Genomic DNA, 56434 nt, shown 5'->3' with positions numbered 1-56434 from the left:
CCTACACAGGCGGAACGGCCGTCTCGGGCGGCGTGCTTTCGGTTGCGGCCGACAACAATCTCGGCGACGCCGCCGGCGACCTGACCTCTCCGGCGGTACGCTGCGCAACACCGCCGTCTTCTCCTCGGCGCGAGACATCACGCTTGCGGCGCCCGGCGGTACCTTCGACACCTTGGCCGACCTCACTTTGTCCGGCGCGATCTCGGGTGCCGGCAATCTTGCCAAGACCGGCGCCGGCACGCTGACGCTGACCGAAACGAACAGCTATGGCGGCAACACGCTGGTGAGTGCCGGCACGCTGGTCGGCAACGCGGCTTCGATCCGTGGCGACATCGGCAATTCCGGCACTGTCGTGTTCGACCAGGTGGCGGATGCCAGCTTTGCCGGCGATATCTCCGGCACCGGCACGATGGTGAAGGACGGTGCCGGCACGCTGAAGCTAGCCGGCACCTCGCTGCTCGACTGGACCGTCGACCAGGGTGGCCTCGTCTCGGCGGCCGAGCGCTTCGGTGGCGATGTCTCTATCGGCGCGGGCAACTCCTTCACCTTCGACCAGGTCGCCAACTCCAGCTATGCCGGCGTGCTCTCGGGTGCCGGCACGTTCATCAAGGACGGCCAGGGCACCCTGGTGCTCGCGTCCGGCAACTCAGGCTTTACCGGCGCCACATCGGTCAGCGGCGGCACGCTTGCCGCAGGCGCAGAAAACGCATTCAGTTCCTCCTCGCAGTTCTCGGTCGCCTCAGGCGCCACGCTCGATCTCGCCGGCACTTCGCAGACCATTGCTGGCCTGACCAATGCCGGGACCGTGGGCATTGCCGGCAGCCTTGGAAGCAAGCTGACCGTCAGCGGCGACTATGTCGGCAATGGCGGCAACATTCTCATCGGCACCGCCCTGGGTGCAGACAACTCGCAGACCAACATGCTGGTTATCGCCGGGGATACGTCAGGCACGGGTACGCTCCAGGTTGTCAATCTCGGCGGCGGCGGGGCGCAGACGGTCGAAGGCATCAAGATCGTCGATGTCGGCGGCGTCTCGAATGGCAGCTTCTCGCTAAAGGGCAACTATACTTTCGAAGGCGATCAGGCGGTGGTCGGCGGCGCCTATGCCTACAGGCTCTATCAGGACGGCACGAGCACGACCGGCGACGGCGACTGGTATCTGCGTTCTGCCTTGATCGATGGCGGTGGACCCGGAACTCCGCTCTATCAGGCAGGCGCACCGCTCTATGAGGCCTATGCGGGCGTATTGCAGACCTTCAACCAGCTGGGCACGCTGCAGCAGCGGCTCGGCAACCGGTCCTGGACCATCGAAGCGCAAGGCGCCGACGGAATCTCCGACGAGGTGAAGGCCGAGGCCGGTATCGGGCTGTGGGGCAGGATCGAGGGCACCAGCGGCTCCTACGATCCGGAAAGCTCCACCACCGCAACGACATATGACACATCGACCTGGAGGCTGCAGACCGGCGCCGACATGCTTTTGTCCGATAGCGCGGCCGGCCAGCTCATCGGCGGCGTCGCCTTCCAGTATGGCACCGTGTCCGCCGACGTCTCGTCGGTCTTCGGCAGCGGGTCGATCGACAGCACCGGCACCGGGGTTTCCGGCTCGCTGACCTGGTACGGCGCGGAAGGCTTCTACCTCGACGGCCAGGCGCAGGTGATCTGGTACGACAGCAATCTCGATTCGGCGACCGCCGGACAGCGGCTCGTCGACGGCAACAACGGTGTCGGCTACGCGCTCGGCGTCGAAGCGGGCAAACGCATCATGCTCGATCCCAATTGGTCGCTGACGCCGCAAGCCCAGTTGGCTTGGTCGTCGGTCGACCTCGACGCCTTCACCGACGCCTTTGGCGCGAGGGTCACCCCAGGCACCAACGACAGCCTGCTTGGCCGCCTCGGCCTCTCGCTCGGCCATCAGACGCAGTGGCAGGACCGCACGGGCCGCGCCGGCCACACGAATCTCTACGGCATCGCCAACCTCTATTACGACTTTGAGGATGGCTCATCTGTCGACCTCGCCGGCAGCACCCTTTCGAACCGCAACGAGCAACTCTGGGGCGGCCTCGGTATTGGCGGCACGATCAACTGGGCCGACGACAGGTTCTCGGTGTTCGGCGAAGCCGCCGCCCGGACGGGCCTCAAAGACTTCGGTGACAGTCATGCGCTGACCGGTTCACTGGGCTTGCGGGTCAAGTGGTGACTTGCTTGGCACTTACTGGCTGATGTTGATCGCGCCATGACTGCTTAGGTCCAACGGCGGCTCTCCACTCGCGCCGCTTCGCAGCCCCGGTGCCTTTGGGGCCGGGAAGGCGCGGCAGGGCTATGGATACTTCGTCGGCGGCACGCCAGGGTTCAAATCGCCCTGCAGTTCCTTCGGCAGCGGCAGGCTTGAGCATTGCAGGTGCACCTCGCGGGCGAACAGCTTTCGTTGCTTCTGCTCATTCTCCTTGATGGCTGCGACGAGCCCCATCGAGTATGGACCAAGCAGGACGCCGAAACCCCACCCCGGATGCTCTTTCTCGCGAGCCTCGTAATCCGAAGCCGCCATGCGGGCCTGCTGGCATGCCGGCGAAGCCCATTTCTGGTCGGTCCGCGAAAGCGACGCCTCATAGTCGACCGGAGAGGTCGCGCATCCAGCCACTGCCGCAGTCAATGCGAGGCAGATTGCGATTCTCATCCGAAGCCTCTCCTGAGCCTTTTGAAGGGCCTGCATAAACCTCTTCATCCCACAAGGCGATAGCTGCGGTCGGGCGCCTCCCCACCCTCCGCAACCCGCCGCCCTCTCCCCGGCCCTCCAGCCCGCCCGGATTCGAACCCATGCCTGGAACCAAATCGCGGGGCCTGGAACCAAATCACGGGCGAGACTGTTCAGTTGTAACTTTGATCCCACGCTGCGGCCGGCAAAGCGGCGACATTGAGGAGTTCTCACCATGAAGATTTCATCCGGATTTCGTTCCATCGCGGTTGCCGCCATCGCCACCGCGAGCATCGGCTTTGCCAGTGCCGCGCATGCCGACAGCGGCACGATCCGCTTCTCCGTCTACAAGGCGGCCTTCTTCGTCGGTGGTTCCGGAGGCAAGGGCACCTTCACATTCCATGGCAAGAGTTACCCGATCTCGATCGGCGCCGTGTCCGGAGGCTTGGCCTTCGGCGTGTCCAAGACATATTTCCGCGGCACCGTGCGTCACATCAGACGCGCCCGCGACGTGACCGGGGTCTACGGAGCGGCCGGCGGCGGCGGCACGATCGGCAAGGGCGCCCAGGTGATCCTCATGACCAACGACAAGGGTGCCCAACTCGAACTCTCGGGCAAGCAGGTCGGTCTGCAGGTCAACGCCGACCTCAGCGGCATGGCCATCTCGTTCGAGTAAGGCGGTCATTCCCACACGGACGATATCCAAGGGGCGGTGCCCGGGTGGCCCCCGCCCCCCCCCCACGGAAGTTGAGCTACTGGGCCCCGGCGCTTCCTGCCCCGTCCGCTCGACATATTCCGTATAGCCGCCGCCATAGGTGTGGATGCCTTCGGGCGTCAGTTCCAGCACGCGGTTGGAAAGCGCCGCCAGAAAATGCCGGTCGTGCGAGACGAAAAGCATGGTGCCTTCATACTGCGACAGCGCGGTGATCAGCATCTCCTTGGTGGCGATGTCGAGATGGTTGGTCGGCTCGTCCAGCACCAGAAGGTTGGGCGGATCGAACAGCATCAGCGCCATCACCAGCCGCGCCTTCTCGCCGCCTGACAGCACGCGGCATTTCTTCTCGATCTCGTCGCCGGAAAAACCGAAGCAGCCGGCAAGTGCCCTGAGCGGCGCCTGGCCGGCCTGCGGAAACGCGTCCTCCAGTGTCTGAAACACGGTGCGCTCGCCTTCCAGCACTTCCATCGCGTGCTGGGCGAAATAACCCATTTTGACACTTGGCCCGCGCGCGACCGTGCCGGTGTCGGGCTCGGAAGCGCCGGCGACCAGCTTCAAGAGCGTCGACTTGCCGGCGCCGTTGACCCCCATGATGCACCAGCGCTCGCGGCGGCGGACCTGGAAATCGAGCCCCTCATAGATGGTGCGGCTGCCATAGCCCTTGTGGACGTTCTTCAGCGTCACGACATCCTCGCCGCAGCGCGGCGCCGGCAGGAAATCGAAGGACACGGTCTGGCGGCGCTTCGGCGGCTCGACGCGGTCGATCTTGTCCAGCTTCTTCACCCGGCTCTGTACCTGTGCGGCATGCGAGGCGCGCGCCTTGAAGCGCTCGATGAAGGCGATCTCCTTGGCCAGCATCGCCTGCTGGCGCTCGAACTGCGCCTGCTGCTGCTTGTCGGCGATCGCCCGCTGCTGCTGATAGAATTCGTAGTTCCCCGAGTAAGCGGTCAGCGAACCGCCATCGATTTCGACCACCTTGTTGACGATGCGGTTCATGAACTCGCGATCGTGCGAGGTCATCAGCAGCGCGCCATCATAGTTCTTCAGGAAGGACTCCAGCCAGATCAGGCTCTCCAGATCGAGATGGTTCGATGGCTCATCGAGCAACATGGTGTCGGGCCGCATGAGCAGAATACGCGCCAGCGCCACGCGCATCTTCCAGCCGCCGGACAGCTTTCCGACATCGCCGTCCATCATCTCCTGCGAAAAGCCGAGACCGTCCAGCACTTCGCGGGCGCGGCCATCCAGCGCATAACCGTCGAGTTCCTCGAAGCGGTGCTGCGCCTCGCCATATTTTTCGATGATCTCGTCCATCTGGTCGGCCTGGTCGGGATCGGCCATGGCCGCCTCGAGCGCTGCCATCTCGGCCGCGACTTCGGACACCGGCCCGGCGCCGTTCATCACTTCGGCCACGGCGCTGTGGCCTTCCATGTCGCCGACATCCTGGCTGAAATAGCCGATGGTGACGCCGCGATCGACCTGCACCTGGCCTTCGTCGGGCTGCTCCTGGCCGGTGATCATGCGAAACAGCGTCGTCTTGCCGGCGCCGTTCGGCCCGACGAGGCCGACCTTCTCGCCCTTCTGCAGGGACGCCGACGCTTCGATGAAGACAAGCTGACGGCCGTTCTGCTTGCTGATGCTTTCCAGTCTGATCATGCGGTGTCCGGGCTATATGCTTGCGTGAAAGGATTTGCCCGGCGCCTTACGCGAAGGATGGCCGCAAAGAAAGAGGCGCAAGCGCCGCATACAGCCGATCTCCCCCCTCGTGGCAGGGCTATCGCATATGGATTCTTGCGAAGAAGAACCCCCACCCTAACCCTCCCCACAAGGGGGAGGGAACGCTGCCGCGTGCCTTTAATTCTTCTTGGCGCCGAAAAGACAGGCGATTCTCCCGGGTCAGTGCCAACGGAAGTCTCCCTCCCCCTTGTGGGGAGGGGTTAGGGGTGGGGGTCCGTGCCGGGCAGACATCTCAGGAATTCCATATGCGATAGCCCTGCCACGAGGGGGGAGATTGGCAGCTTCAACGCCCACCAGACACACCCCAGAAACAAGATTCAACATCCGGGAAAAACTCGCGAAAACATCGCCTGTCATAACCACCCTCGCGGCGGCCAAGCGGCCGCGGCACAACGCGAAGAAATGGTCCCGAAACATGCAACGACGTTCGACCGGATGGATCGGTGCCCTGACAGGCATTTCGCTCGCCATGCTGGCGGTCGCACAATCGGGTGCGGACGCAGCGGTCACCCGGAGCGAATATTGCAGCCAGCTCGGCCTTCAACTCGACGGGGCCATCCAAACGAAAGTCGTCCCAGGCACCAGCGCAAGCCAGATCGCCGAGGCAACCGCGCTCCAGGACAAGGCGAACCGGTTTTGTGCCGAGCGCAAACAGGCGCAAGGCATCAGGACCTACGCCAACGCCCTGAAACTCCTTGGCGTGACACCGGTCGACCTGAACCAGTGACAGCAACCATCAATTCTTGAAGGGAAGGGCCGCCTCTCTCGCAGAGCGAGGGCGGTTTTTCCAGCGCATCGCACCGCGGAAGTTCCTGCCGGACTACTTCTCGCCCAGATATTGGAAAACGGCCTGTTTCCACCAATCGCTTTCGATGGTCTGCAGGAGGGCGACATCGAGAGACTTGCGCAACGGGCTGCCGAGCGGCAGCGCAATGGCATATTGCTGCTGGTCGAAGGTCGCATCGAGAACCTGCAGGCTCGTCGCGTAATTCTGCCCGACCAGCCAGCCAAGCAGCGGCTTGTCGTGCACCAGCGCATCGATCTTGCCGGCGCGAAGCGCGTTGAGGCCCTGCTGGATCGAGGCAAAGTCCTGATGACGGATCTGGGTCGAATCCAGATAGGACGCCGTCGACGAACTCTGCACCGCGCCGACCCTGACCGCGGCGAGATCGCTTTCGCCCTGCACCATTCCTTCCATCTGCGTCACCGTCAGCACCGATGTGACACCCGCGGTGAACACCGCGATCGCAATGATCGATCCCATCATCCAGAGCGCGGCCAGCACGCGCCCCGGCACGGTTCGCGGACCGAAATCACCGGTGCTGGCCTGCGTCGCGGCGATGGTCGACCACCACATGCTGGAAAACAGTCCCTTGGCGACGCTGCCGCCGAAATCGTCATTGTGCCGACGTTCGAACATCCAGATCAGGACGCCGACCACCACCGAAATGACGACCAGCGCCAGCACCGCCTGCAGGAAGCCGAACGACGTCAGGGCATGCAGAACCGGCCGCCATGACGGCTGGTTGTTGAGCGGTGTCGCAATGCCGAGCCCAGTCGTGAAGAAGGGCTGCGTGAAGTCGACGGCCTTTTCGCGGTCGGCCGTGACCGTGATCGCGGCCATCGCCGCATCGAACCTGCCGTTGACGACGCCATCGATCTGGTCCTGCACGGCAGGCACTTCGACATAGCGGAAGCGAAGGTTGAGCCGCCCGGCTATTTTCTGCCAGAGGTCGATGCTCAATCCCGACCAGCTGCCGTCCTGCAGCTTGAACGCAAAAGGCGGCGCCTCCTTGATCCCGACCGAGATCTCTTTTGCCGGCGAGGCCGAGGGGGAAGCCAGGTCGGGAGACGTCTGGTCGGGCGAGGTCTGGGCAAGCGTGGCGCCGGCTCCCACACACGCGACGATGACAATGAGACCCAGCGCCATCGTCCACGAAGCAACTCTTCTCAACGGCAACGACTCCCAGCGTCCGCCGCTCGATCGTCGCGGCTTTCGAAGGGTAGCCGCCGTGCCGTCCTTCGTCCACCGGCGATGTCGTTGCTGAAGCAGCCGCGCGACGCGCCGACCATCGAATTGCGCAAAAACAAGCAGTTGGAACAATTTCACGATTCAGATCCTGAAGCGCTTCGCGCAACGCCGGATCCCGTGCGGACAGGCTTGCCGTGCCGAAGACGAACTCGCGCCCAAACCAGCCCACCCCAAACCTTACTTCCTGCCTTGCGGGTAGATCGTCTCGCCGCGCTTCAGCATTGCCACAAACGTCTCGATCTTCTTCTTGCGCCCGGCCTCGGTCTTCATGTTGTGGGTGCGGAAGGCGAGCGCGAAACGGTTCTGGGCACTGAGCTTTGCCAGCATCACCTTCGCAGCGGGTTCGGCGTCTATGGCAGCCTGCAGGTCGTCGGGGATTTTCATCTCCTTGCCGCTGCCATAGGCGCGCGCCCAGCGCCCGTCCGCCTTGGCCGCCTCGACCTGTTTGAGCCCATGCTCGGTCATGCGGCCCTCCTCGACCAGCCGCGCGACATTGTCGATGTTGATCAGGCTCCAGATGCTCTTCCGGCTGCGCGGCGTGTAGCGCTGCAGGAAACTCTTGTCGTCCAACCCCTTGCGCACCGCATCGATCCAGCCGAAGCACAGCACCACGTCGATGGCTTGCTTGGGGGTGATCGACTTCAGTCCCGACCCCACCTTGTGAACCTTGATCCACACTTCGGTTTCCGTGGCGTGGTGCTTGCCGAGCCATGCGTAGAAGCTGCCCGGATCCGGGAATTCATGGACCTTGTCGGGATCAACCTTGACCGGCGCCATTAGCCGGCCTGTCCTTTCGGTGTCGCTCGCGCCATCAGTTCCCTCTCTGTCGTCCCTGGCATTGCCCGTCATCGACCAGAATGGCACGAGTCGCTGTCAGTTTCCGGCAGCAAACTTGGCGGGCGCCTACGGCGTTCCTTCGCGCCCCTCGACCTGAACATTTTTCTCCCGGCCCCGCTGTATGAAATTTCGGAATACCTGCCATGCTCGTGCTCGGGCACGCCATCTCGCTCCCGGGGGAATATGCCATGAAATCTCTGTTGCTCGCCTTTGTGTTGTCTCTCCCCACGGCCGCCCTCGCCGAGCCAATCGAAACCCGGAAGATCATCACAGCGGTGACCGGGGACTTCAACGGCGACGGCGCCGTCGATCTCGCCATGGTGGTGGAGACCGAGCCCGGCCACCCGATGGATGTCCACTTCTTCCTCAGGGACAAGGAGCACAATTACCTCAAGCCCGTCGAAACCGTGCACGAGCAGATCCACGGGGAATGGAACGGCTACGACCGGCCGGGTTACGAGAACTCCGACACCGAGCCGGAACTGACGATGCTGCCCAACGGTTCGATCAAATTCTACCTGCCGGCGATGCCGGTCGGCAGCGAACGGACCGACATGACGCTGACCATCGCCTGGCGCGACGCTGCCTTCATCGTCGCCGGCTTCGCCTATGACCATGATGACTATTTGAAGGAGAATGCCGAAAGCGCCTGCGAGTACAATGTCCTGACCGGCAAAGGCACCGGCAGCGAAAAGCAGCCGGACGGCAGCACCAAGCACAAGACCGTCTCGGTCGAAGGCCAGACCATCGCCTTCAAGGACTGGAACCCGGGCACCGCCTTCACCGCTTGCGGCAACTGATCGCCCTGCATCATCGGCGCTTCCGATAGCGCTATCGGTTTCTTCCGTTTTCACTTGCCGTACCGAACTGCCAATTCCCTGCCCTTCTCCATCCAAGCAAAGGCAGAGCGAATGAGCATTTCAAATGAGAAAATCCTGATCGTCGGTGGCGGCTCTGGCATGGGTCTGGCGCTGGCCCGGCGCTGCGTCGAGGCCGGCGCCGAGGTGATCATCGCCGGGCGCGGCGAGAACCGGCTGCGGCAGGCGCGCCAGGCGCTTGGCAATCCCGCCGAGGCCCTGGCCGCGATGGCCGAGCGGCTGCCGGGTCGGGCGGATCGGCCAACCCGACGACATCGCCGACGCCATCGACGCGTCTACTGCAGTTGCGGCTTTTTCAGAAAGCTGCCGCGGTCGGCCGATTTGACGCGCAGCCAGGTTTCGCGGCCGTCGCGCAACACCCGCATTGGAATCTCGGCCCCCGCCGAGCCGCTCTCCCACAGCTTGCGATAGAAATCGGCCAGCCCGTCGACCGCGCCGTCCCGGATGTCGGAGATGATGTCGCCTTGGCGCAGGCCGGCCTTGGCCGCCGGGCCGCCCTCGGTCACGCTCATCACCACCACTCTGCCGTCGCTTTCGGCCGACAGGGCGCCGAGCCACGGGCGCGGCGGCTTGGCCACCTGGCCGCGCGTCAGGAGGTCATCGAGAATGGGCGGCAACAGATCGATCGGCACGATCATGTTTATATCGGCGACCTCGCCGTTGCGGCTCATCTGCAGGCGCAGGGAACCGATGCCGAGCAGCGAGCCGTCAGCGCCGAACAGCCCGGCACCGCCCCAGGACGGGTGCGCGGGCGCAATGAAGATCGCCTCGTCGAGCAGATACTCCCAGTAGCCGGCGAATTCCTGCTTGGTGACGATCTTGGCCTGCACCGACTGGCCGGTGCCGTCGGCCAGCACGACGGCGTCGCCGATCCTGGTCTTGCCGGCATCGCCCAGCGCCACCGCCGGCAGGCCGAGCGGCGCCAGCGCCTGCACCAGCCCAAAACCCGATTCCTGGTCATAGGCCAGCGCATGCGCGGGGATGACGCGGCCGTCATGGCTGGTCAGCCAGACCTCTTCCGCCTCCGTGATGAGATAGCCGATGGTCAGCACCAGCCCATCGTTGCGAATGACGACGCCGCTGCCTTCCCTGAGCGTGCCGAGCGCGCCGGCCGTAAAGGCATCTTCGGGGACAGTGGCCCGCACTGCAACGACCGAGCGCGGATTGGGATTGATGGTCATGCTTTTGTCCTGGATGGGCTTTGGTGACATCTTCTATAGGTATGCCACGCAGGAGAAGGCGCAAGGGTGAGGAAGTGCCCAATTGCCGATCTTGGCTCCGCGGGCATCGATAATAGTTCAACGCAAGTTGAACTTACACATCCGCAGCCCTAGTTTATGGCGACCTGCCATCCTTCCCCGACACGAGGCCACGAAATGACCGACTACACACCGCCGAAAGTATGGACCTGGAACAAGCCGAGCGGCGGAGCCTTTGCCAGCATCAACCGGCCGATCGCCGGGCCGACGCATGACAAGGAACTGCCTGTCGGCAAGCATCCGTTGCAGCTCTATTCGCTGGCGACGCCGAACGGCGTCAAGGTCACGGTCATGCTGGAAGAGCTTCTGGCGCGCGGCCACAAGGGTGCCGAGTACGACGCCTGGCTGATCCGGATCAACGATGGCGACCAGTTCGGCAGCGGCTTCGTCGAGGTTAATCCAAACTCCAAGATCCCGGCCCTGATGGACCGCAGCGGCAAGACGCCGGTGCGCATCTTCGAATCCGGTTCGATCCTGGTCTATCTCGCCGAAAAATTCGGCGAATTCCTGCCTACCGAACAGCCGGCGCGCGCCGAGGTGCTGTCTTGGCTGTTCTGGCAGATGGGCTCAGCGCCGTATCTGGGCGGCGGCTTCGGTCACTTTTATGCCTATGCGCCGGAAAAGTTCGAATATGCCATCGACCGCTTCTCGATGGAGGTGAAACGCCAGATGGATGTGCTCGACCGCCGGCTGGCCGAGACTGAATATCTCGGCGGCAAGAACTATTCCATCGCCGATATGGCGGTGTGGCCCTGGTATGGCGGGCTGGCGCTCGGCCGCATGTACAATGATTCCGCCGAGTTCCTATCCGTGCAGGAATACGCACATGTGCAACGCTGGTCCAAGGCGATCGACGCACGACCGGCGGTCAAGCGCGGCCGCATGGTCAACCGCGCTTTCGGCGAGCCTGCCATGCAACTGCATGAGCGCCACGACGCCAGCGATTTCGAGACCAAGACGCAGGATAGACTGGCCGCCGAATAGGCCATCGCGGATCGCGACAAAGGAAACCCGCCACCGACGCGACGTCGGGGCGGGTTTTTCCCAAGGTCCAATGCTGCGGGAACGCCTTAGTGCAGCACTTCAACGATCTGGCGGGTCTCCGGGTCGACGAGGACCGTCTGGTCATTGATCACCGCGACGCGGTATTTGACGTCGGGCACCTCACGCAGTTCGACAGTGTCGGGTACCGACGAGCCGAGCTTGAGTTCGACCCCCAGAAGGTTCACCGAGGCAAGCGGTTCCCTCTTGATGTATTCGCGAACGACCGTCTCCTGCTCCGGCTGGACGACGACGACGCTCTCCGCCAGCGCCGCACCAATGCCGCCCATCAGGACGATGGCAGCCGCCGCGCTTGTAAGATAAAGTTTCATGACCGTCTCCTAGTGACAATTGAATTCCGCCCTCCATAAAAACTCCACCGTTGCCATGCGGTTCCATCGAACTTCAGAATTGAAGATGTTACGTTTTCGGCTCGGATATTAATTTGTTGCTGATCAAACATGCAGCAGGCAGCGCAGGAATGCTTGAAAACTAGCACAAATGTGTACGGACATTAGAAAACGAAAATTCCTTCTGCAGCCGAATTGGCGAAGCACCTGTTGTCGCCGCGTCAAATCAGCCTCGCGTCCCTCTATCTCGACGATGGGAGCACGAAAAAGACTCGCCCCGCCGGGAGCAGAGCGAGCCATGGCAGTGCCGATAGAGGTGGCAACCTCACCGGTACTGCTAGAGAAGCATGATCACTTGTTCCACCTGACGGCCTGAGCCATGCGAAGCCGGTCGCGCATGCATCATGTTCCCACGACGACGCCGAAATGTTCCCACGATACGCTGTGCCGAAACCTCCAGCAGGGCTATGCCCAGACAACGCTGTCTCTCAGTGACCAAACACCGTGATCGCGCTGTGGGCGAGGTTCCCCGAATTTGCCCGGGCGCACACGCGCGAGTGATCCTGGCCAGCCGGTCTCAAAGCTGGACACCGTCGCGATGCAATGGCGGGAAGGCGTCTACCGGATCCTGGCTCGGCACGATATCGTGCGAGCGCCTGAAGATCAGCCTCACGATGAGCACGAAGTAGCCGACCTGCAGGACAAGCAGCGTCGCTATCGTCCAGGCAAATGCCTCCCAGAAAGAGCCGGTGACCATATAGGTCCACACCGCGACAATGAGAGCCGTGGCTGACATTCCTACGAGAAACTGCCCAAAATACATGGTTTCCCCAAACCGCCGAAACCGCGCCGGTTCCAACCAGTCCCTGCTCATCCCATTTCCCGCGAACAACATTTCATTATTTTAGCAACTTCGCAAGTAAGCGGCCGATCGCCACTGCGCGCTTTCCATTGCGCGGCGACTTGGCAACGGTGGCGATCCGGCGCGCGGCGGCGGTGCCGGCGGGGCTGGGCTGACGCGCCAGCCGTCGAAAATCCAGAAGCACGCCCGCTCTTTGCACTTAGAGCAGGGGAACAAATGCCGGCACGCCGAGTTTCGCCTCCAGTTTTTTCAAGGAAAGGAGGCCGGCATGGCACCGCGCAAGAAACCAAGCGCCGACATCGAAGATGACGCACCGCAGGCGGATGGGCCTACCATCGAGCAGCAGGATTGGGATGCGATCAAGGGCGGCGAGATCCTGCCAGAGTCCGTGCCGGAAAACGGCGACATGCGTTACGGCGTCGAAAAAGACGGCGATCTGCCCGACGAGGACGACGATAACGCGTACCAGGACAGCGACGATGCCCTTCCCGATGATGAGGAAGAAGCCGCGATCACGCGCGATCAGACCCGCGAGGGCCGATTCGACGAGACGTGAGCCATTCGTCGCCCGAGACATGACTGCCTGTTGTTGAACTTGCCAAAGCCACATTTTCCATGCCCGGTTCGCGGGAAAATGTGCTTGGCCGGCTAAGTTTTCCGCCTAGGCATTATATCAGATTTACCTAAAATAGCGGAACATCCAAGGGACATTATCGGAACTGAACAAGGCCCCTTGGACTTTTGCGCACGACGGATAAGACCTTGGTCCTACAGGAAAAAGCAAAAACCCGACGTGACCGATTGAAGCTTCCAACGAGGGAACATCGGGGCCGTGTTCGTCGTTTGTCGAAAGCGGCCCCGCCGGGTGCCACGCCTGGAGAACAGCGCGATGCCCCACCGATCCACCATCATCAAGACGGGCCATGGCCCAGGAACGGCGATCGCCGTGCTCATGGTTGGATTAACGGCGGTGGGCATCGTGTTCCTCCTACTCGGCAGTTCGCTCTATTTCAATGAGCAGCCTGCGGATCAACGTGCCCTGTCTTCGCCGCCCGCTCGATCGATACACGCGGCCGATAGCAAAGCGGCAAACTGAACGAGCAACTGCTGAGCGATAGCGAGATTGCCGCCGCGCAGGTCCTCCAGACTTAGGCCAGGAAGATCCGCCATTGCCGCTGCCTGCTGTGCGGCGGCCGTGCTGGTGATCATGGCAGCGAAGCGGACAGCTTCGGACGGTGTTTTGTCCACCGGAGAAGTTTTGGGTTGCTTGCATTAACATTAGATTTACCTAATATAATGGTGGCCGGCGACCGCCAGAAGTCGGCTGGCCCGGCGGCCTCCCTTTGCACCTAGCTGCCGGGCCATTTCTTGTCCTCGCCTTGCCGTCGTCGCCTTTGTGTGGCGCGGATTCATCTTCGCGCCGCTTCGCCACGTATAGCTTCAGCCTCGACAAACAGCCTCCGGCTCGGCAGCCGCAGGAAAGATGCGGACGCCGAGCCCATCGCACTGATCAAATCGCTAGGACGTGCAGGCTAGCTGCTAAAATCGAAGGACGACCGAAGGGCCACGTCTGCGATAGCACCGGACGCGACGGCGACCATGCCGCCAGTAACTGCGGCAGACCCGTCTCCAACGCCGCCCGTGCCGGCGCCGGCGCCAGCCCCGATCCCGATCCCAGTCCCGATCCCAGCGTCGATGGTCGACCGGCTGCACCTCCGCATGTGCACCTTCGTCGTCGAGGGCCTCTGCCTCAATTTCATCGAGAATGCCGTTTCCGGCGCCTGGAACACCGGCCGCTGCCTCGATCGGGCGAATTGCCCCTGCAAGGGCCGCTGCCCCGGCAATGCCAAACATCGCCGTCAAGAAGGATCGCCGATCCATAGTAACCTCCCAACGTTGCATAAGCTGAACGAAGCGCTCGGCTGCCGAATGAGCAGGCCGGCGCATGGTGAAAATAGAGGATTCGCCAGCCGCCGAAGCGGCTTGCGAATCCTATCAGCGCAGGAAGGGACGTTGCTGCGCCGATCGACGACATGTCAGCCAAGGACTATCCCCATCACCAGAAAGGTGACAGCTGTCGCGAAAATCGGTGCGAGCAACCAGCGCGCTTGGCCAACACTTTTGTCCATCTGTCTCTCCGAATTCCGGGAGACAAACAGCCATGAACAGAGAGCCGTTCCCGTCGGTAAGACCAATGCGCTCGCAGACCAGACTTAAGTCGCACGTCTCACCCGACCGAAGCCCCAGCGGAGGAACATTTTCATTTGGCTCAAGTTCAGTTGCCGTCAGCGTTGAACGATCCTGTCATGCTGACTCGCAAGGAGAAACGGTATGAAAATGCACCTAACGGGCGCCGCAGCGGCGCTATTGCTGTTGGCCGGTGTCGGCGCCGTTGCCGCTCAGGACGTTGTCATTCAGCCTGAACAGGACACGGTCATCCGCGAGTATGTGAAGAAGCAGCCCCTCGCTTCGGTCAAGGTTCCCGGTGTGGAACTGAATATTGGTGGCGCGTTGCCGGACACGGTCGAGCTTCATGAGATCCCCGATGTCAAATACCGCTACGTGGTGGTCGACAACCGCACCGTCCTGGTGGATCCGGGCACCCGCAAGATCATCAAGGTCTACGACTGAATTTCCAACTGCCCAAACCCGCCGCCAGCCATGGCGGCGGGTTGCCCAGCTTCCAATCAGGACGAGTGAAGATGACAAGCAAAGCTGTGACATCCCCTGCTTTGGGCGTTCGCCTGGCCGATCTCCAAGCCAGGATGCGTGATGCGCGGGTGACGGATGCCGAAATGAAAACCTTTCAAAAGGTCGCGGCCATCATGGAAGATCGTCATGGGCGGATCGATGGCGACGACCTGATTGCGGCGTCGTTCCTCGCCGATGCCGTCCAGGACCGGCAGACGCCTTGAGGGGGCATCCCCAATAGCCAGTAGACTTTTTGACTCCCGTACCGGGAAAGCGCGCCGAAAGTCTCAGCCGAATCCGCACTTTTGCTCCGGCCTATTCCGCTTTCGCGGAAGTTTCGAGCGGCCCGCAATGTGCAATGTTGCTAATGCGGCGGTACGAGCCGCCCTGGTTGACGCGGGCGCCCGAGCCATCCCAACAATGCGCCCCCCCGTCCGCGTCGACCACGGCAGCCGCCTGTCTTCCTCGCGAAGTCTTCAAGCCGGCTGCCTGATAATGCGGCCTGCGGCGACGGTCGGGCTTCAGCCGCCGACAAGCGCCTTTGTGGTCACCAGATTGACGCCGGCCCCGGCGAATCCGCCATTGTGCCTGATGATGACCTGCTCGGCACTCTCGCTGGCATTGTCCAGCGTGCTGTGCGCATCGGACACCACGGTCACGCCGAGCCCTCTGGCGAGCGCGCCCTTGACAGTAGCGGCCACGCAAAAATCGGTCTGTGCGCCCAAGAGCACGACAGCACCCGCACCTTGCCCGGCCACCCAGTCGCCGAAGGCGGGGTTGCTGAATGCATCACGCACCGATTTGGCAAAGGTCGGCTCGTCCGCCGCCTGGCCGAGCGCGGGCCAAACCGGCCAGCCCGGCTCATCCGGTGCCAACGGATCGCCATCGGGTCCGTCATGCCTGATAAAAGCGACCTTGCGCCCGCCGCGCCGCGCCCAATCGATCACCGCCTTGGTGCGCTCGACAATATCAGGCGCATCATGGATCGGCGGCTCGTGCACACCGTCGAACATGCCGGTCTGGAGATCGATGACGATGAGCGGCGCATTGTCTGGGAGGCTGGGTGCTGGCATGGGTTTTACATAGCACGGCGGACAGGGTGATCAAGATTTCGCTCATTCCGGCGCGCCGGCAAACAGCACCACGCCGTCGCCGCGGTGGCCGGCAGTCGCGGATGGTGCGGTCGTTGCCGCCGGTCAGCACCGCGCCGTCGGCGGCGAAGGCCACCGCATAGATCGGGCCGGTCTGGCTGTCCAACATTGCGATCCGGTTGCCGCTATTGGAGGGCGGGCGCCTTGCCGCGCCTCCTTGGATTTATTGCAGTTTGCCGATTTCAGCCCGCATGGTTGACAGATGGCCGCAGTCTGGCATCATCGGATCGGGATTTTAGGAGAGTCTGATATGAAAAAAATCTATGTGAAGCCATCGTTCTTGAAAAAAGGCCGGTTGTCGGCGGTCACTGCGGCCAACGGCTCCTCGTTGCCGACACCGCAATAATTTCAGCGCCACCTGCTCCTGGCGCGTCCAAACCTCAACGCACCAGGATCAGGTCGTCCAACACCATTTGCCAATAGTGCTTCGTCGACAGGCGAACACGCGTTACAGCTTTGAGCATTGGAGCGTAGTGCAGCGGCGTTAGCGCCGACAGCGTGACCTCGTCGCTTGCAATCAGCTGCTCGCCAAGCCAGCTTTCGATCAGCGCCACCTCCCCTTCCGACGCCAGCCAGGCGGCGCTCAGCATGACCGAGTGAAAGCCGAACGGCCGTTCGCAGCTGAATTCGGCCGGCAGCCCGCTGCTGGTGTAGAGCACATGGTCGCCGGAAACATTGCCATTGACATAGCCCTGGCTGTCCTTGGTGAAGTCGCGGGCCATCGCATTCAGGTTGCGCCACGCCAATCCGGCATGGCCAGCCGGAATTTTCCTGAGACTGCGCGACGTCACATCGTCGAAATCGATCGTTTCGAGGGCGGCATCAGTGTCGATGCCGGCGCGTTGCGGCGACAGCAGGCCGAGATCCGCCGAGTAGGGCGATAGCGTCAGCCGCCGCGCCAAGCCGCCGCCGCTGACGCTGACCGTGTCGGCTTCTTCAGCCAGATCGAAGCTGAAGACGGCACCCGGCGCCAGTGCCCGCGTCTCCAGGACGTACCCATTCCCCGACACGGAGAGGGTCGCTGGTCCATCGCCGGCGACGCGCCCGCTGACGCGGCGCGGCGCTGCCAGACCGACCGGCAGCAGCATCTCCTGCGATACCATCCCGGCCGGCGAACCCGGCAGCGGCAGGAAGTGTCGGGACTGAATGTCATTTTCGCTTTTCGCCTGCCAGCCGGGCGGCACCGAAACCACAAAGCGCCAGTTGCCCGGCTTGCGGATCACTGCCTTTCTGCTTTTCACCGACATGGGAAAGTTGGCAAAGCCGGCATTGTTGGTGCGCGCGGACGCGGCGAGCTTGCCGGCTTCGTCATACAGCCGCACCATGATCCCGGCCATCGGCCGGTCTCCGGCGCCGTATTTGCCGTCGCGATCGACATCGAAATAGACGAAGGACGAGTAATTGAGCATACCCCCGCGGGCGTTCCAATCGGTACGGACGGCATAGTCGGCAGCCGGATTGGTTAGCCGCCGTCCCTTGCGACGGCTGCGCTTCCGCCACAGCAGCCAGGACGCGACAGCAGCCGCAAGCACCACAATGGCGGCGGCCAGTATCTGGACAGCGCCCAAGTCAGGCATGGAGCCTCGCTTCACAAATCTCATGGGGGATTGCGTTCACGGGCGATCCGGCTGCGTTGGGCTACTTGCCGACAGGTTATTGCATGTCGGCCAAAAGCGAACCCGGATTTGGGACAGCGACATGCATCGAGACAAAGACTTAAAGCGCGTTGCAGGAATCCGTTCAAGCGCGACGCATGAAAGCAGTCGCCTTACTTCAATTCCACCCACACCGGCGCATGGTCGCTGGCGCCGTCCTCGCCGCGCACGTCGCGGTCGATGCCGGCAACGGTCAGGCGGCGTGCCAGTTTCTTCGACAGCAGGATGTGATCGAGCCGGAGGCCCGCATCGCGCGGCCAGCGGTTGCGGCGATAGTCCCAGAATGTGTAGAGCGTTTCCTTCGGATGCTTCTTGCGCAGGGCATCAAGCCAACCCTGGTCGAGCAGGCGCTGGAACGACGCCCGGCTTTCCGGCTGCACCAGCGCGTTGTCCTCATAGGAGCGGGTGGGGTAGATATCGCGCGGCTCGGGCACGATGTTGTAGTCGCCGGCCAGCACCACCGGCAGGCCGGTGTCGAGCAACTGTTCGGCATGCACCTCCAGCCGCGCGTGCCAGGCGAGTTTGTAGGCGAATTTCGGGCCGGGCTGAGGATTGCCGTTCGGCGCATAGAGACAAGCGACGATGATGCCGTTCACCGCCGCCTCGATATAGCGGCTCTGCCTGTCGGCATCGTCGCCGGGCAAGGCATCGCGGGTCAGCACTGGCTCGGCACCCCGCGCCAGGATGGCAACACCGTTCCACGTCGGCTCGCCCTTCCACACCGCGCCATAGCCGGCCGCCGCCAATGCCGAGCGCGGAAACTGCATGTCGCGCGCCTTCAGTTCCTGCAGGCAGACGACATCGGGTTTTGCCGCAGCCAGCCAAGCCAGCAAATTTTCAAGCCGGCTGTTGATGTTGTTGATGTTGAAGGAGGCGATCTTCATCGCTTCAGGAAGCGATCCGACCCGACCACGCCTTCACCGTCTCGGCCAGCGTCTTCAGATGGTCGGCCGCCGAAAATCCCGAGATGCTCTTGCGTGGCTTGAGATCATGGTCGCCATCCTCCAGCCAGATAATCTCGATGCGGTCGGAAAGGCCATAAGTCGCAACCTCGTCCCTGGTGCCGAACTCGTCGCGCGTGCCCTGGAAGATCAGCGTCGGCGTCTTCAACCCGGCGAGGTGTTTTGTCCGCAATTGCTCGGGCTTGGCCGGCGGATGGAAGGGATAGCCGAGGCAGACCAGCCCTGAAATCTCGCCCTTGGCAAACATCTCGTCGGCGATCATGGAGGCGACGCGCCCGCCCATCGACTTGCCGCCGATGATCAGCGGTCCCGTCACGCCCTTTGCCCTGAGGTCGGCTATCGCCTTGATATATTCCGGGTTGACCGTCTCGGCCCGCGGCGGTGGCTTGCGGTGGCCGTAGCGGCGCGCGGCCATATAGTGGAATTCAAAGCGCGCGACCTGGAAGCCGGCCGCGGCCAGCGCCTTGGCGGTGGCGGTCATCGAGGGCGAATCCATCGACGCACCGGCGCCGTGGGCGAGCAGAATGGTGGTGGGCGCGGTGTCGGGACCGTCGAAGAGGAAGGCGGTCATGGGGCGGTCTCGCTGGAGAGGTCGAGTTCCGTCACACCCCCCTCTGTCCTGCCGGACATCTCCCCCGCAAGGGGGGAGATTGCGCGCTCAACCGCTTTCGCCAATCTCCCACTTTGCAAGAAGGAGCGGGACGCCCAAGCTTCCGATCTCCCCCCTTGCGGGGGAGATGGCCGGTAGGCCAGAGGGGGGTGTTCAAGCGCCAGCATCACTCACCCCGCCGCCCGCGCCAGCTGCAGATCCACGAACTGCACGCCCTTGGCTGCAACCCGTGCCCATTCGGACTCCGCGTCGAGTTCGAGATACCGCGCCCATAGCCGGCGCGCCTCCAGCAGATTGCCGGCGTCGAATTCCAGCCGGGCCAGATTGAACACCGGATCGGCATAGGTCTTGTCGAGCGCGATCGCTTTCTGCAGGTGCCTTCGCGCCGAGGCTTCGCGACCTTGCTCGCTCATCAGTCCGGCCAGGTTGAACCACGCCTCGACGAAGGCCGGGTCGAGTTTTATCGCATTGATATAGTCGTGCGCGGCGTCCGCCGCGTGGCCGCCGGCGCGCAGGCAGTTGGCGCGGTTGAAGGCGGCAATCGCATCGCTCGGATCGATGGCCAGGCAGCGCTGGTAGAGCGCGGCGGCCCCATCATTGTCGCCCTGCTCCTCCGCCGCTTCCGCCTCGGCGAACAACTCCTCTAGCGTGTCGTCACCCTCTGCCCCGGCTGTTCCGAGATCGAACAGCAACTGCCCATCGAGTTCGCTCTGGCCGCCTTCGAGATAGATGGCATCGGCGCGCCCATGCTGCGAGCCGACATTGAGCGACTTGGCGGTCAGCGACGCCACCGGGCCGGAGCGGTGGACGGAGCGCGCGATCGCCCCCCATGTCGCGCCGCCGGCGATGAGCCCGGCATATTTGCGCGCCAGGATCAGGTCGCGGAAGGAATAGGGTTCAACGTCATGCTCGAACGCATCGAACAGGCCGAGCAGGTCGAGGTCGGAGCCTGATAGCCGCGACTGATCGATCAGCGATTGCCGCGACAGCGAAGACGCTTCCGGTGTCTTCATCAGTCCGAGAAGGCGCAGGAATCCGTTCTCGCTGATCAGCGTTCGCCCGGCCGCGCGCTCGGCGGCGACACGGCGTTCGATCTCGGCATCGCCGTTTTTGACGAGGCCTGCCCTGGCGAGAAGTGTCCGGCCGAAGACGACATGCGTGGTGCGCCTGGTGATACCGCGCCGCAGCTGGCCGTGTCGGCGTTCCACTTCCCGCGCAGCCAGCCTGAGCGGAAAAGCCGCCAGCGCGCCTATCGTGCCAAAAACAGCGCCGGTCGGTGCCGTCATTTCTTGCTCTTGCCGACCGCCTTCAGCAGATTGGCCTTCAACGGATTTTCAGCAGCACCACCCGCTGCCGCCTTCTTCGCGGCGGGCTTGGCAACCTCGTCGGCCTTGCTTTTCGACTTGGCCGGCGGCTTCGATTGCGACAGGCTCGCTTTGAGCGCATCCATCAGATTGATGACATTACCGCGCTCGGGTGCCGCCGCGATGATCGGCTTGTGGCCTTTCAGCTTCTCGCGGATCATCGTCATGAGTGCCGCCTCGTAGCGGTCCTCATAGTTCTTCGGATCGAAGGTGGTTTCCTTCTGCTTGATCAGTGCTTCGGCGAGCTGCAGCATTTCGGGATCGGGCTTGCCGGCTGGGATGTTGCCGAAATATTCAGCTGTGCCACGCACTTCGTTCGGATTCCTCAAGGTGCACACGAACATGCCGTTCTCGCGCGCGCCGATCGTCACCACCCGCTCGCGGCTCGACAGCACCAGGCGTGCGATCGCCAGCTTGCCGGATTTGCGCATGGCTTCGCGCAGCACGGCGAAGGTCTCCTCCGCCATCGCGCCGTCAGGCGCCATGTAGTAGGGCGCGTCCTGATAGATGACGTCGACCTCGTCCTCGTCGACGAAGGCCTCGATGTTCATCGTGTGATTGGATTCGATGCGCACCGCATCGAGGTCGGCATCATCTATGATGATGTACTGCTTGTCCTCGTATTCATAGCCCTTGACCAGATCAGCACGCTCGACGAGCCCCAATTCGGGGTCGACCGGTTTCATGTTGATGCGGTTGTGGGTCTTCTTATGCAACTGGTTGAACGAGATGCGCTCGCTGGCGCTGGTGGCGGGATATAACCGCACCGGACAGCTGACCAGACTGAGTTTAAGGTAACCTTTCCAACTTGCCCTGGGCGCCATGAAACACTCCTACGCGGCCATGCACTGACATTCACTGCAGCGCTTTTCGTCCGAAGGACGAACGAGGCTGCGCAAATCCTACACCGACCCCGCACAATACAGGCAAATCCCTGACGAAATCTTCCGCCACGTCTTTGAGGTCGTGGCGGAGAGAATAATTCAAATTGTCGGAAGCGTCGATGGCGTTGGGTTCCTCGCCCCGCAACGCTCTCCCCCATTTCATGGGGGCCGAGGAACCTAGTTCTTCAAGGTCGGCAAATCCCGCGCGAACTCGTCGATCTCGGCCCACGGATCGCCCGACGTCGCCAGCAGCCCCGGCAGGGAGGAATAGTTCAGATCCTGCGGCGCATCGATGGATTCGAGGTCGCTCCAACTGACCGGCGTCGAGGCCGGCAGATTGGTGCGGGCGCGCAGCGAGTAAGGTGCTGCCGAGGTGTGGCCGCGCGCATTGCGGTGATAATCGATGAAGATGCGCTTCTTGCGGTTGTCCTTGCCCATGGTGGTGGTGAAGGTGTCAGGCGCCGTTGCCGCCAGATGCGTGGCGATCGCGCTGGTCGCCTGGTGGAGCTTCTTCCAGTTCTGCGCGCCCGTCACCGGCACCGTGATGTGGATGCCGCTGCCGCCGGAGGTCTTGGCGAACGGTACCAGCCCCAGGCGCTCCAATTCGCCCTTGATGTGCACGGCGGCCTCGACCACCTCGCGCCATGAAATCCCCTCGCCCGGATCGAGGTCGAGGACGATCTGGTCGGGCCTGTCGAGGCTGGTGCGGTGGGTGCCCCAGGTGTGGAACTCGACGACGCCGAACTGCGCCAGCGCCAGATACCCTTTCGCGCCTTCGACCGAGAGATAGGATTTGGTCTCGCCCTCGGAATTCGTCGCGTCGAATGTCACCACTGAGGGCGGCATGCCGGTGAAGGCGTGGCGCTGGAAGAAGCAATCCTTCGGCAGGCCGGTCGGGCAGCGCACCAGCGACACCGGCCGGCCGAGGATGTGCGGCAGCATGAAGTCGCCGACCAGCGCGTAATAGACCGCGATGTCGAGCTTGGTCGGGCCGGTCTTGCCGAACAGCCGGCGCGTCGGGTTGGTCACCCAGATGGTGGCAAGGTCGGCCTCGGCGATCAGCCGCTTGCGTTTGGACGAGACCGGCGTCGACAGGCCGACATCCCTCAAACCGCGGAAGACGCCGTGGCGCAGTGCGTTGTCCGATGTGCGGTTGGCGTAATGGATGCGCGCCGACAGCAGCGGCCGCACCCAGTTCATCTCGCGCATGATTTCGCGCGGGACGCCCTCGGGCGGGGTGGCGCCTTCCCGCAGCGGCTCCAGCCTGGCGAGCAACTCACCGGCGGTGGCGGCATCGAAACCGGTGCCGACCTTGCCGCGATAATGCAATTCACCACCCTCGAACTCTGCCATGCCGAGCGCCGCCAGCCCTTCGGCCGCATCGGAGATGGTGAAGCCGGCGATGACGAAGTCGTCTGACAGCAACGCCTTGGTCTTGGTCCAGCTTTTGCTTCGGCCGCTCTGATAGATGGCCGTGGCGCGCTTGGAGACGACACCCTCCAGCCCAAGTTCCGACACCTGGTCGTAGAGCCCCTGCCCTGAACCTTCGACATGGTCGGAGAACTGGATGGCGGAATTGGCGCCGAGGCCCGACAGCATCTGCGCCAGCAGCGCCTTGCGCCGGACCAGCGGCGCCTTGGTCAGGTCCCAGCCGTCGAGGTGGAGAAGATCGAAGGCGTAAAATGGAGCTTGCTGCCGGCGCCCTCGGCCAGCGCATCCTGCAGCAGCGCGAAGCGGCTGATGCCCCGGGCGTCGAGCACCACGATCTCGCCGTCGATGATGGCATCGCGGCAGGGCAGCTTCGCGAACGCATGCGGCAGGTCGCCATAGCGCTTCGTCCAGTCGATGCCGCCACGGGTGATCAGCTTGACGACGCCGCCAGTGAGATGCGCCATGGTGCGGTAGCCGTCGAATTTGATCTCGTGCAGCCAGACTTGTTGGGTGTCGTCGCCATCGGGTGGTTTTGGCACCTGCGTCGCCAGTTGCGGCTCGATACGGGCAAGCATGGGAGCCTTGAACACGCCCGGCAGCGTGCCGGGCTTCAGCGATCCCTGTCTGGGCGCGGGTTTGGTGGCGGGCTTCGCCGGCGCCGCCAGTTCCTCGATGCGCAATCCGGATTTGACGCTTTCCGGCCGGGCCGTGAGGATGTCAAGCGCGGTGTCGGCGGCGAGGTCGCGCTCCTTGAACAGCAGCCAGTTCTTCTTGTTTTCGTCTTCGCCGGGTTTCGGCTTCAGCCGGGTCAGCATCCAGCCGCCATTGAGCTTGTCGCCGGCCAGCCGGAACTTGAAGGCGCCGGTTCGCAAGCTTTTTTCAACGTCGTCCATCGGCGCCCATGTGCCGGCATCCCAGACGATCATCGGCCCGCCGCCATACTCGCCCTCGGGAATGACGCCCTCGAAGTCGATATATTCGAGCGGATGATCCTCGGTCTCGACCGCCAGCCTCTTGTCGGCCGGATTGAGCGAAGGCCCGCGCGGCACCGCCCAGCTTTTCAAGACATCGCCGACCTGCAGGCGCAGATCATAATGGTCAGCGGTGGCGTGGTGCTTGTGGACGACGAAGCGGTTGCCGTTGCTGCTGACGAGCCCGCCAACCGGTTCCGGCGTCTTGGCGAATTCGCGTTTGGCGCGATAGGCTTTGAGCTTTGGTGGAGTCGTCATCGCCAGGATCGAAGCACGGCGGCCAGGAACAAGCCAGTCACGCTCTCAATCGTCAGCGGCCGGCGTCAACTCGAGCTCTGCCGGCGACAGTCCTTGCTGCAGCTGGCTCAGCCGAAATTCGTCGACCCAATAGGCCTCGCCATCGACCAGAACCCGGGCCTGGTAGGTGCCTGCCGAAAAACGCTGCGCGGTGATGTAGACCTTGTGACGATCGAGCGCCTTGCGCACCGCGGCGCGCTTGGAATTCTGACCTGTGACGGGACTGAACATGACACTGCCCTCGGTCGCCCCAGACACAAAACGCGGCCGCTACCGGCAGCCTGACGACTGGGGTCAAGGATGGCGGAGACGCGCCGTCCTGTCAATTTCGCGGACAGCGCAGGATGCGGCCCGGTTAAATTTACCAATCTTTTGAATATGCTTGGGCCTTGGCCTGAATCAAGACGTGAAGCACACGAAGATGAACTGTGCACCACCACGCCGCCAAAACTAGCGTCCGTCGCTGCCGCTCTGCTACGCGGCCGGCGTGCCCGAATGAGCAGATTTTTGAACTTCCATGCCGATGAGATCGAGTGTCGCCGCCGCAACATCGGCAACCTGGAGCCGCTGGACGCAATAGACCCCACCGGCGTTGTTTTCTTTACACAAACCTGGAGCGATGCATGGGCAAGGCATGGGCGGCTGGAGCGTCCGGTTGGAGACACCGAATGGGCCCCATTGCTCAGGCGACGTCAGACCGTACAGCCCCACCGCTGGAGTTCCGACAGAGGCCGCGATGTGCATCGGGCCGCTCTCATTGCCAAGAAAGATCGACGCTTCGGCCAACAATGCTGTCAAGACCTCAAGCGAGGCTTTTCCGACGACACTTGCGACCGGCGATGCTGCCATTTCAAGGATCCTTTGCGCGGCAAGCCCTTCATCCGGCCCACCAACGAGGAGGGATCGCAGCCCGGTTTTGGCGTATACCTCATCGATGACCGCAGCAAAATGTTGCGGCGGCCAGCAACGGCCTTCAAACCTCGCGCCGGCATGCACGGCCACATAGGACTTCTTCGCCAAAGCGTTTTCCGCAAGAAGCCTGGCACACTCTTCCTGGGCAGTCCTGGTCGGTTGCAGCCGAGGCGTTGGGTCCTGATAATCCAACCCGAGGGCGCTGAGTGGAGACAGGTTCCTGTAGAGATAATGCGGTCCGCCATGTCCGAAGGTCGCGGCGAGCACGTTTGCAAGCTGGATTTCCCAGAACTTCATCGGATGCTCGGAAGGATCGAAGCCGACGCGAAGTGGAGCCCCGATCAAGCGATGCATGATCCGCGAGGTTTTTGAATCGGTAAGGTCGATGCTAAGATCGAATTTCCGACGCCGCAGATCAGAGATGACGCCACGATGGTCGCTCAAACGCTTGAGCAGAGTCCTTCCTCTGCCACGGGATTCAAAGCCAACGGCCACATCGGCGATCCCTTGCGCGACAATGAACTGCTTGAGACCAGGCGCACAAAGCATGGTTACCGATGCTTGCGGATAAGCAAGACGCAGATTGCGAACCAAAGCAGATGTCAGAACGACATCTCCAATGTACTTCGTTTGAATAATGAGGATGGAACGAATCCCATCTCCTAAACTTGCATCCATCGATATGATCTGCCGAAAACGCCAACTTAAAAAATCTGCCGAGGACACTCATTTCTGAACGGCAAGCGGCGCTTTCAGATATAGAGCCAACCAACCCAGTCAACAAGCTTGCCGGCCTTGGTGCCTCTTTGCATCGGTCGTCGGCAAACGCTCGTCCTCAGTCCTTCAATCGCCGCAAGCGGCGCGTCAGGCCCTGGACGGCCTTGAGCAGCCGGGGACGCGACCGCGTCATGCCTTCGACCCGGCTGCGCAGCAAAATGGCTGCGTTCGCAGCCCTGCCCCGCACCGTCACCGGTTCGCAGATCTCGGCCAGTACCGAGCTCGAGGCACCGATATGTTGCTTGTAGCCCTGGCCGCCGACCGACAGGTCGAAATAGTCGAAGCCCCGCTCGCATCCCCACACCATCAGCTTGCCCATCGTCGTCAGGCCGGGTGAGACATTGGCGACCGTATTCTGGTCGATGCCGAGCAGGAGGGCGTGAAGTGTGCCTTTTCTCACCAAAACATAGATGGAGGCAAGCCAGGCTTCACCGACGCGTAGTCCGAAGAGCCGCACCGATCCGTTGGACAGGCCTTGTAGCGCCGCGGCGCGGTAGAAATCGACGACCGGGGCCTGCGTCAGGAGGTCGAAACGCCCGAGCTCACGAAAACGCTTGAGCCGCAGTTCCAGCAGTGCATCCAGGAGCTCCTCGGCCAGGTCAGGCGTATCGGCCTCGACCAGAGCGAGGCCACCAAGCTGTTCGAAGCCGCGGCAATGCTTGCGGAAGGCCTTGGCAAAGGACGGCTTGCAGATTCGCTTGATGAGCGTCTCCGGGTCGCCATGCAGGACGAGGCCGGAGGTGACCTGGATGGAGTCGCGCGCCACCGAAAGCAATGCCAGCGGATTGGCCACGCCGTGGACCTGCTGCGGAATTCCCGCGATATGGATGCGATCCGCCGATGGCAGCACGGCACGGACCGCTGCCCACATGGCGTCGGCACTCTGCCTAGTCCACGCTCTCCCATCCGCCAGCAGCGGCACCGCGTAGTCGCACACGCGGCAGCTCAGCCATTCGATCACGTGGTGGCCGAGAGCCCGGCGCCGCATCAGCGGCAGCAGCATGGCCGGCGCGCCGGTCACGGCGTCACTCACCTCGACGAGGACCAGATCCGCGTCTTTGGGCATCAGCCGTGCGGCGATTCCTTCGACCCAGGCATAATGCTGGTGGGCAGTGCAGACGCCGTGAGCTTCAAGGAGCAGCCATAGCAGCCTTACGGTGTCGAAGCTGGTGTGCAGCCGAGCCGTGAAGTGCGCGGTTGCATCAACGTTGGCGACAGTCGGGGAAAATGGCCCACCGGGCAAATCCCCTATCGGAGTCGTTCCCGCCGCGTAGCTTGCCACATGCTTCTCCCGTCATTCTGATCCCCCACGCAGGCGCCGCAAACCCCGCATCAGTCCCTGGAGCCTCTTCAGCAGCCGAGGTTTGGAGCGCACGAACACCTCGGCCCGGTTGCGGATCTCGATGGCTGCGCTCACGGCGCTGCCTCGCACCGTAATCCCGTGGCAAAGCTCGCGCAGGCCCGAACCCAAGGCACCCATATGTTCCTTATAACTCTGGTTGCCTACCGACAGGTCGAAATAATTGAAATCGCGCCCGCGCGCCCAGCTCATCAACTTGCCCATGATCAGAAGTCCCGGCGAGACATTGGGCACCGCGCCCTGATCGATTGAGATCAGCAGAGCATGAACGGTGACTTGATGGATCAGCAGGTATTGGACCGCGATAAGAGCTTCACCCACACGCAACCCGAAGAGCCGCACCGACCCATCCGACAGGCCCTCGAGAGCGGCGTTTCGATAGAAGTCGACAACCGCCGCCTGCGTCAGCAGGTCGAAGCGGCCCAGTTCGCGAAAGCGGCTGAGCCGCATCCGGACCAGGCCGCCGAAGATGACCTCCACCAGGGCCGGCGTGTTGGCTTCGACCAGTTCCACGCCGCCAAGCCGTTCGAGGCGACGCCAGTCCTTGTTGAAAGCCTTGACGAAGGATGGCCGGCATAGGCGCTTGAGGACGGTTTCCGGATCGCCGTCGATGGCGAGGCCGAAGCTGGTATGCAGGGAATCGCGCGTGGCCGCCAGCAGGGCTAGCGGATTGGCGACACCGCTGATCGATTGCGGAATTCCCGTGATCTGGATGCGGTCCGCCGGCGGCAGCACGGAACGCACCGCGGCCCACGCGGCCTGCGCCGATTGCGTCGTCCACGGGCTCGCATCGGCCAGCAACGGTGCCGAGTAGTCGCAAACGCCACAGCTCAGCCACTCGATCACCCGATGGCGGAAAGCCGGTCGCCGTATCAACGGCACCAGCATTCGCGGCACGCCTGTGACGGCATCGTTTACCTCCACGATGAGCAGTTCCGCACCTTGCGGCATCAGCCGCGCAACGATCCCCTCGGCCCAGGCATAATTCTGGTGGGCGGTGCACACACCGTCCGCCTGGAGGCGCAGCCAGAGCGGCCTGGCCGCTTCCAGGCTGGTGTGGAGCCGCGCCGTGTATGCATCGTTGGCGACGACGATGGCCGGATGGGAGGACTGGCCATCGGGCGAGCCGGTCACCGCAGCAATTTGCACCGCCTGGACTGCCATGTTTTTTCCTATCGCTTTGCCGTAGCGAACGGCAGCGTGCGCCGCCACGCGCCCAACCGGCTGTCGCGCGCCTCGTCGGGATGCTCGATATTCCACATGCGGTGATGCGCGAAATACCATGATGCCACGAGCACGAACATCTCCGAGACGGCGGAACCCAACAACGCCCACGGCGGAGACGCGATTGCCAGCAGGGCCGCGATCAACGCCAGCCCGACGACCGCGCCGCCCGTCGTGGTGAACGCGACGATCCGAAAATCGCCGAGTATCTCAAGCACGATGCGGGGCATGATGTAGAGCATGATCGGGACAAAATTCGCGATCACGAAAAGCCCGATGAACCAGGTCGAAGCGTCCTGGAGAGCCTGGGATTCTATCATCGGCAGGACGAACATGATGGCGCATCCATATGCAAGGCCGCCAAACCCCATGACGAGCGCCCAGATCTTGGCCTGCGTCCAGACACGGCCTGTTTCATTGTTCCGTATCAGCCTGGCGAGATCCGGCTGCGTCATGTTGACGAACGCAAGGCTGATGATGCGCAGCGGAGCAAACAGCACCAGAACCGCCGCCAGAGGTGCGTAGGCGGCAGGACCGGCAATGCCGGCGACCAGCAACGCCAGACATTGACCCTGGATGTTGGTGGTGGTCGCGCTGAATGCCGACCAGCGCAGCTGGGGCCAGAGTCTGACATAGCGTCGCCGCGTCGGCATGCGGAAGCTGATGCGAAGCGAGCGCCGAGCCAGCCGGACCAGGACGAAAATGCCGAACACATTTGCCGCGGCTAGTGCATAGAACACGGTCTGCAGCGGGTCTTGGACCAACCATATCGACAGCCCGGTCAGGACACAGCCGGCGACTGTAAAAGCGCCATCGCTGACGGAGACGACAACTTGCTGGCGCCGTGCGAAGAAAGCCGTGCGCATATGGCTGCGCAACGACCAGGCACCGACGAAGCAGCCGGCGGCAATTCCGCTTGGATCGCCAAGAACATGCATCAGGACTGCCGTGCCGACGGCCATCAGCAAAGCCACGATCAGCGCCGCCGTTCCGAACGCCACGTCATAGGTGTCGACGCCGGCGCTGTTGGTGCTCTTGCTCATCCAGATGCTGGCGGGAACGGCGGTGAGCGACCTGATATAGGACAGGCCGACACCGCCCATCACCATGCCGATGGCGAAGAGGCCGTAGCCCTGCGCCGACAGCATGTGCAACAGCATGATGTTGAGGGCAAAATGAAAGCCGCTCTGCATCGCCTCACCGCCGATCATCAGCACGAGGCGTCGAACCAGATGGCTCGGAAACGCTAGCTTCACGGCCGTGTCTCCGCTTCGCGGGCAGCAGGCGCCCTGCCCGGCCGAGCGATGGTCGTCTTCAGCTTGTCGGCGGCGATCGCGGTGATCGCCGCGGCCGCGACCGGCTCGCTGAAGATCGCCTCGTAGCGCGCGCGCCCGGCAGCGACAAACCCGCGCCAGGCCTCAGGGGCGAGGATGATCTCCTGCAATTTCGCGCCAAGAGCTGCTGCGTCGCCGGGCGGGACATGCCAGCCGGTCTCCCCGTCGCTGACCACTTCCACCAGCCCGCCGATCGCCGACACAAGTGGCGGCCGGCCGTAAGCCATCGCCTCTATGGCGACGCGGCCCAGCGATTCCGGACGCCGCGACGGCACGGTGACGATATCGGCCCATCGATAATGCTCAGAGGGGTCGGGAATGAAAGGCAGGACTCTGACGCGCCCAGTAAGCCCCATGGTTTCGACCAGTTCGGCAAGCGCATGCTCGCGCTCAGTGCTTTCGAAGGCGCCGCCGACCAGCCGCACCTCGATCCTCGCCTGGAGTTCCGCCGGCATCGAGGCGATCGCCTCCAGCAGGATTTCCTGCCCCTTGATCCGGTTGATACGGCCAAGCAGCAGCACCCGCAATGGACGCTTGCCGTCATATGTCATCGGTTCGACCGCCGCCGGCCCGGCAACACCGTTGTAGACGACATACGCACGCGCCGCCTTGGGATCACCAAACGCGGCGCGTGTCGCGTGTGAATTGAAGATCAGATCCGCGTGGCTCCAGCGCATCAGGCCGACAAGTACCCTGCGCATGGCGCCTTCGGGGATTTCGTGGATGTGCAGGACGGCCTTATGGGGAAGAAGGCGTGCGGCCAGCGCGTAGTCGGCCACGATCGAGGTGTTGACATAGACGAGGTCGCAATGCTTGAGGCGCCGCCACGCCCTGAACACGGCAACCGGCAATCGCGCCATCTCGACGGTCGCAAGGCGCGCAATGGCCTGGCGCCTCAGCACCCAGAGCGGTTCGAAGACGATCCGGCTGGCATGCGGTTCCAGAATCCGCACGATCGGCCCGCTACGCGGCAAAACCACTTCGATGTCGGCCGACGGAAACGCGGCGCGCAACGCGGCAACGCTCTCCGCGAAGCTGCGGTCAGAACCATAGAGTTCATAACCCTGATGAACGCAGGCAATCCGCATCTTTATATCCCGCCGGGTGCTACAACCATCGCGCTGGGCGATTGTGGCAGAAGCCCGTCCGCAAGAATCATGCCTGGTTCGATACATCAGACTATCGGCTGATATGTCCGACTATCGGTTCGATACGCCCGACTGCCGGCCGTACGCCCCAGGCATTGCTTCGTTTCGATACAGCTACGCACAGAAGGGTTGACCGAGAATGAAACAACCATCGGCTTCAACACCGTTTTTTTACAACCCCGCGCGATGATACCTCGCAGGGTACCGAAATCGGGAGGTGGCACGGAAGTTGCCACCTGCTCATTATAAATTAAGCAATATCTAATATATGAGACATGTGAAAGTGCCGCCGGCCATGAAACCAGAAACGCCCGCCATTCTGATCCTGGGGACCCGCGGCATACCCGCGGCCCATGGCGGCTTTGAAACCTTTGCCGAAAAACTGGCGCTGTTTCTTGTCGGGCGAGGTTGGAAAGTTGGCGTCTATTGCCAAGATGAGGTCGAGCGGATCGACCAGAGGGTGCGCAGCGAAACCTGGCGCGGCATCGAGCTCATTCACATCCAGGTCGCCTCCAAGGGACCGCGCGCGACGCTGGAATTCGACTGGCAATGCGCCCGCGACGCCGCCCGGCGACCGGGTGTTTGCCTGGTGCTCGGCTACAATGGCGCGGTCTTCCTGACCTGGCTCAGGCTGAAGCGACGCAAGATCTTCACCAACATGGACGGCATCGAGTGGCGCCGCCCAAAATGGGGAATGGCGGCGCGAACCTGGTTCTGGGTCAACGAATGGATCGGCGCATGGGCCTCGCATCGGCTGGTCGCCGATCATCCCGCCATCGCAGATCACCTGGCGACACGCCGGCCGCGCAGCGCCATCGCCACCATCGCCTATGGCGCCGATCCAGTGGCATCGGCGCCCGAGGCGCCGGTGCGGGCGCTCGGCCTCGAGCCCGGGCGCTATCTCATCTCGATCGCGCGCATCGAACCCGACAACAACATCCTGCCGATCGTCGAAGCTTTTTGCTCCGCCAAGCGCGACATGAAGCTGGTGGTGCTGGGAACGCTGTCCGACGACATCCCCTATCATGCCGCCATCCGCAAGGCGGCGAATGGCTCGGTGGTCCTGCCGGGCGCCATCTACGACCATGCGACGGTCAAGGCGCTCAGATACCACGCCCGCGCCTATCTGCATGGCCACACGGTCGGCGGCACCAACCCCTCGCTGGTCGAGGCGCTGGCGGCCGGCAACATGGTGATCGCCCACGACAATCCCTACAACAGATGGACCGCCGGGGCTGCCGCGATCTACTTCACCGACAAGGACAGTTGCGCCAAGCGGATGCAGCAGGCGCTGGACGATGATGCCCTGGTCAAGGCCTGCAGCGTTGCCGCCAGGGCGCGCGCCCGCGAAGCCTTTCGCTGGGACGATGTCCTGCTTGCCTATGAAAATGAGGCCTATCATTTGCTCGGCATGACTGCCGCCAAGACCACCGCGATGGATCACGCATCGCCAGGAACCGTATGACAGGCTGGTCGCGTCGGCGGGTGCTGCGGACGGCGCTGTCCACCGCGGCGGCTCTCGGCTCGCTCCCGGTCGCACCAATCGCTCGCGCAGCCGCCGGGCCGCGATTTCGGCGCGGCGTCAACGCCTGGCCCTGGTTCTCGCTGACGCGCGAATTTCCCGCTCCGCGCACCGACTATGACTGGCCGCCCTTCCAGTCGCAACGGCCGGTGCCGACCCCGGACGACCTGCGTCGGCTGCGCGGGACCGGGCTCGATTTCATCCGTCTGCCTGTTGATCCCGGCCCTTTCCTGGCCGCCGACGCCGCCACGCGCGGCAAGTTGCTGGACATACTGGACGCGGCTGTCACGGCCACCCTCGACGCAGATCTCGGCATCATCGTCAACATCCAGGCCAATGCGGCCACCCATTACTGGAACCCCGACCGCATGGTCTCCAGCACCGTGGCACCCGCCTTCGATCTCTATCGCGGGCTGGTCGGCGAGCTTGCCGGCAGGCTGGCGCGGTTCCAGCCCGGCAGGGTGGCGCTCGAGCCGGTCAACGAACCGGCGCAGGCCTGCGCGTCGAACGTCTGGTTGCAAATTCAGCTCGCGCTTCTGACGGCGGCAAGGGCATCGGCAGCGACCCTGCCGCTGGTCGTCACCGGAGGCTGCGGCTCGATGGTGAGCGGACTGACCGCGCTCGATCCGGCACCGCTGTCGCCCTTCGAACCGATCCTGTTCACCTTTCACTTCTATGAGCCCTATCTGTTCAGCCATCAGGGCGCGCCCTGGATGCGCGAGCCCGTCTACCGGTCGCTCAACAATGTGCCGTGGCCGGCATCCGCCGGCTCGCTGCAACAGACGCTGGCCTCGGTCAGGGCGCGCATGGCGCAGGACACCGAAACCCCTGAAGATGCCAAGAAAGCCGCCTATGCCGAGACCGAGCGTGTGCTGAAAGTCTATTTCGACGCCCGGCCCAACCGCTGGTTTGTCGACAAGTATCTTCGCCAGGTTCGCGACTGGGGAGATGCGCATGGCCTTGCGCCGGAACACATCATCATGGGCGAGTTCGGCGCGCTGCGCACCGACGCCCGCTATGTCGCCGCGCCCAACCCGGATCGCGGGCGCTACATCGCCGATGTCAGGCGGAGCGCCGAGGAACTCGGCTTCGCCTGGGCACTGTGGGATCTCTTCGACGGCATGGGCATGATGGACGATACCACCCGGGCGGTGGACCCTGATATCATCGCGGCGCTTGGCCTGACCATGCCGGTGGACTGACCGGTCTGAAAGCTGCCCGCGCCGGCCGGTAAAGCACCAATGCCAGCACCACGAACTTGGTCAGCAGCGTCGTCTTCGACGCGACGCTTTCCGAAGTGTTGATCAGGATGACCCAGCCCAGCATCGGCAGCCAGATGCCGGCATGGCAGCGGCGCGCCACCTCGAACAGGAACAGCACGAAGCCGAACGTCAGCAAAAGGGTGAAGAAGGCGCCCTGATAGAGGACCGTGCGGATGATCGGGTTCTCGATGCCCTGTTCGAGACCGTTGATGCGGCGCAGGCTGTCGATCAGCTCGACATCCGGCCCCACGATCAGATCGCGCAATTCCAGGTGCTTGAAAAGCTCGAACATCTCGACGCGGGCATTGGCGCTTCCGCTGTCCGACACGAAGCGCTCCAGCAGCGCGTCGAAAAAGCCCAGATATGCCGCCACTATGATGACGACCGGCAGCAGTGCGGCAAGCATGAAGCCGAGTGCCGCACCCAAGAGATTGACGCGGCCCTGGCGCAATTTGGTGGTGCCCTGAAAAAGCAGGTAGCAGCCGCCTAGCACCACCGTCGTCACCATCGCCGTGCGGCCGCCGAAGGCGACGAGTGCCGCGCATTGCAGGCCGATCAACCCTATCCGCACAGGCATCGACAGGGATCTGGCACCGGAGAGCAGCGCAAGCACATAGATCGACGTCACCATGGCATTGGCAAGCGGATGCCCCTGCAGCGCGCTCGAGCGCAGATCGGTGGTAAACGCCACGCCGTCCAGGCGATAGGGGAAGATAAGCGTCTTGGTGGCGAACTCGAAAAGGGCAAGCAGCGCATTCGCCGTCATGACCACGTGAACGACGGTCTGCAGCCCGGCGAAGGTCCGTTCGTCGTCCTCGCTGAGCATCAGGACCAGAAGTGCCGCGGCCACGAACGTATCGATCATGCCGGCCATGCCGGGCCGCTGCCTTGCGATGACGACGAACAGAAGCACGATCGATATGGCGGCCATCAGCGCGCTGGCCGGACGCCTATCGGCGACATGCACTAGATAGCCGACCGGATTGCCGAAGGTGCAGGAGCGCCAGGCAAGCAGCAGCACGATGAGATAGGTGGACGGGTGGATCTTGGTCGCCGGGTTGCCGAACAGGCCATCATAATTGTAGCCGACCAGCCACAGCATGCCGCCCGAGATGCTGAACAGCACCGCTACCGCCGCGATCAGTCCGAAGCGCGTCAGCGCATCGAGCGACGTGCCGGCGCGGGGTGCGGCAACACCATGGTTCGAAGCGCTTGCGCTCCAACTGGCCGCCATATCAGGCGGCCTCGTCGACCAGCAAGGCGGCCGTTGGCAACCGCCCCATCACGGAAACCGCCTGCGCGGTCGTCGTGACGTCGCGCATCGGGGTGGCGTTCAGCGTGGCGACGAGTACGATCTCGTCGGCCATGGCGACCAGCGGCGAGGCATTGAGATTGTCGGCCAGCGCGCCGCCGTCGATGACGACAAGCTCGAAGCTCCGGCTGGCCCGCGCCAGCATCTGCTGCGCAAAATAGATGCCATGCGCTTCCTGGAAGACCGCCTTTGAGCGGCCCCTGCCCAGCACGGCGACATTGCTGCCGGCGGCGTAATGGCTGACGGCCTCGAAGGCATACTCGCCGCGCAGCACATCGAGGATTCCCGGCTGCCGATCCTTCTGGTCGCCGCCGCCGGCATTGGCATCGATGAACAGCACACGGCTGCCCCTGGACGCCGCGGCATCGGCCAGCAGCCGCGCCACCCGGCTGCGCTGCGCGCCCTCGCCCGGCGACGATGTCACCAGGATGGAAGGCACCAGCGGCCAGTCCGCCGGACGCTGGCCCGAACTGAACATGCGCCTCAGTGCAAGGCCGACGACGGCGTCGGTCTTCTGGCTGGAGGCGACGGCGCGCGCCCCGCCGAAAGGCCACCAGCGCCGGCCAGTGCCCGACTTTGCCGGCACCACGCCCAGCACCGGCGCGTCGATGGCCGACTGCATCTGCGCGCTGGAAAGCACCGTCGGCGAGGAATATTCGGCGATCAACGCCAGACCGGTGCCGAGCCCAAGGCCACCGAATATCGCGCCCAGCAACAGCAGCGGCAAAGGCGGCCAGCTCTTCTTCAAGGCGGGCATGGCGTTGGAGATGATGCGCGCATTGGTGCTGTCGACATTGATCTGCTCGCGCGTCTCCTGGGCGCGCTGGAGATAGTTCGAGTAGACGGAACGCAGCGCCTCGAGATCGCGCTGCAATTCGCGCAGCCGCACCGAGGCCTGGTCGGTGTCGAGCGACTTGCTCTTCATGCCGGCGACCTTGGCTTCCAGCGCCTGCTGGTTGGCCAGCGCCCGTTCGTAGTCCGTCTCGGTGGCGGTGGCGATGCGGCCGAGTTCGCGCGCGATCAGCTGGCGCGTGTCGCGCAGCTGCTGCTGGGCGGCGATCAGCGAAGGATGACGAGGCCCCAGCTCCGTGCCGAGCTGCGAGACCTGGTCGACCAGCGTCGCCTCTTGCGCCCGCAGGCTCGAGATCACCGCCGAGCGCATCGCTTCCGAGGTTGCGTCCGCCGTGCCGCTCTGGCGGCGCATCTGGTCGACCTGCGCCTTCAGCGCCGCGGTGCGGCTCTGCGCCGCCGCAAGCTGCGTGTTGATCTCGGTCAGTTCCTGGTCGCTGACCAGATTGCCTGCCGCCATCACCATGTTGTTGGCGGACTTGTAGGCCTCGACGGCATTCTCGGCCTGCTGGACACGCTTGCGCTGCTCGTCCAGCCGGGCGGTGATCGACTCGGAGGCGTCCCTGGCCATTTTCGCGCGCGCGCTCGCCTGGTCGACCAGGTAGGCCTGCGCGATGGCGTTGGCCAGGAGGGCGGCCTTGTCGGCGCTCTTGGCGGTGACGATGACGTCGAGGACCAGGACCTTGTCGGCCCGCTTCACCGCCAGGCGCCGGCGCAACGCGTCGAGTGTCTGCACCGACCTGTCGCCTTCGGCCGATGCCGAACCGAGCAGGCGCGACAGCAAGCCCTGCCCGTTGAATTCCGGATCCTGCGTCAGGTTTGTCGCCGCGATCGCCCGCATCAGCACGCCTGTCGACTGGACCACGCTGACCTGGCTCTCGACCTGCGTGATGCCGCCATCGGGTGAGATACGGCTGGGATTGACGTCGTTGGTGACCACCTGCAGATCCTGCGGATCGATCAGGATTTCCGCCGCCGAGCTGTAGAGCGCAGGTGTGAAAAGGCCGTAGAGCAGGGCGACCAGCGTCAGCAGTGCAACGGTACCGAAGATCCAGAACCGGCGGCGCACCAGGATGCGCTTCAGGTCGCCCAGTTCGACAGTCGAAGCTGCGTATGATCCCGCGCGTGCCGCATCCGGAGAGTGTTGCTGAGGAACCATGGGCAGGGATGATTGCATGGCTGCCTCCGACAATACTCCATATGCCGGCAAGATCAGTTTGCGGCGATAACCTAGCTATTCCTCCAACTGTTAAAACATTGTTAATTATGTTGAGAGGTGACGTGAATTTTGGCACGCGGTTTGCTTAAAAATATACATATCGAGGTGTTGGCTACGCAGCGTAGCGGAGACGGATGCAGATGGGGTTACAATTTGACCGGACCGGCCTGGCCGGCAAGGCCGGGCACCGCCTTTTCGGACCTCCACCATGCAGATAAGTCTACGCCTGGACGGCGACTGCGTCCGCGCCTTTCATCTCACGCTGCTGGAGCGCCTTGCCGCGCTCGGCGACGTCGAACTGTCCGTCGATGTCAGGCCCGCGGGCGGCGGCATTCCGCGCAGCGCCGCGGCCCTGTTTCAACTCGAAACGGCGATACACGGACTGGCCCATGATGGACTAGCCAAGCGTGTGCCGCTTTCGGCGCTCGCGCCCTATCGGCGGTCCCCCGCTTCGCCCGACCTGGTCGTCGATCTCTGCGGCGATGTCAGGCTGGAAAGCACACGGGTCTGGCGCGTCACCTATGACGGCGCCAGCGGGGAAGCGGCCTTGCTGGCCCTGATCCTCGCCGGCCGCACGCCGCTTGCCCGCATCGAGGAGAACGGCGTTGCGATCGCCGCCGGGCGTCTGGGCACAGAATATGGCGGCATCGCGCTGGCGTCCTTCCAGGATATGCTGGCGCGCACAGCAAGCCTGATCGTCGCTGCCATGTCAGGCGCGGCAAAGTCGGTGCCCGATCTGCCAGAGCCGGCGCAGGCAGGCAGCCCGCCGCCAATGCCCTCGGCCGGCAAGCTTGGGGTCAGAGCCGGCAAGACGCTGGCGCGGCGGATCGTCCAGAAGATCTATCACCTTTGCTACAACGCGCCGCATTGGAAGGTCGGCTGGCGGCAAACCGGGGGCCGCGATCTTTTCGACCTGCGTGCGCATCCGGCGTCGGGATGGCAAGAGCTGCCGGACGATGGCAGCCGCTTCTACGCCGATCCGTTTCCCATCCTCTACCAGGGCCAGTTGACCCTGTTCGTCGAGGACTATATTCACCGGCTCGGCAAGGCCATCATCTCCGCCGTGCCCTTCGGCCCGGCAGGCCCGCTCGGACGACCTGAACCGGTGCTGGATCTGCCCTACCATCTCTCCTACCCCTTCGTCTTCGAGCGCGACGGCGAGGTCTGGATGGTGCCGGAAAGCTGCGCCAACGGCACCGTCGATCTCTACCGGGCCACCGCCTTCCCCGGTGGATGGGTCAAGGAGGCGACGCTTCTGTCCGGTGTCGTGGCCAGCGACGCCACGCTTGTCGAGCATGGCGGCGCCTGGTGGCTGTTCGCCACCGTCCGCGACGGCGGCGGCGCCTTCTCCGACGCGCTGCATCTGTGGTCGGCGCCGGATTTTCGCGGCCCCTGGACGCCGCACCCCAAAAATCCCGTGCTGATCGACATCGCCTCGGCGCGGCCGGCCGGCCGCATGGTCAGGCGCGGCAACGGCCTGCTGCGCCCGGTTCAGGACTGCCGCAGGAGCTATGGCGCGGCGCTTGGCATCGCACGCATTTCTCACCTTGATTTGATCGGCATGGAGCAGGTCGTTGAAACCATCTTGCATCCAGGTGCGCTATGGAGTGGGCGTAAACTTCACACGCTCAACGAGGCTGGCGGCTTTGAGTTCATCGATGGCTCGGCGATCGCACCGCGCTGGAAGCAGCGGGCCCGCGATTAACCTAAACATTGGTTACTACCAGGCACGCGCTCCGGTTGCTTGCGGTTGATTCAGGTCCGGAAGATATTTTCTACCGGAGATTGTGAACGTGCAGTTGCCACCAGAAAGGGCAGCAGAATGAGTATCTCAGAGGCCTGCCCGGCCGAAGTCGATGTGGCGATCGTCGGTGCCGGAATGGCTGGGACCACCTTAGCCATGCTGTTGGGAAAAGCCGGGCGCAAGGTGGCGCTGATCGATCCGCACCGCGTCCACCACGAGGAGTTCCGGGCCGAGAAGATCGGCATGGATCAGATGCTGCTGTTCGAAAAGCTCGGCCTCGATGCGACACTCAAGCGTCTCGTCACCTCGACGACCGACACGCATGTCTTTCGCCTCGGCCAGTTTTTCGCGCATGAGAAGAAGGCTGAATTCACATTCTCCTACGGCGCGCTGATCAATGGCCTGCGCGATGCCTTGCCTGCGCAAGTGCCGCTGACGGTCGGCAAGGTAACCGAAGTCTCGACTGGACCGGACCGGCAGCGGCTTGTGCTGGCCGACGGCGCCGTCATCGATGCCCGCCTGCTGGTGGTGGCAACCGGCCACGGCGAGGCGGTGCGGCGCGCTGTCGGCGTCGAGCGTATCGAGCAATCGAAGGCGCATTCACTGTCGATGGGATTCGACCTCGCCATCTCGCCGCGTAATTTCGGTCATCAGTCCGTCACCTGCTACAGCAGGCGGGCTGCCGACCGTATCGCCTACATCAGCATCTTTCCCCTCGGCGACAAGATGCGGGCGAACATGTTCCTCTATCGCAATGTGGCCGAAGCGTGGACGCGGGCGTTTCGCCAGGAGCCGCAAAAGATGCTCTGCGAACTGATGCCCGAAATAGCAGCGCGATGCGGAAATTTTGAAATCGCAAGTCCTGTCGAGGTCAGACAGATCAGTCTGAGCACCACGCAAGGCCATCGCCGCGACGGGGTCATCTTCATCGGCGATGCCTTCTGCACGACGTGTCCAACACCGGGCGTCGGCATCGGCCGCGTGATGACCGACGTCGATCAGCTCCATTCGGTTCACATTCCACGATGGCTCGAAACACCAGGCATGGCGGCTGACAAGATCAACGCTTTCTATGACGACCCGGTCAAGGTGGCTGCCGATGAGGATGGCATGCGGGTGAGTTACTATGCCAAGTCGATCACCGCCGGCACCGGACTGGAATGGCGCGCAAGGCGCCTGCGCAACAACACCGCGCGCCAGTTGATGATCATCGGCCGCAAGGTCCGGCATCTGGGACGGCGGCGGGCGCCCAGCATGGCGTAAGCCCGCGCTCTCTCGGCGGAAAGGCGCGGGCCGATCTGAGGCCCCGATCTTCGGCAGGCGATGGAGGGCACCACATGCCGCAAGCATCAACTTTTAGAGACGGCTAGTGTTCCGTCTGGCCCCGCTTGGTCCTGCCCAAGGGCTGTGCTGAACGCGCTTGCAACAGCGCCCCGTCTCGCCTCCCCACGCGATGTTGTAAATCGTTTCATCCAGGGTATTTTGGCCATCGGGAACAGAGGGAATAGTCATGTCCAACAGCGCCTTGCCGCTGGTTATCAGTGCGCCGGAACCACGCACGCTCGACCTGATCTTCACAGCCCGGCAGTTGGGGCGGCTCAAGGCGCAATATCGCATTCTCGAGACGACCGCTGACGGCGTCGCGAAACTGCCGGCCGACGTGCTGGCGGAGGCGCGGTACATCATCGGCCAGCCGCCCATATCGCCCGAAACGCTCGACCGGATGAAGGCGCTGCGCTGCGTCTTCAATGTCGAGACCAACCTCATCAACAACATGCCCTACGAGACATTGTTCGCGCGCGGCATCCATGTCGTCACCACCGGCCTGGTGTTCGCCGAGCCGGTCGCGGAGCTTGGCCTTGCCATGGCGCTCAACCTCGCCCGCGACATCGTCGATGCCGACCTCGCCTTCCGCCAAGGGCAGGAACTGTGGGGCGGCGACGGCAACCAGACGGCGCGGCTCCTGTCCGGCGCCGATGTCGGCATCATCGGTTTCGGCGATCTCGGCCGGGCGCTCAACCGGCTGCTGTCGGGCTTCCGCACCCGCACCAAAGTCTTCGATCCCTGGCTGCCGCCATCCATCCTCATCGACAATGGCGTCGAGCCGGCCTCTCTCGACGAGGTGCTGTCGACCAGCGACTTCATCTTCGTCGTTGCGTCGGTGACCAGCGAGAACCAGGGTTTTCTCGGTGCCGACGCCTTTGCCGGCATGCGCAAGGGCGCCGCCTTCATCCTGCTCAGCCGCGCCGGCGTGGTCGACTTCCCGGCGCTGATGGCGGCGGTGAAGAGCGGCCACATCGTCGCCGCCAGCGACGTTTTCCCCGAAGAACCGCTGGCGCGGGACCATCCGGTGCGCACCCTGCCCGGCTTCCTGCGCTCGGCTCACCGTGCCGGCGCGCTCGACATCGCCTTCAAGCGCATGGGCGATATGGTGCTGGAGGACATGGACCTGATCGACCGCGGCCTGCCGCCGCTGCGCTCCAAGCGCGCCGAGCGCGAGACGGTTTCGCGCATGCGTTCCAAGCCGGCCGACAGGAATTGAAGCGTGGATTTTCGTCCCGGTCGGCCGACCCTCGACAAGGTCGGCTTGACAAGAGCGCGGCCGGCGACGACGCTCCCGCAATCGAATTTTGCGGAGGGAAGCCATGAACATGAAGAAGATCTATGAAAAACCGATTCTGCTCAAACGGCAGAAACTCTCTGCCGTGACGGCGCAGCAAGCCGCTTCAGGAGTGACAGGTCCGACAGGGCCGACAGGCTGACGCCTCGCGGCGTCCAATAAAGGCAGCATTGGACGCGCCTGCGGGTCGGCGGCGAAACGACAGTCGCTCGCAACTTCAGTGTTCATGGCTGCTCTTCGCTCTGCGGGCAACCGCTTCCATAAAAGAGCGCGCGGCAGCGTCACAAGCCGTTCTGGACGGTCCGTTCGCGGACAGCACGACCTCCGCGGCCTTCCGCGACATGCCGTATTTCCGGGCGAAGATCGCAGCGTCGTAAGGTTCGTTTTTGGCTGCCGGTGTCGCGGACGTGATCCTGGCCTTGGTCATTGGCGGGTCCGCCTGAAACTTTCGAGCAACTCGCCTTCATTGCGGCAGCCATTCTGAAACAGCGAAAACACTGTGGCTGCCAGCCGCTGTACGTCCGACTCCCCCGACACGCGGTCAAGTTTGCGCTCCAGGCAGACCCGATCGAAGACGCGCTGGCACAGCTGCAGATCGGAAGGATGGAAACCGGGATTGCGCTTATGAAGGCTCGGCATAAGAAGCCCCTTTCGGAGCAGCGACCACTTCCTTGACGCTGTCGGTCAAAAAATGAAATCGGACTGAGCAAGAGTCAATATCGGCCTCATCACAGTAAGATCGTACAATTCTCCCGCCGGTCTGCCGAACGGTTCTCAGGCCCAGCGCGACATGGCGCTTTGTCATTAGCCGGCGGATTTTATTGGCCCTCACCGTGATCCGACGCTCTCAAGATATATGTCGGTTTTGTACCAAGTGGCGCTTGGTACGTTTCCGACACTAACATTCAGGCCGATCTTTTCATATGCGAACGGGCGTTGGGGGGCGCCGTGCTTCGAATTTCACATCGCATTCATAGCTTTATTCGTTCTGCGCCCCTATACATAGGCGATCGTCCGCACGTTTTTACGGGCACGGACGGCTGGGAGATTGGATGGCTCTTGCCCTGCATTGGGCCACGCCATGTCTGATCCCAACAAAAATCATCAATACCGAAACCAACTGCTGCGACGCATGCCTGCGGATGATCTGGCGTTGCTCGAGCCGCACATGCAGCGCTGCGACTTGCCGCTACGCATGATGCTTGTGACCCCGAATATTCCGATCGAGGCCGTCTACTTCATCGAACAGGGCATCGGTTCGGTGGTCGCCAGCACGGCGAGCGGCCAAGAGGCCGAAGTGGGCTTCATCGGCTTCGAAGGCATGACGGGATACTCCCTGGTGATGGGCGACGACCGTGCGCCGCATGCCTGTTATGTACAACTCGAAGGCGAGGCGATCCGCATCGAAGCCGGCGCATTCAAGGCAGCATTGGCGGCAAGTGCGACCATGCGCATGTTCCTGCTGCGCTTCATCAACGCGCTACAAACCCAGGCCGGCTGCACCGCGCTCGTCAACGCGCGGCTGAAGCTCGAGGAGCGGCTGGCGCGATGGCTGCTCATGTGCGACGACCGCGTGCCGGGCGAACATCTCGCCATCACGCACGAATTCCTGGCCATCATGCTTGGTGTCAGGCGGCCAGGCGTCACCGTTGCCCTTCAATTGCTCGAAGGCCGCGCGCTGATCCGCTCGCGTCGGGGCGAGATCGTCATTCGTGACCGCGCCGGGCTGCTGGAACTTGCCAATGGCAGTTACGGCGAAGCCGAGGCCGAATATGCAAGGCTGATCGGCGAGATCGGCGCGCCCTGATCAGGAGCGGTCGCCGCCGGCATCCGGCTTGCCCGATGTCGCTTTGCCGGGCAGCGCCGCACCGCCTTCAAATGCGCCTCGGCCAATCGGCCCATCCCTGCCGACCGGCAAGCCGGCATGCTCCAGACTTGCAAGCTTGCACTTCGTCTGCTCGGCCGCCGCTCCGACAAGGCAGTCGATGGTGAACATGGCACCGGCGTGCTCGCTTGCCGCGACCGCCTGGCGGATCTTCGTCAATTGCGCTTGTGTGTAGTCCAGAAGCTCGACCAGGCCGGTATGATCCAAACCGCCCTCCATTGCAGGATGTCGAGAGGCCGATCTGAGGTCGCTCTTGCCACCGAAATACGCCCATTTGCGGGGCTTGCATAGCCGGACTGTCAAAATCGTACAGTCTACGCGCCACGGGATCCTCGCCCTATTGGACAAAGGTCCATCTTCGCACCCTCGCTACGTCATGCAAGTGTATATAAGCTATCGCTTGAATACTGGTCCGTACGTCTGTCGGGGAGATGTCGTGCCAATCCGCGAGAATCTCGCCGCCAATCTCAGGCGGCTGGTCCAACGCCACGCTTCCGTCAGCGCGGTGTGCCGTGAGCTTGGCATCAACCGCACCCAGTTCGAGCGCTATCTGCAAGGCAAGGCGGTTCCCAACAAAGCCACCGCCAGGCTGATCTGCGACTATTTCAAGATCGACGAGGATGAGTTGTATCGTGAGCCGGCCGCCGCGGCAGCCAAGGGCGACAGCAATGCAACGCTGCGCGAGTCACTGTACGAGAACATGGTGCGGCCGCCGTCGCCCGCCATCGCCGGAGGCACCTATTTCACCTATTTTTCGATCCCCGGCCGACCCGATTTTTTGATGCGCTCGGTCACCTTCGTGCGGCGTGAGGCCGATCTCGTCACCTTCAGGCGGGTAACGCGCTGGGCTCCGGTCGATGGCCAGGGTGGTTCGAGGATGCCCGGCAACCATTACGGCGTGGCGATCTCGCGCCTGAACTGGATCTATTTCACAGGCATCAACCGCCGCCAGACAAGCGAGCCCTCGATCATGACCGTACAGTGGGCGCCCATCTCCGAACCAGTTCTGGTCGGCAGGGCGATCGTCCTCACCGGATCGGGGCCGGCCTTTGTGTCGGTCATCATGCGGCAGGACGTCACCAGGATCAGCATGAGGCGAGCGATGCTGATGGCCCATATCGTCAGTCTCGACGACCCCAGCGTCGATCGGCTGGTGGTCAGTCTTGCACGCGAGACCCGCTAAACTCGCTTTCTACGGGAAAAATCGGGGAAAGTTTCAAGTTTTTCGACTATATTTTTCTTCGTTTCGGGATTTTTGCGCAAAAAATGCCGGAACTTTCACCCAAACCTGTCGTTTTCCAACTGATCGTTGCTTCGACGATCCCAAGCAACAGGAGGAGTACACCATGAACATCAAGATGATCTGTTTCGGCGCGATGACGCTCTCGATGGTTGCCGGCTCCGCGCTTGCGGCAGGCGACACCGGCACGTCGGCTCTCGACGATCCGGCCAAGATGCAGCCCTTCTACACCGATAGCGGCATGAAGACGATGGTCAGCAACGACGACTTCGTTAAAGCCTGGAAGGCCCTTACGCCGGACGACCAGACCGCGATGATGAAGGCCTGCGAGGACGAGGCGAAGGACGCCACTGCGGCCAACAGCCATCCGGAATTCTGCAGCAGCGTGAAAGCGAACGGCGGCAGCAAGTAGCAATCCGGCGAACCGATGAGAAACAGCCCCTTCGCGGGGCTGTTTTGCGTCTGCCGCAGGGCGCGCGGCCAAGCCCGCCACGCCACGATCAAGCCCGGCCGGCGCGCCGGCCCATTTCCATTCCTGCTATGTTGCACTGCGACAAAATTGTTTTATGTTGCACTGCGATAAATTTGTTGCATTGCGATATCAGCCTGCCCGGCCGACGTTGCGCAGGGGCTGGGCCTTGCACGAAGGAGCCGTCGTGGCAGCATCGTTCCGGTCGGACATACAAGGATTGCGCGCGCTCGCTGTCGGCGGTGTCGTCGCCTACCATTTCGGCCTCACCTCGCTCCCCGGCGGCTTTGCCGGCGTCGACATCTTCTTCGTCATCTCGGGCTGGCTGATAACAACCCACCTCATGCAGGAGATCGGCGAGACCGGCCGGCTCGACCTTTGGCGCTTCTATGCCAGGCGCGCGCGGCGGCTTCTGCCGGCAGCTTTGTTCGTCATCCTGGTTACGCTGGCCGCCGGCTACTTCATCCTGGCGCCGCAGGAGCAGGCGCTCTATTCGCGCGGCGCCATGTTCGCCTCCGCCTATGCCATCAATCTGTGGCTGCTGCGCTGGTCGTTCGACTATTTCGCCGCCGACGCCACCAGCAATCCCTTCATCCACTTCTGGTCGTTGTCGGTGGAGGAGCAGTTCTATCTGGCCTGGCCGGCGCTGCTTCTGCTGGCCGCCTGGCTGCGGCCGGGCCGGCGAACGGCCGCAGCCGTGATCGGCGTTGCCGGCCTTGCCTCCTTCGCCGCCTGCCAGTGGCTGACCAGCGCGGCGCCGGCCTGGGCCTTCTATTTCTCGCCGCTGCGCGCCTGGGAGTTCGCTGCCGGCGGCCTGGCGACGCTGGTCCCCATGGCTTTGCTGCAGCACCGCATCTGGCTGCGGGCCGCACTTGGCTGGCTCGGCCTGGCGCTGATCGCGACCGCCTATCTCCTGTTGAGTGAGGACCTGCCCTTCCCCGGCTGGTACGCGTTGCTGCCGGTAGCGGGCACCGTGCTGGTGCTGCTGAGCGGCGTCGGCGGGTCGCAGACCAATAGACGGACCGGCTGGCAAGCCCTTGGCCCGGCTACCGCTTTGTCCCTGCCGCCCTTGCAATGGATCGGCACGCTCTCCTATTCGCTCTATCTCTGGCATTGGCCGGTCATCGTCTATGCCGGGATGCTGGCGCCGGACCTTTCCGTGCCGCAGCGCCTTGGCTGTGGCGTGCTGGCGCTCGCGCTGTCGGTGCTCACCTATCATTTGATCGAAGACCCGGCGCGGCGCGGCGCCTGGATGGCGGTGGGCGCCCGCGCCTTTCCCAGGGTCATTCCAGACGCAAAACCGCTCCGCGCTTTTCCCGGCCTTGTGCTGGTTCCCGCGCTGATGCTGACCGGCACCGGCGTGGCGGTCGCCTATGCCAACGCGCATCTGGCCACGCGCAATATCGGCCCCGAGCAGCGCGGCATCGAGCAGGCGGTCGAAAGACCTTCCATCGCGCGGGCCGTCGACAAGAACTGCCTGGCCGACTTCCAAACGGTGACGCCGAAACCCTGCATGTTCGGCCCGGCCGATGCCACCCGCACCATCGTGCTGTTCGGCGATTCGCACGCCGACCAGTGGTCGACGCCGCTGATCGAGGCGGCCAAGCGCAACGACACAAAGGTCATCACCTATCTTAAATCATCGTGCCGCGCCTCGCGGCTCTCCACCTTCAACACCGTGCTGAAGCGCGACTACACCGAATGCGACGCCTGGCGCGAGCAGGCCATATCAGAGATCATCCGCCGCAAGCCGCGCCTGGTGGTGATCTCCGAATTTTCCATCGGCAATCTGACCCGCGACCTGCCCGCCGCCGAACGCACCGCCGAAGTAGCGCGCTGGCAGGCCGGCCTGCGCTCGACCTTGCAGGCCTTCAGCCGGGCCGGTGTCGAGACGGCTGTTATCCGCGACACGCCGATCAACGCCAGCTTCGCCGGCTCCTGCGTGGCGCGCACCCTGTGGTGGCGCGAAGCCCCCTCGCCGCACTGCGATACGCCAAGGGCGGACGCCGCCAACGACAGCACCGCCGCCGCCGAGCGCGCCGTGGTGACCAGCGTACCCGACACCCGCTACATCGACCTCACCAACCAATTCTGCGGCCCGACCACCTGCCACGTCGTCATATCAGGCAAGCTGGCGTTTCGTGACAGGCACCACCTGGCGACGGGCTTTGCCGAGACACTGGCGGGGCCATTGGAGAGGGCCTTGTTTTAGGCGCCTGGGTATCTGCGCCCGGTCCGCATTGTTCATCACATCTTGCGAATCTGTGGAACGGGCTTGATCACGGATCCGGCCGGCATCGCCGGTCGGATCCATTTCACCCCTCACCGCCTCATCATCATCATCCCGTAATGCACTGCCAACAAATCCAGCCCCACCTTCAGCAGCTTCGTCACCACGTTCCGGCCCTCGCCGGTCTGCTCGGCCAGGCGCTTGAGGGAACCGTCCGCGCAGCAGACTTGTCGCACCACGGCGGCCACCTCCCAATGGCCTAGCGCTCTTGTGGCGACGGCATAGGCCCTGCCGGCGTCGAGCACGCTGTCGGCGATGCCGCCGCCATCGCGGCCACCGTCGACGCGCTCGGTCCAGCGCATCGGCTTGACATCAGCCTGCTGGCTGCAGCGGAAATCCTCGCGGTAGCGCAGGCCTGCCTCGCGCTGCTGGCGCGACAGCGAGGTGATGCCGATAAGCGCATCGATGGCGCGCATCCGCACGATGCCGCCGGTCGCGGCGTAGCCGTCATTCGACACTTCGTAGACACGGGCAGCCTCCAGCGTCCCCGCCGCCAGCCGCTTGCGGCCGAAGGCGTCATCCCTGAGCGCGAAATCATGGCCGACCTCGCGGCGTATGCGCACCTGCTCGGCCTCGCCCTTCGGCAATTTCGGCGCCTGCGGTTTTGCGGGTTTGGTCTTTTTGCTCATGGGAGACTCCTGGTTGGGTCGGATGGTGGGAGGCCGGCAAGTGGCGATCCTTCGCGCGCCCTCTGCCCTGCTGGGCATCTCCCACGTGGTCGGCAGAGCGGAGCGGGACGCTGTTCCTTTGGCCTTCAATGAACCGGAGGTCATCGCCCTCTTCGCCGCCGCGCCAGCATCCTTGCCGACCGGCATCCAGGCAGATGGAACCGGCGCGAGCTTTTCGACGTTATGTCGCGTCCATGCCAAGGGGAGGTTCGCCGATGACAGCCTTCATGCCGGTTACCGTGCGCTTTTGCGACAACAAAACCATGCTGGTCAGTTCGGTGGCCGGCGCAGCCGAGGCACTGCGCCACCAATGGCCCGACAAGACAGCACCTGGTTATCTCGAGGCGACGCGGCTGGTTACGCTCGCCGTCGACGGCACCTGCTGCCAGCGCATCGCATTCGACGCCTTCACCAGGGCGGCCAAGCAACAGAACATACTGGTGGCCAGGCCCAAAAGCCGCGCCCATGACTGGCTGAACGCGGTGGCTAGTCCATGAGGATCGCCAGCCAGCCGAAAAATTGATGCAACCGCCCGCCAGCGGAGCGCGTTTAAGGATGCGGTAGACAGAGCCGCGCGCAAAGCGAAGGTGAACGCGGTGGGTACGATGAAAACCGGAGTGCCGCTCAAAGTGCGGGTGGAGGATGAGGTCGAAGAGATCGACAGCGTCAGCGAAGCCGCCGATTTTCTGCAGCGCTGGCCGCTGGAGCGACGCGGCCATGTCTACCGCAGCGCGCTTAACGCCTGCAGCGCGGCGATCGCCGCGCAGATTTCCGAAGCCGACGCCATGAAGGTGTTTACCGGCTTTGCCCGGGTGACCGGCATATTGATCGCCGAAGGCAACCCGGCGATGGCGATGGACGCAAGGAGCATGCAGAGCCGCACGCCCAAGCAGGGCCGGCAGATGCCGAAGTAAGATTCTGGCGATTTTGCTCCGGGCTTGATTCATCTCAGATCCTCCACCTCTGTGCGGCGAGGCAGCCCCCTCACCCAGCCTCCGCTTCGTTCGGCTGACCATTCCGGGGCGAGCCACGTGTCTCGCCCGTCCTTCGGACCCCGAGGGGAGAGGAGACTTGCACCGTCGGTGCCCTCCTCTTCTCCCAGCGGGGAGAAGGTGGCCCGAAGGGCCGGATGAGGAGGCTGGCGCAGCAACGGGGGAGCGGGCTCATCCCGCCACAAATACGCGGCGCTGGAAGCGCGCCTGATGATAGGTGCAATAGCTTTTCAGCGGCGTGGTGCGCATGCCGCAGCACAGCATGTCGGCGCCCGGCCGGCTGCCGGGCGCATCGTTTTCAGAATCCTCCTCCACCGTCAGATCCAGCGGCGCGCGGCAGCGTGAAAACAGGCAATCGATGAAGCGCATCGCCACGCCATGCGGCTGCCGGCCGATGGCCGCGCGCGGCGGCGCCGGCACCTCCAGGCGATAGGCTACGCCGTCGGCGATCAGCACGCCCGCCTCGCGCACGAACGAATGGGCGCGCCTGGGCCGGGCCACTTCACGCGCATGGATATCCTTGGCGGCAAGCACGCCATGCATCTTGCCGACGGCAGGCGTCGCATTCGCCGACATGCCATCGGCCCGCTTGCTTCCAGCGCGCTTGCCCCCGGCCTGTCTGGCTCGCGGCGGCGGCCCCTTGCCATTGGCAAAGCCGATCGCGCCCAGCATGGCGTTACGATGCACGATGCCGATGATGGCGTCGCGCGACACCGGACTGCCACGCAGCGCGGTGAACGCGACTGCAATCCTGGAGGCTGAAAGCCCGTCCTTCAGCCAGCGGCCGATCTCGTGCAATTCCGCGTCGCTATAGCTTGCCATATACCAGCTCCATCCAAAGTTCGGCCGCGCGCCGTCGGGCAGCGTCAAGGTTCGACCCGGTGGCCGGGCCGCAGTCAGGTTGTTTTTCAAGAGCCGGCTGTCAGCCGGCCAGCCTCAGCCGGATTGGGCCGATTTCCCGCCGGCAAGGTGCAAAAGCCGCGCCTCGGCCGTGTTTCTGTCCAGGGCGGAAACCGCCCTGCCCGTTAGCCTGTCCAACAGGATGACGGTGCCGTCCTCGGTGCGGATGCAGGATCGGCCAGCCGAAAAAACAGCGCCGGCGCCATGCCGGCCGAATTGGGGACCGGAGCCGCTGGGAGCGGCGGCTCCGGCCGTTCCGGTCGCCGGAAACAGGCGGACCGGACCCGAGGCTGGTGCAGTCAAGCACTGAGCCTCGGGCTTCACCCCGGCCGGGGAGGAGGACGGCCGGGGCGGAAGGGAATGGGCGGCGGTTATGACCGCCGGATGCGCCTCGCGTGAGGCCGGCGACTCGGCGCCATCAAAGCTGGACAGGTTTTGCATGACCGGATATAAGCATAACTCGAAAATATATGCAAGCCATTCTTTCATAGACGAGAGCCGCTTTCATCGCTCACATGGGCGCCATGGCAAAAACGGAACTGTCGATCAAGGTCGGGGCGGCGATCCGCAAGGCGCGCAAGCAGCGCGGCCTGGTCATGCGCCACATTGCGGAGCACAACGACACCGATGTCGCCGCCGTCGGCAACTGGGAAACCGGCCGCAATCTGCCCAAGACCGAGAACCTCCTGAAGACCGCCGCCTTCCTGCGCGTCGACCCGGTGGCGCTGGGCCAAGGGCAGGTCGTGTTTCTCGACGATGCCGGACCGGTCGCCGACGCGGAGATCGTCACCGATGCCGGTCCGCTGCCCGCCGGTTCGATGGATATCGAGGTGCTAGGCGCGGCCGTCGGCGGCGACGATGGCGATTTCACCTTCAACGGCGAGCCGGCAGGCTACGTCCAGCGCCCGCCGGGCGTGCGCAACCTGCCGAAGGTGTTCGCCCTGCACGTGCTCTCGGATTCCATGGTGCCGCGTTACGAGCCCGGCGACCTGATCTATTGCGGCGGCCGCGACGCGGTGCCCGGCGACCACGTGGTGATCGAGACCTTCCCCGAAGAAAACGAGCGCAACGGCAAGGCCTTCATCAAGAAGCTGGTCAAACGCACGGCGGGCGAGTTGGTGGTCGAGCAATACAATCCGCCGAAGACGCTGACCTTCAACCGCTACGCCATCAAACATGTCTGGCGCGTGATTTCGCTGAAGGAATTGCTGGGGTATTGAGGAGCGCTTCTTGCCTTCTCCCCTTGCGGGGGTGAAAGGCGGTCCGCACAGCGGACGAAAAGCCAATTGCTTGGCTTTTCGAGCCTTGAACGCCCTGAGCTTGCGAAGGGCCGGGTAGCGCAGGATCCACCTGCCGGGTCCCCGCTGCTTCGCAGCGCCCCGGCGTTCGCTGGCCTTTGATCGTGCCACTGGCACGATCAATTCGCTTACGCGAACCGGCCGTTCACCCTTTCGACAAGACTCAAGCCCGCCGCGCTCCCTCCAGCGGCACCTCGCGATCGCTCAGCATCTGCGCTTCGCTACGCACGCGCTGGCGCTCGTCGATGAAGGCCGCCTGGATCGTAACGGTCGCCCCCGGCAGTCCGTCGGCACGGCAGGCCGAGCAGACGATGCGGCCCGACAGAGCGGCAAGCGGCGTGTTCCTCGTCACGCCGAACCGCTTCAACTGATCGGGCCGCCACCAACGGTTGCGGCCGCAATCCGCGCACTCGACCGAGATCGAGGCGACATGCGCCATTGTTGGTTCCCTGCCCGGCAATGCCATCGCCCCTGCCTCGTCTTTGTTCCTGATTTGTTCGCATATTCCTGTGTTTTGCGCCCGGAGTCGAGTCGCAGTTTTCAAACTTTCCCAGAAGTTTTTCTTCTAAGGTAATTTGAGTTATGCTTTCACGCTGGATATGCAAATGTGAGTCGGAGCACGAACCCGCCCATTGCATCAAACCCGGGAGCGATAATGGACGCCCTTGCCGCCGATTTTGCCCGTTCCTGCGGTTACGCCGGCGACAGCCTGGCCCTGCTTGAAGCCTTCGAAGCCATCCGCCGCAACGGCATCGCCCACGCCCGTCAGGATCACGTCAGGCGCAAGGCGGTGATCGACGCGTTGAAACCGTCGGAGGCGCTGTTCCTGGCCGCGATTGGCCCGGCCCTCTCGGCGGAGGAGGCCATCGAGGACGCCGTCCGCTTCATAGCCTGCTGGCGCAACATACCGCGCTGGCGCCCGGAGCGGCGCCTGCCCGACCTGATCAGGGCCAAGCAACAGCGGCTGGTGGCGCGGTATTTTCGTCGCCATGGCCATCTTCTATGGGCGCGCGAAGCAGCGTGAGGCTGGACCAGCCATTTGCGGGTTCCATCAGCAATTTTTTCTTTCTAGACTGCGCAGGGGTGGCTGATCGTCGACGTGCATAGTTTGGAATGTTCAAGACTGCCCGCTTAAAATTTCAAACCTGGATAACGGCCGGCGCGGGAACCATCGCCGCCCTGTTCGTCGCCGGCCTGATGGGCGCGTTCGGCGCCCTGCCCCCCCACGCCCCGCCGCAATTGCCGCCCGATGCCGGCATCGATGCCGGGCGTTGGCATCTCAAGCCGGTGCGTGCATATGTCAGCCGCGCCAAGGTCTATGGCGTGCCGCTGAAACCAGGCCAGAAGGCGCTGGTGCTGGAGGTCGACCTGACCAATCGCACGGCGCAATCCGACAAGGCCTATTTCAATGTCTTCACGCCGGACGGACTCGCTCTGCTCGACGGCCTGCCGATGATCGCGCTGACCCGTGATTCGACTCTGACGCCGGAACTGCATCCCGGCATGACCGAACGCATGGCCTATGTCTGGCCGCTTGCCGGCGACGCCATCGTGCCGGCAAATCTCAGCTTCGGCATCATCGCCGAGATCTTCAAGCCGCGCGACAACCTTTACGGGACGCCCGGCTGGTTCAATCCCACTCGGCTCGGCACCGTCACCTTGCCCGTCGTCGACCTGCCCGTGGCAGACTCACGGAAAGGCGGCTCATGAATATCCGGGCCATCGGCAATCTCCTGATCCTCGCCACCACCGTGGCGCTGAGCTACGGCATGCAGGTGTCGAAGCCGCATTATGCCGAGCTCACCGCACCGATCCCGGTCGACGGCGCCGTCCACGACACGGTGCGGGCGCGCAGCTTCGCTGTCCGCCTCGACAGAGTGGTCTTTGCCCGCACGCTGAAGAGCGACCAGTTCGGCCAGGAGAAGCTTTTGACGACCAGCGGCCTGTGGGCGGTGGTGACGACCAGTCTCACCGCCACCAGCACCTCCACCACGGTCGCCGACGGCACCTGGCAAGGCCCGACCGGCCTGCGCTACCACCAGAGCGAACGGCTGGGCTACCGCCAGGACATGCCGCCGCATTCCATTGATCCGGGGTTGGAAAGACGCGGCCTGTTCATCTTCGAGATGCCGCCCGACCAGATCCCCGGCGCCAGCCTGCTGGTCGCCGGGCGCCGGTTCGGCCCGCTCGACGCCCAGGCCCGCATCAGCCTCGACGCGGTGCCGACCGGCGCCGATGGCCAGCCAGCGGATGTCTTGCCGCAATACGATCTTGATGCGCGACTGTAGGAAGGGGCGCGCAAGCCTAACTGCCCATGACCTGGCGCAGCAATGCAATCACTTCCGCAACAGAAGGACCTTCGACAGGGGGTGGATCGGCCCGCTCACAAAATTCCCTCCAAATAAACAGCGTGAGTTCCGCGCCATCGGTGCCCGGTTCGCTTGACGCATCAGTGAACTGTTCAAGGATCGATATCGATGGTCGGACCAGAAGAGCCGTTCGACCCAGTCATAGACAGGTATCAGGTGAAAATGGAACGAATGACCCGGAGAATGGCCGTAGCGACTGATGTAGAGCCGGTTAGGCCGCAGCCGCGACGTCAATGCCTTCTGAGCTTCCGCAAGCAATGGGCCCAATTCGGCCAGAGCCGCTTGCGGCAGTTCCAAGAGGTTGTTGGTCGGCAGCTTGGAACCAAGCACCAGGTACCCGGGCAGAGCAGAGTCAGTCCGGTGGCTCAGGAGCCAGAAATCCGTCGCGGAAATCTGAAACGGTTCGGGACTCTGCAAATTTTGTTCTCCGATGCAGGGAGCTCAATCGTTTCAGAGTAACCCAGCTTGAACCCAAAGCAATTCCGCAGCGCAGTTTGCGCTCGAAACTCTCAACACTGAGCAAGACCAAGGCAAAGGCATGACCGCAGTTTCGACCGATCTCGAACCAGCCGCCGACGAAGGCCGAGAGACCGAGAAAAAATGGCGCCGGCGCGGTCTTGCCGCGCTCGCTATCCTGCTGCCGCTGACGCTGGCCGAGACCAGCTATGACAGCGTCCGTGAATGGCTGCACGGCGACGACCTCATCGCCAGGGATGTCGAGTTCGGCCAGTCCGTGCCATTCGGCGGCAGCGAGTGGCGGCTGGCCGATCTGCGCGGCGGCAAGGCCGGCCGCTTGCCCGACCACGCCTTCGCCGTCATCGCCACCTTTGCGGTAACGGTTGGCGACCCCGATCTGCAAAAACAGTGGCTGGGCTGCAAGGTGATACTGACCGACGCCGCCGGGCGCCGCTGGCTGTCCGACTTCATCTCCGGCGTCGGCCTGCCGGACGGCGTGATGAACTGCACCTCGGCGATCTTCTCCGGCGCCAAGAAGGGCGAAATCATCACCGTGGGCGAAACCTTCATCGTGCCCGAGGACGCCATCAAGACCATCCGCCCGGCTGTCGGATTGGGCAGCGAGCGGCCGTGGTTCCTGCGCTTTCAGAGGCCGCCGAAGTGAGCGTCCTTCTCCCCGTAAACGGAGAGAATTCACTTCCCCGCCCGCTTCGCCATCGAAAACGCTGTCTCCAGCACGGCGGCGAGAAAGCATATGCGCAGCGGCTCGATCAGGATGCCGGTGGAGGAATCCTGGAACGGGCTGCCGAACAGCAGCGTCACGCCATGCGAAAAAATCTGCCAGACGTCGAGCTCGTGCGGACCGATCAGCCGCGTCGTGCCCAGCCATAGCCAGGCAGCGCCCCAGTCGAGCAAGCGGTAGCCGACGACCAGCGTGCACAAAAGCACCAGACTGGAGCTGACTGTCAGCCGAACCCCGTTGGCGATCGGCAGATAGCGCGAGCGGTAACCCGCGATGAAATGCTCGACGAAATCACGCAGGAATTTCGGCAGGCCGACATAGCGCCGGCCGGCGCGCTCCAGCCGGCCGTGCACGCGCATCAGGGCGGCATCGTCGCGCACGTCATAGCCATAGATCAGCGCCGCCATCACCAGCCAGATCAGCGGCAGCAACATGAAGAAGAACAGGTTGACGGCAACCGTCGATGGCGCGATCGACTCGACCGGCACCATGGGGGCGGCCGAGGCCATCGGCACCGGGTTCGCCAGCCCGTCCACTGAGGCCTGCAGGGCCGACCAGAAATTGCGGCTCATCAGCCATTGCAGCGCCGAGTCCTTCCAGCGGCTGATCACATAGAGGCCAACGAAGATCCAGTTGGTCTCGCAGATCACCACGACGATCTGCCAGAACGAGGCGGCTTTCGTTTTCGTCTGCATGAATTTGGCCAGCCGGTGGATCAGCCAGGACACCGCCACCGAGACCAGCAGCCAGCGCGAATCGAGCACGTCGAGCACATTGGCGCTCTGGCCGAAATCGGCCTGGTCGAGCGTGGCGCGCGAATATTGGCGAACGATGTCGCCCAGAAATCCCCAGGCCGCGTAATAGGCGAAGAACGGCAGCAGCGCGATGGTGATCATCCGCACCAGCCGCGAGCCGCGCCGGTCCACAGCACCCGGCTCCTTGACGGCTTGCGCCTCGGTGGTTGCGGCCTTGTCCGCGCTGCGCTGCGCGGCCAGCACATGCGGCAGGCCGGGGCGCAACACATGGAACATCGCCACCGTCACCACCAGCTGCGCCAGCGCCACCAGCGTCAGCATCGCCAGCCCGGCGAAGTGATTGGCCAGCGCCACCTTCGCCGCGAGCTGCATGAGGAGATCGCCGACCAGCACGCCGGCCAGCACGAGTGCCACGAGTTGCGGCCAGAACCGCCGCAGCAGCGAAAAACTCAAGGTGATCGGTCTGATGATATCGGCAAACATGAGGTTCTCTCACGATGCCACCCGCCCCAGGTCTTTCTAGCAAAGCATGCTTGTTTTGCAAGAATGGGGGTCCCTAGCAAGCGCAGGTGCGAGGCACCCCCCTTGTATCTACACGAGAGAGATTTCGTGGGATTAGAGCGATTGAGCCAAGGTCCGGGCGGCCGCCCGGACCTTGGCTTGGCGAA

General features: G+C 63.5%; 54 protein-coding genes and 4 pseudogenes (1 of these 58 cut by a window edge). 27 read left to right on the top strand and 31 right to left on the bottom strand.

Annotation, left to right across the window (positions count from 1 at the left end; all coding sequences use genetic code 11):
- A protein-coding gene (locus NKH95_RS18385; protein ID WP_352892357.1) for an autotransporter-associated beta strand repeat-containing protein crosses the window boundary here: on the top strand, positions 1-245 show its 3' portion. 2296 nt of this gene lie to the left of the window's left edge; the window shows 245 of its 2541 coding nt (coding positions 2297-2541); its start codon lies off the left edge, out of view; the stop codon is at positions 243-245.
- Positions 173-2197, top strand: coding sequence for an autotransporter family protein (locus NKH95_RS18380; protein WP_352892356.1), 2025 nt, complete (start codon positions 173-175; stop codon positions 2195-2197). Before NKH95_RS18385 ends, NKH95_RS18380 begins: the two co-directional genes overlap by 73 nt.
- A gap of 120 nt (positions 2198-2317) precedes the next feature.
- On the opposite strand, the gene NKH95_RS18375 is transcribed toward NKH95_RS18380, so the two are convergent.
- Positions 2318-2674, bottom strand: coding sequence for a hypothetical protein (locus tag NKH95_RS18375; protein ID WP_352892353.1), 357 nt, complete (start codon positions 2672-2674; stop codon positions 2318-2320).
- A gap of 253 nt (positions 2675-2927) precedes the next feature.
- On the opposite strand from NKH95_RS18375, the gene NKH95_RS18370 reads away from it, so the two are divergent.
- Positions 2928-3368 carry a lipid-binding SYLF domain-containing protein gene (locus NKH95_RS18370; RefSeq protein WP_127255770.1) on the top strand — a complete coding sequence of 147 codons (441 nt, stop codon included), beginning with the start codon at positions 2928-2930 and terminating at the stop codon, positions 3366-3368.
- Between the two features lie 84 nt (positions 3369-3452).
- Here NKH95_RS18370 and NKH95_RS18365 read toward each other — a convergent pair.
- A pseudogene (locus NKH95_RS18365) lies at positions 3453-5063 on the bottom strand (ABC-F family ATP-binding cassette domain-containing protein); the annotation flags it as partial.
- 496 nt (positions 5064-5559) lie between these two features.
- On the opposite strand from NKH95_RS18365, the gene NKH95_RS18360 reads away from it, so the two are divergent.
- Positions 5560-5871, top strand: coding sequence for a hypothetical protein (locus NKH95_RS18360; protein WP_352892470.1), 312 nt, complete (start codon positions 5560-5562; stop codon positions 5869-5871).
- Between the two features lie 93 nt (positions 5872-5964).
- Here the strand turns inward: NKH95_RS18360 and NKH95_RS18355 are convergent, their stop codons facing one another.
- Complete coding sequence (locus NKH95_RS18355; RefSeq protein WP_352892352.1) at positions 5965-7098, bottom strand: transporter substrate-binding domain-containing protein; 1134 nt, start codon at positions 7096-7098, stop codon at positions 5965-5967.
- 255 nt (positions 7099-7353) lie between these two features.
- A complete protein-coding gene (locus NKH95_RS18350; RefSeq protein ID WP_128305569.1) occupies positions 7354-7953 on the bottom strand; it encodes a YdeI/OmpD-associated family protein in 600 nt (199 codons plus the stop codon).
- 248 nt (positions 7954-8201) lie between these two features.
- Here NKH95_RS18350 and NKH95_RS18345 point away from each other — a divergent pair, with 248 nt between their 5' ends.
- Complete coding sequence (locus NKH95_RS18345; RefSeq protein ID WP_164893069.1) at positions 8202-8813, top strand: hypothetical protein; 612 nt, start codon at positions 8202-8204, stop codon at positions 8811-8813.
- A gap of 111 nt (positions 8814-8924) precedes the next feature.
- Positions 8925-9029 (top strand): annotated as a pseudogene (locus NKH95_RS18340) (SDR family oxidoreductase); the annotation flags it as partial.
- A gap of 137 nt (positions 9030-9166) precedes the next feature.
- Here NKH95_RS18340 and NKH95_RS18335 read toward each other — a convergent pair.
- Positions 9167-10072, bottom strand: coding sequence for a S1C family serine protease (locus tag NKH95_RS18335; protein ID WP_352677635.1), 906 nt, complete (start codon positions 10070-10072; stop codon positions 9167-9169).
- Between the two features lie 195 nt (positions 10073-10267).
- Here NKH95_RS18335 and yghU point away from each other — a divergent pair, with 195 nt between their 5' ends.
- Positions 10268-11134, top strand: coding sequence for a glutathione-dependent disulfide-bond oxidoreductase (gene yghU, locus NKH95_RS18330; RefSeq protein WP_352892350.1), 867 nt, complete (start codon positions 10268-10270; stop codon positions 11132-11134).
- 86 nt (positions 11135-11220) lie between these two features.
- On the opposite strand, the gene NKH95_RS18325 is transcribed toward yghU, so the two are convergent.
- Positions 11221-11523: a DUF1236 domain-containing protein gene (locus NKH95_RS18325; RefSeq protein ID WP_127296253.1), complete on the bottom strand. Its 303-nt coding sequence runs from the start codon at positions 11521-11523 to the stop codon at positions 11221-11223.
- 595 nt (positions 11524-12118) lie between these two features.
- Positions 12119-12337 carry an exopolysaccharide production repressor protein gene (locus NKH95_RS18320; protein ID WP_245486367.1) on the bottom strand — a complete coding sequence of 73 codons (219 nt, stop codon included), beginning with the start codon at positions 12335-12337 and terminating at the stop codon, positions 12119-12121.
- A 334-nt stretch (positions 12338-12671) separates the two neighbouring features.
- Between NKH95_RS18320 and NKH95_RS18315 the strand changes: the two genes are divergently transcribed.
- A complete protein-coding gene (locus tag NKH95_RS18315) occupies positions 12672-12959 on the top strand; it encodes a hypothetical protein (RefSeq protein WP_352892349.1) in 288 nt (95 codons plus the stop codon).
- A 473-nt stretch (positions 12960-13432) separates the two neighbouring features.
- On the opposite strand, the gene NKH95_RS18310 is transcribed toward NKH95_RS18315, so the two are convergent.
- Complete coding sequence (locus NKH95_RS18310) at positions 13433-13612, bottom strand: hypothetical protein (RefSeq protein ID WP_352551358.1); 180 nt, start codon at positions 13610-13612, stop codon at positions 13433-13435.
- Between the two features lie 1122 nt (positions 13613-14734).
- On the opposite strand from NKH95_RS18310, the gene NKH95_RS18305 reads away from it, so the two are divergent.
- Positions 14735-15034: a DUF1236 domain-containing protein gene (locus NKH95_RS18305; protein ID WP_352892348.1), complete on the top strand. Its 300-nt coding sequence runs from the start codon at positions 14735-14737 to the stop codon at positions 15032-15034.
- 71 nt (positions 15035-15105) lie between these two features.
- Positions 15106-15318: a hypothetical protein gene (locus tag NKH95_RS33480; protein WP_352551657.1), complete on the top strand. Its 213-nt coding sequence runs from the start codon at positions 15106-15108 to the stop codon at positions 15316-15318.
- Positions 15319-15615: 297 nt separating this feature from the next.
- On the opposite strand, the gene NKH95_RS18300 is transcribed toward NKH95_RS33480, so the two are convergent.
- The 13 genes and pseudogenes from NKH95_RS18300 to NKH95_RS18240 all read right to left on the bottom strand — a co-directional run bounded on the left by NKH95_RS18300 (position 15616) and on the right by NKH95_RS18240 (position 31114).
- Positions 15616-16167: an isochorismatase family protein gene (locus NKH95_RS18300; RefSeq protein WP_352892346.1), complete on the bottom strand. Its 552-nt coding sequence runs from the start codon at positions 16165-16167 to the stop codon at positions 15616-15618.
- A 458-nt stretch (positions 16168-16625) separates the two neighbouring features.
- On the bottom strand, positions 16626-17822 hold the full coding sequence (locus NKH95_RS18295; protein ID WP_352799682.1) for a hypothetical protein: 1197 nt from the start codon (positions 17820-17822) through the stop codon (positions 16626-16628).
- Positions 17823-18013: 191 nt separating this feature from the next.
- Positions 18014-18784 carry an exodeoxyribonuclease III gene (locus tag NKH95_RS18290; protein ID WP_023813322.1) on the bottom strand — a complete coding sequence of 257 codons (771 nt, stop codon included), beginning with the start codon at positions 18782-18784 and terminating at the stop codon, positions 18014-18016.
- 4 nt (positions 18785-18788) lie between these two features.
- On the bottom strand, positions 18789-19433 hold the full coding sequence (locus tag NKH95_RS18285) for an alpha/beta hydrolase family protein (protein ID WP_352611079.1): 645 nt from the start codon (positions 19431-19433) through the stop codon (positions 18789-18791).
- Positions 19434-19642: 209 nt separating this feature from the next.
- On the bottom strand, positions 19643-20758 hold the full coding sequence (locus NKH95_RS18280) for a tetratricopeptide repeat protein (RefSeq protein ID WP_352892343.1): 1116 nt from the start codon (positions 20756-20758) through the stop codon (positions 19643-19645).
- A complete protein-coding gene (gene ku / locus NKH95_RS18275) occupies positions 20755-21660 on the bottom strand; it encodes a non-homologous end joining protein Ku (RefSeq protein ID WP_024501732.1) in 906 nt (301 codons plus the stop codon). Before ku ends, NKH95_RS18280 begins: the two co-directional genes overlap by 4 nt.
- 237 nt (positions 21661-21897) lie before the next feature.
- Positions 21898-24380: pseudogene (gene ligD, locus NKH95_RS18270) on the bottom strand (DNA ligase D).
- 45 nt (positions 24381-24425) lie between these two features.
- Positions 24426-24650, bottom strand: a complete 225-nt coding sequence (locus tag NKH95_RS18265) for a hypothetical protein (protein ID WP_023813316.1) — start codon at positions 24648-24650, stop codon at positions 24426-24428.
- 243 nt (positions 24651-24893) lie between these two features.
- On the bottom strand, positions 24894-26009 hold the full coding sequence (locus NKH95_RS18260; RefSeq protein WP_031213626.1) for a glycosyltransferase family 9 protein: 1116 nt from the start codon (positions 26007-26009) through the stop codon (positions 24894-24896).
- Between the two features lie 157 nt (positions 26010-26166).
- Positions 26167-27390, bottom strand: a complete 1224-nt coding sequence (locus tag NKH95_RS18255) for a GNAT family N-acetyltransferase (protein WP_031213625.1) — start codon at positions 27388-27390, stop codon at positions 26167-26169.
- Positions 27391-27402: 12 nt separating this feature from the next.
- Positions 27403-28632 carry a GNAT family N-acetyltransferase gene (locus tag NKH95_RS18250; protein WP_352892341.1) on the bottom strand — a complete coding sequence of 410 codons (1230 nt, stop codon included), beginning with the start codon at positions 28630-28632 and terminating at the stop codon, positions 27403-27405.
- Positions 28633-28640: 8 nt separating this feature from the next.
- Positions 28641-29948 (bottom strand): MATE family efflux transporter, encoded by a 1308-nt coding sequence (locus tag NKH95_RS18245; protein ID WP_352892339.1) that lies wholly within the window; start codon positions 29946-29948, stop codon positions 28641-28643.
- Positions 29945-31114, bottom strand: coding sequence for a glycosyltransferase (locus tag NKH95_RS18240; protein ID WP_352892337.1), 1170 nt, complete (start codon positions 31112-31114; stop codon positions 29945-29947). Before NKH95_RS18240 ends, NKH95_RS18245 begins: the two co-directional genes overlap by 4 nt.
- Positions 31115-31469: 355 nt before the next feature.
- Between NKH95_RS18240 and NKH95_RS18235 the strand changes: the two genes are divergently transcribed.
- Both NKH95_RS18235 and NKH95_RS18230 read left to right on the top strand, forming a co-directional pair.
- Positions 31470-32639 (top strand): DUF1972 domain-containing protein, encoded by a 1170-nt coding sequence (locus tag NKH95_RS18235; protein WP_352776247.1) that lies wholly within the window; start codon positions 31470-31472, stop codon positions 32637-32639.
- Positions 32636-33898, top strand: a complete 1263-nt coding sequence (locus NKH95_RS18230; RefSeq protein ID WP_352892333.1) for a glycoside hydrolase family 5 protein — start codon at positions 32636-32638, stop codon at positions 33896-33898. The genes NKH95_RS18235 and NKH95_RS18230 overlap by 4 nt, the downstream gene beginning before the upstream one ends.
- Here NKH95_RS18230 and NKH95_RS18225 read toward each other — a convergent pair.
- Together NKH95_RS18225 and NKH95_RS18220 are read right to left on the bottom strand one after the other, a co-directional pair.
- Positions 33861-35192, bottom strand: coding sequence for a VpsF family polysaccharide biosynthesis protein (locus tag NKH95_RS18225; RefSeq protein WP_352551383.1), 1332 nt, complete (start codon positions 35190-35192; stop codon positions 33861-33863). The two genes, NKH95_RS18230 and NKH95_RS18225, sit on opposite strands and share 38 nt — an antisense overlap.
- A gap of 1 nt (position 35193) precedes the next feature.
- Entirely contained in the window at positions 35194-37296 is a 2103-nt protein-coding gene (locus NKH95_RS18220; protein ID WP_352632176.1) for a GumC family protein, read from the bottom strand.
- A 250-nt stretch (positions 37297-37546) separates the two neighbouring features.
- On the opposite strand from NKH95_RS18220, the gene NKH95_RS18215 reads away from it, so the two are divergent.
- The 4 genes from NKH95_RS18215 to NKH95_RS18200 all read left to right on the top strand — a co-directional run bounded on the left by NKH95_RS18215 (position 37547) and on the right by NKH95_RS18200 (position 41844).
- On the top strand, positions 37547-39043 hold the full coding sequence (locus tag NKH95_RS18215) for a glucosamine inositolphosphorylceramide transferase family protein (protein ID WP_352892330.1): 1497 nt from the start codon (positions 37547-37549) through the stop codon (positions 39041-39043).
- A 117-nt stretch (positions 39044-39160) separates the two neighbouring features.
- Positions 39161-40345, top strand: coding sequence for an FAD-dependent oxidoreductase (locus NKH95_RS18210; RefSeq protein WP_352892328.1), 1185 nt, complete (start codon positions 39161-39163; stop codon positions 40343-40345).
- Between the two features lie 247 nt (positions 40346-40592).
- On the top strand, positions 40593-41624 hold the full coding sequence (locus tag NKH95_RS18205) for a hydroxyacid dehydrogenase (protein WP_352892326.1): 1032 nt from the start codon (positions 40593-40595) through the stop codon (positions 41622-41624).
- A 103-nt stretch (positions 41625-41727) separates the two neighbouring features.
- Complete coding sequence (locus NKH95_RS18200) at positions 41728-41844, top strand: putative RiPP precursor (RefSeq protein WP_352632172.1); 117 nt, start codon at positions 41728-41730, stop codon at positions 41842-41844.
- A 75-nt stretch (positions 41845-41919) separates the two neighbouring features.
- On the opposite strand, the gene NKH95_RS18195 is transcribed toward NKH95_RS18200, so the two are convergent.
- Positions 41920-42129, bottom strand: coding sequence for a hypothetical protein (locus NKH95_RS18195; protein ID WP_023813302.1), 210 nt, complete (start codon positions 42127-42129; stop codon positions 41920-41922).
- Between the two features lie 654 nt (positions 42130-42783).
- Between NKH95_RS18195 and NKH95_RS18190 the strand changes: the two genes are divergently transcribed.
- Positions 42784-43509 (top strand): Crp/Fnr family transcriptional regulator, encoded by a 726-nt coding sequence (locus tag NKH95_RS18190; protein WP_031213618.1) that lies wholly within the window; start codon positions 42784-42786, stop codon positions 43507-43509.
- Here the strand turns inward: NKH95_RS18190 and NKH95_RS18185 are convergent, their stop codons facing one another.
- The gene (locus tag NKH95_RS18185) at positions 43510-43794 is read right to left on the bottom strand and encodes a hypothetical protein (protein WP_128305546.1); all 285 of its coding nucleotides are present in this window, start codon (positions 43792-43794) and stop codon (positions 43510-43512) included. It lies immediately after the preceding gene.
- A 229-nt stretch (positions 43795-44023) separates the two neighbouring features.
- Between NKH95_RS18185 and NKH95_RS18180 the strand changes: the two genes are divergently transcribed.
- From NKH95_RS18180 to NKH95_RS18170, 3 genes are all read left to right on the top strand, one after another.
- Complete coding sequence (locus NKH95_RS18180) at positions 44024-44770, top strand: helix-turn-helix domain-containing protein (RefSeq protein ID WP_352892323.1); 747 nt, start codon at positions 44024-44026, stop codon at positions 44768-44770.
- A gap of 163 nt (positions 44771-44933) precedes the next feature.
- Positions 44934-45239, top strand: a complete 306-nt coding sequence (locus NKH95_RS18175; RefSeq protein ID WP_023813297.1) for a hypothetical protein — start codon at positions 44934-44936, stop codon at positions 45237-45239.
- Positions 45240-45483: 244 nt separating this feature from the next.
- Positions 45484-47508, top strand: coding sequence for an acyltransferase family protein (locus tag NKH95_RS18170; protein ID WP_352892320.1), 2025 nt, complete (start codon positions 45484-45486; stop codon positions 47506-47508).
- 110 nt (positions 47509-47618) lie between these two features.
- Here the strand turns inward: NKH95_RS18170 and NKH95_RS18165 are convergent, their stop codons facing one another.
- Entirely contained in the window at positions 47619-48215 is a 597-nt protein-coding gene (locus tag NKH95_RS18165; protein WP_352892318.1) for a DUF6456 domain-containing protein, read from the bottom strand.
- Between the two features lie 254 nt (positions 48216-48469).
- Between NKH95_RS18165 and NKH95_RS18160 the strand changes: the two genes are divergently transcribed.
- Positions 48470-48751, top strand: a complete 282-nt coding sequence (locus tag NKH95_RS18160) for a DUF982 domain-containing protein (protein WP_352551403.1) — start codon at positions 48470-48472, stop codon at positions 48749-48751.
- Positions 48752-48859: 108 nt separating this feature from the next.
- The gene (locus tag NKH95_RS18155) at positions 48860-49168 is read left to right on the top strand and encodes a DUF982 domain-containing protein (RefSeq protein ID WP_023813292.1); all 309 of its coding nucleotides are present in this window, start codon (positions 48860-48862) and stop codon (positions 49166-49168) included.
- A gap of 249 nt (positions 49169-49417) precedes the next feature.
- Here NKH95_RS18155 and NKH95_RS18150 read toward each other — a convergent pair whose 3' ends face one another.
- Both NKH95_RS18150 and NKH95_RS18145 read right to left on the bottom strand, forming a co-directional pair.
- Entirely contained in the window at positions 49418-50068 is a 651-nt protein-coding gene (locus NKH95_RS18150; protein WP_023813291.1) for a GcrA cell cycle regulator, read from the bottom strand.
- 114 nt (positions 50069-50182) lie between these two features.
- Positions 50183-50449: a hypothetical protein gene (locus NKH95_RS18145; RefSeq protein ID WP_245273285.1), complete on the bottom strand. Its 267-nt coding sequence runs from the start codon at positions 50447-50449 to the stop codon at positions 50183-50185.
- Positions 50450-50661: 212 nt separating this feature from the next.
- On the opposite strand from NKH95_RS18145, the gene NKH95_RS18140 reads away from it, so the two are divergent.
- Entirely contained in the window at positions 50662-51366 is a 705-nt protein-coding gene (locus NKH95_RS18140; protein ID WP_023813289.1) for an XRE family transcriptional regulator, read from the top strand.
- 241 nt (positions 51367-51607) lie between these two features.
- Here the strand turns inward: NKH95_RS18140 and NKH95_RS18135 are convergent, their stop codons facing one another.
- Entirely contained in the window at positions 51608-51910 is a 303-nt protein-coding gene (locus NKH95_RS18135) for a hypothetical protein (protein WP_031213614.1), read from the bottom strand.
- A 189-nt stretch (positions 51911-52099) separates the two neighbouring features.
- On the opposite strand from NKH95_RS18135, the gene NKH95_RS18130 reads away from it, so the two are divergent.
- The 3 genes from NKH95_RS18130 (at position 52100) to NKH95_RS18120 (ending at position 53732) form a co-directional block, all read left to right on the top strand.
- Entirely contained in the window at positions 52100-52468 is a 369-nt protein-coding gene (locus tag NKH95_RS18130) for a hypothetical protein (protein WP_352892315.1), read from the top strand.
- An 89-nt stretch (positions 52469-52557) separates the two neighbouring features.
- Entirely contained in the window at positions 52558-53154 is a 597-nt protein-coding gene (locus NKH95_RS18125) for a hypothetical protein (RefSeq protein ID WP_128305544.1), read from the top strand.
- Complete coding sequence (locus NKH95_RS18120) at positions 53151-53732, top strand: hypothetical protein (protein WP_352892312.1); 582 nt, start codon at positions 53151-53153, stop codon at positions 53730-53732. The genes NKH95_RS18125 and NKH95_RS18120 overlap by 4 nt, the downstream gene beginning before the upstream one ends.
- A 16-nt stretch (positions 53733-53748) precedes the next feature.
- Here NKH95_RS18120 and NKH95_RS18115 read toward each other — a convergent pair.
- Positions 53749-54230 (bottom strand): annotated as a pseudogene (locus NKH95_RS18115) (HIT family protein).
- A 121-nt stretch (positions 54231-54351) separates the two neighbouring features.
- On the opposite strand from NKH95_RS18115, the gene NKH95_RS18110 reads away from it, so the two are divergent.
- The gene (locus NKH95_RS18110; RefSeq protein ID WP_023813283.1) at positions 54352-54933 is read left to right on the top strand and encodes a hypothetical protein; all 582 of its coding nucleotides are present in this window, start codon (positions 54352-54354) and stop codon (positions 54931-54933) included.
- A gap of 29 nt (positions 54934-54962) precedes the next feature.
- Here NKH95_RS18110 and NKH95_RS18105 read toward each other — a convergent pair whose 3' ends face one another.
- Positions 54963-56249, bottom strand: coding sequence for a hypothetical protein (locus NKH95_RS18105; protein WP_023813282.1), 1287 nt, complete (start codon positions 56247-56249; stop codon positions 54963-54965).
- Positions 56250-56434: the final 185 nt, after the last annotated feature.

This window comes from Mesorhizobium sp. M0848 (genome assembly GCF_040319805.1).
Classification (GTDB): Bacteria; Pseudomonadota; Alphaproteobacteria; order Rhizobiales; family Rhizobiaceae; genus Mesorhizobium.
Note: the sequence above shows the minus strand (reverse complement) of the source record. Positions and strands in the feature narration are given on the sequence as shown.

Coding starts and splice junctions, on each gene's coding strand:
- yghU (WP_352892350.1), top strand. CDS start 10,268: ATGACCGACTACACACCGCCGAAAGTATGGACCTGGAACAAGCCGAGC.
- NKH95_RS18280 (WP_352892343.1), bottom strand. CDS start 20,758: ATGACGGCACCGACCGGCGCTGTTTTTGGCACGATAGGCGCGCTGGCG.
- NKH95_RS18110 (WP_023813283.1), top strand. CDS start 54,352: ATGACCGCAGTTTCGACCGATCTCGAACCAGCCGCCGACGAAGGCCGA.
- NKH95_RS18320 (WP_245486367.1), bottom strand. CDS start 12,337: ATGTCAGCCACGGCTCTCATTGTCGCGGTGTGGACCTATATGGTCACC.
- NKH95_RS18310 (WP_352551358.1), bottom strand. CDS start 13,612: ATGATCACCAGCACGGCCGCCGCACAGCAGGCAGCGGCAATGGCGGAT.
- NKH95_RS18265 (WP_023813316.1), bottom strand. CDS start 24,650: ATGTTCAGTCCCGTCACAGGTCAGAATTCCAAGCGCGCCGCGGTGCGC.
- NKH95_RS18215 (WP_352892330.1), top strand. CDS start 37,547: ATGCAGATAAGTCTACGCCTGGACGGCGACTGCGTCCGCGCCTTTCAT.
- NKH95_RS18290 (WP_023813322.1), bottom strand. CDS start 18,784: ATGAAGATCGCCTCCTTCAACATCAACAACATCAACAGCCGGCTTGAA.
- NKH95_RS18325 (WP_127296253.1), bottom strand. CDS start 11,523: ATGAAACTTTATCTTACAAGCGCGGCGGCTGCCATCGTCCTGATGGGC.
- NKH95_RS18360 (WP_352892470.1), top strand. CDS start 5,560: ATGCAACGACGTTCGACCGGATGGATCGGTGCCCTGACAGGCATTTCG.
- NKH95_RS18260 (WP_031213626.1), bottom strand. CDS start 26,009: ATGGATGCAAGTTTAGGAGATGGGATTCGTTCCATCCTCATTATTCAA.
- NKH95_RS18315 (WP_352892349.1), top strand. CDS start 12,672: ATGGCACCGCGCAAGAAACCAAGCGCCGACATCGAAGATGACGCACCG.
- NKH95_RS18190 (WP_031213618.1), top strand. CDS start 42,784: ATGTCTGATCCCAACAAAAATCATCAATACCGAAACCAACTGCTGCGA.
- NKH95_RS18220 (WP_352632176.1), bottom strand. CDS start 37,296: ATGCAATCATCCCTGCCCATGGTTCCTCAGCAACACTCTCCGGATGCG.
- NKH95_RS18175 (WP_023813297.1), top strand. CDS start 44,934: ATGAACATCAAGATGATCTGTTTCGGCGCGATGACGCTCTCGATGGTT.
- NKH95_RS18235 (WP_352776247.1), top strand. CDS start 31,470: ATGAAACCAGAAACGCCCGCCATTCTGATCCTGGGGACCCGCGGCATA.
- NKH95_RS18160 (WP_352551403.1), top strand. CDS start 48,470: ATGACAGCCTTCATGCCGGTTACCGTGCGCTTTTGCGACAACAAAACC.
- NKH95_RS18125 (WP_128305544.1), top strand. CDS start 52,558: ATGTTCAAGACTGCCCGCTTAAAATTTCAAACCTGGATAACGGCCGGC.
- NKH95_RS18120 (WP_352892312.1), top strand. CDS start 53,151: ATGAATATCCGGGCCATCGGCAATCTCCTGATCCTCGCCACCACCGTG.
- NKH95_RS18155 (WP_023813292.1), top strand. CDS start 48,860: ATGAAAACCGGAGTGCCGCTCAAAGTGCGGGTGGAGGATGAGGTCGAA.
- NKH95_RS18350 (WP_128305569.1), bottom strand. CDS start 7,953: ATGGCGCCGGTCAAGGTTGATCCCGACAAGGTCCATGAATTCCCGGAT.
- NKH95_RS18375 (WP_352892353.1), bottom strand. CDS start 2,674: ATGAGAATCGCAATCTGCCTCGCATTGACTGCGGCAGTGGCTGGATGC.
- NKH95_RS18335 (WP_352677635.1), bottom strand. CDS start 10,072: ATGACCATCAATCCCAATCCGCGCTCGGTCGTTGCAGTGCGGGCCACT.
- NKH95_RS18200 (WP_352632172.1), top strand. CDS start 41,728: ATGAACATGAAGAAGATCTATGAAAAACCGATTCTGCTCAAACGGCAG.
- NKH95_RS18225 (WP_352551383.1), bottom strand. CDS start 35,192: ATGGCGGCCAGTTGGAGCGCAAGCGCTTCGAACCATGGTGTTGCCGCA.
- NKH95_RS33480 (WP_352551657.1), top strand. CDS start 15,106: ATGACAAGCAAAGCTGTGACATCCCCTGCTTTGGGCGTTCGCCTGGCC.
- NKH95_RS18295 (WP_352799682.1), bottom strand. CDS start 17,822: ATGCCTGACTTGGGCGCTGTCCAGATACTGGCCGCCGCCATTGTGGTG.
- NKH95_RS18250 (WP_352892341.1), bottom strand. CDS start 28,632: ATGGCAGTCCAGGCGGTGCAAATTGCTGCGGTGACCGGCTCGCCCGAT.
- NKH95_RS18195 (WP_023813302.1), bottom strand. CDS start 42,129: ATGACCAAGGCCAGGATCACGTCCGCGACACCGGCAGCCAAAAACGAA.
- NKH95_RS18370 (WP_127255770.1), top strand. CDS start 2,928: ATGAAGATTTCATCCGGATTTCGTTCCATCGCGGTTGCCGCCATCGCC.
- NKH95_RS18230 (WP_352892333.1), top strand. CDS start 32,636: ATGACAGGCTGGTCGCGTCGGCGGGTGCTGCGGACGGCGCTGTCCACC.
- NKH95_RS18150 (WP_023813291.1), bottom strand. CDS start 50,068: ATGGCAAGCTATAGCGACGCGGAATTGCACGAGATCGGCCGCTGGCTG.
- NKH95_RS18135 (WP_031213614.1), bottom strand. CDS start 51,910: ATGGCATTGCCGGGCAGGGAACCAACAATGGCGCATGTCGCCTCGATC.
- NKH95_RS18205 (WP_352892326.1), top strand. CDS start 40,593: ATGTCCAACAGCGCCTTGCCGCTGGTTATCAGTGCGCCGGAACCACGC.
- NKH95_RS18285 (WP_352611079.1), bottom strand. CDS start 19,433: ATGACCGCCTTCCTCTTCGACGGTCCCGACACCGCGCCCACCACCATT.
- NKH95_RS18240 (WP_352892337.1), bottom strand. CDS start 31,114: ATGCGGATTGCCTGCGTTCATCAGGGTTATGAACTCTATGGTTCTGAC.
- NKH95_RS18300 (WP_352892346.1), bottom strand. CDS start 16,167: ATGCCAGCACCCAGCCTCCCAGACAATGCGCCGCTCATCGTCATCGAT.
- NKH95_RS18105 (WP_023813282.1), bottom strand. CDS start 56,249: ATGTTTGCCGATATCATCAGACCGATCACCTTGAGTTTTTCGCTGCTG.
- NKH95_RS18165 (WP_352892318.1), bottom strand. CDS start 48,215: ATGAGCAAAAAGACCAAACCCGCAAAACCGCAGGCGCCGAAATTGCCG.
- NKH95_RS18305 (WP_352892348.1), top strand. CDS start 14,735: ATGAAAATGCACCTAACGGGCGCCGCAGCGGCGCTATTGCTGTTGGCC.
- NKH95_RS18210 (WP_352892328.1), top strand. CDS start 39,161: ATGAGTATCTCAGAGGCCTGCCCGGCCGAAGTCGATGTGGCGATCGTC.
- ku (WP_024501732.1), bottom strand. CDS start 21,660: ATGGCGCCCAGGGCAAGTTGGAAAGGTTACCTTAAACTCAGTCTGGTC.
- NKH95_RS18130 (WP_352892315.1), top strand. CDS start 52,100: ATGGACGCCCTTGCCGCCGATTTTGCCCGTTCCTGCGGTTACGCCGGC.
- NKH95_RS18140 (WP_023813289.1), top strand. CDS start 50,662: ATGGGCGCCATGGCAAAAACGGAACTGTCGATCAAGGTCGGGGCGGCG.
- NKH95_RS18345 (WP_164893069.1), top strand. CDS start 8,202: ATGAAATCTCTGTTGCTCGCCTTTGTGTTGTCTCTCCCCACGGCCGCC.